This is a genomic window from Acidimicrobiales bacterium (assembly GCA_035540975.1).
In the GTDB taxonomy this organism is placed as follows: domain Bacteria; phylum Actinomycetota; class Acidimicrobiia; order Acidimicrobiales.
Map to the genome: position 1 here is coordinate 1 of DATLFN010000057.1, position 46,081 is coordinate 46,081.

The 46,081-nt window shown below is 72.2% G+C and carries 40 protein-coding genes; 3 read left to right on the forward strand and 37 right to left on the reverse strand.

Annotated features, from left to right (window positions below; all coding sequences use genetic code 11):
- The 5 genes from VM242_06960 to VM242_06980 form a co-directional block, all read right to left on the reverse strand.
- The coding region (locus tag VM242_06960) for a hypothetical protein (protein HVM04891.1) at positions 1–187 on the reverse strand (187 nt) is incomplete at its 3' end.
- Between the two features lie 124 nt (positions 188–311).
- Complete coding sequence (locus tag VM242_06965) at positions 312–1,172, reverse strand: zinc metalloprotease HtpX (GenBank protein HVM04892.1); 861 nt, start codon at positions 1,170–1,172, stop codon at positions 312–314.
- 38 nt (positions 1,173–1,210) lie between these two features.
- Positions 1,211–1,639: a hypothetical protein gene (locus VM242_06970; GenBank protein ID HVM04893.1), complete on the reverse strand. Its 429-nt coding sequence runs from the start codon at positions 1,637–1,639 to the stop codon at positions 1,211–1,213.
- Between the two features lie 70 nt (positions 1,640–1,709).
- Entirely contained in the window at positions 1,710–3,677 is a 1,968-nt protein-coding gene (gene acs / locus VM242_06975; protein HVM04894.1) for an acetate--CoA ligase, read from the reverse strand.
- Between the two features lie 255 nt (positions 3,678–3,932).
- Positions 3,933–6,602 carry a CHAT domain-containing tetratricopeptide repeat protein gene (locus tag VM242_06980; GenBank protein HVM04895.1) on the reverse strand — a complete coding sequence of 890 codons (2,670 nt, stop codon included), beginning with the start codon at positions 6,600–6,602 and terminating at the stop codon, positions 3,933–3,935.
- Positions 6,603–6,672: 70 nt separating this feature from the next.
- Between VM242_06980 and VM242_06985 the strand changes: the two genes are divergently transcribed.
- Complete coding sequence (locus VM242_06985) at positions 6,673–8,058, forward strand: S8 family serine peptidase (GenBank protein ID HVM04896.1); 1,386 nt, start codon at positions 6,673–6,675, stop codon at positions 8,056–8,058.
- A gap of 51 nt (positions 8,059–8,109) precedes the next feature.
- Positions 8,110–9,456, forward strand: a complete 1,347-nt coding sequence (locus VM242_06990; GenBank protein HVM04897.1) for a hypothetical protein — start codon at positions 8,110–8,112, stop codon at positions 9,454–9,456.
- 328 nt (positions 9,457–9,784) lie between these two features.
- Here the strand turns inward: VM242_06990 and VM242_06995 are convergent, their stop codons facing one another.
- Together VM242_06995 and VM242_07000 are read right to left on the reverse strand one after the other, a co-directional pair.
- Positions 9,785–11,155, reverse strand: a complete 1,371-nt coding sequence (locus tag VM242_06995) for a glucose-6-phosphate dehydrogenase (protein HVM04898.1) — start codon at positions 11,153–11,155, stop codon at positions 9,785–9,787.
- Positions 11,152–12,978, reverse strand: a complete 1,827-nt coding sequence (locus VM242_07000) for a glycoside hydrolase family 15 protein (protein HVM04899.1) — start codon at positions 12,976–12,978, stop codon at positions 11,152–11,154. The genes VM242_06995 and VM242_07000 overlap by 4 nt, the downstream gene beginning before the upstream one ends.
- A 355-nt stretch (positions 12,979–13,333) precedes the next feature.
- Here VM242_07000 and VM242_07005 point away from each other — a divergent pair, with 355 nt between their 5' ends.
- Positions 13,334–14,515, forward strand: a complete 1,182-nt coding sequence (locus VM242_07005) for an MFS transporter (GenBank protein HVM04900.1) — start codon at positions 13,334–13,336, stop codon at positions 14,513–14,515.
- 294 nt (positions 14,516–14,809) lie between these two features.
- Here the strand turns inward: VM242_07005 and VM242_07010 are convergent, their stop codons facing one another.
- From VM242_07010 to VM242_07155, 30 genes are all read right to left on the reverse strand, one after another.
- Positions 14,810–15,688 (reverse strand): hypothetical protein, encoded by an 879-nt coding sequence (locus VM242_07010; GenBank protein ID HVM04901.1) that lies wholly within the window; start codon positions 15,686–15,688, stop codon positions 14,810–14,812.
- Between the two features lie 101 nt (positions 15,689–15,789).
- On the reverse strand, positions 15,790–16,881 hold the full coding sequence (locus VM242_07015) for an SAM-dependent methyltransferase (protein HVM04902.1): 1,092 nt from the start codon (positions 16,879–16,881) through the stop codon (positions 15,790–15,792).
- A gap of 84 nt (positions 16,882–16,965) precedes the next feature.
- Positions 16,966–18,477: an NADH-quinone oxidoreductase subunit N gene (locus VM242_07020; protein ID HVM04903.1), complete on the reverse strand. Its 1,512-nt coding sequence runs from the start codon at positions 18,475–18,477 to the stop codon at positions 16,966–16,968.
- The gene (locus VM242_07025) at positions 18,478–20,004 is read right to left on the reverse strand and encodes an NADH-quinone oxidoreductase subunit M (GenBank protein ID HVM04904.1); all 1,527 of its coding nucleotides are present in this window, start codon (positions 20,002–20,004) and stop codon (positions 18,478–18,480) included.
- 10 nt (positions 20,005–20,014) lie between these two features.
- Entirely contained in the window at positions 20,015–22,393 is a 2,379-nt protein-coding gene (locus tag VM242_07030) for an NADH-quinone oxidoreductase subunit L (protein HVM04905.1), read from the reverse strand.
- Between the two features lie 10 nt (positions 22,394–22,403).
- Positions 22,404–22,703 carry an NADH-quinone oxidoreductase subunit NuoK gene (gene nuoK / locus VM242_07035; protein ID HVM04906.1) on the reverse strand — a complete coding sequence of 100 codons (300 nt, stop codon included), beginning with the start codon at positions 22,701–22,703 and terminating at the stop codon, positions 22,404–22,406.
- Position 22,704: 1 nt separating this feature from the next.
- The gene (locus VM242_07040) at positions 22,705–23,199 is read right to left on the reverse strand and encodes an NADH-quinone oxidoreductase subunit J (GenBank protein ID HVM04907.1); all 495 of its coding nucleotides are present in this window, start codon (positions 23,197–23,199) and stop codon (positions 22,705–22,707) included.
- 3 nt (positions 23,200–23,202) lie between these two features.
- The gene (locus VM242_07045) at positions 23,203–23,688 is read right to left on the reverse strand and encodes an NADH-quinone oxidoreductase subunit I (protein ID HVM04908.1); all 486 of its coding nucleotides are present in this window, start codon (positions 23,686–23,688) and stop codon (positions 23,203–23,205) included.
- Between the two features lie 3 nt (positions 23,689–23,691).
- Entirely contained in the window at positions 23,692–24,714 is a 1,023-nt protein-coding gene (gene nuoH, locus VM242_07050) for an NADH-quinone oxidoreductase subunit NuoH (GenBank protein HVM04909.1), read from the reverse strand.
- 121 nt (positions 24,715–24,835) lie between these two features.
- Positions 24,836–26,008, reverse strand: a complete 1,173-nt coding sequence (locus VM242_07055) for an NADH-quinone oxidoreductase subunit D 1 (GenBank protein HVM04910.1) — start codon at positions 26,006–26,008, stop codon at positions 24,836–24,838.
- The gene (locus tag VM242_07060) at positions 26,008–26,739 is read right to left on the reverse strand and encodes an NADH-quinone oxidoreductase subunit C (GenBank protein ID HVM04911.1); all 732 of its coding nucleotides are present in this window, start codon (positions 26,737–26,739) and stop codon (positions 26,008–26,010) included. The genes VM242_07055 and VM242_07060 overlap by 1 nt, the downstream gene beginning before the upstream one ends.
- Positions 26,723–27,226 carry an NADH-quinone oxidoreductase subunit B family protein gene (locus VM242_07065; GenBank protein ID HVM04912.1) on the reverse strand — a complete coding sequence of 168 codons (504 nt, stop codon included), beginning with the start codon at positions 27,224–27,226 and terminating at the stop codon, positions 26,723–26,725. Before VM242_07065 ends, VM242_07060 begins: the two co-directional genes overlap by 17 nt.
- Positions 27,217–27,582 (reverse strand): NADH-quinone oxidoreductase subunit A, encoded by a 366-nt coding sequence (gene ndhC, locus VM242_07070; protein HVM04913.1) that lies wholly within the window; start codon positions 27,580–27,582, stop codon positions 27,217–27,219. Before ndhC (VM242_07070) ends, VM242_07065 begins: the two co-directional genes overlap by 10 nt.
- A 432-nt stretch (positions 27,583–28,014) precedes the next feature.
- On the reverse strand, positions 28,015–29,535 hold the full coding sequence (locus tag VM242_07075; protein HVM04914.1) for an NADH-quinone oxidoreductase subunit N: 1,521 nt from the start codon (positions 29,533–29,535) through the stop codon (positions 28,015–28,017).
- Positions 29,532–31,085: an NADH-quinone oxidoreductase subunit M gene (locus tag VM242_07080; GenBank protein HVM04915.1), complete on the reverse strand. Its 1,554-nt coding sequence runs from the start codon at positions 31,083–31,085 to the stop codon at positions 29,532–29,534. Before VM242_07080 ends, VM242_07075 begins: the two co-directional genes overlap by 4 nt.
- Before the next feature lies 1 nt (position 31,086).
- On the reverse strand, positions 31,087–33,093 hold the full coding sequence (gene nuoL, locus VM242_07085; GenBank protein ID HVM04916.1) for an NADH-quinone oxidoreductase subunit L: 2,007 nt from the start codon (positions 33,091–33,093) through the stop codon (positions 31,087–31,089).
- Positions 33,094–33,102: 9 nt separating this feature from the next.
- Complete coding sequence (nuoK, locus tag VM242_07090; GenBank protein HVM04917.1) at positions 33,103–33,408, reverse strand: NADH-quinone oxidoreductase subunit NuoK; 306 nt, start codon at positions 33,406–33,408, stop codon at positions 33,103–33,105.
- Positions 33,405–34,046, reverse strand: coding sequence for an NADH-quinone oxidoreductase subunit J (locus VM242_07095; protein HVM04918.1), 642 nt, complete (start codon positions 34,044–34,046; stop codon positions 33,405–33,407). The genes nuoK (VM242_07090) and VM242_07095 overlap by 4 nt, the downstream gene beginning before the upstream one ends.
- A complete protein-coding gene (gene nuoI, locus VM242_07100; protein ID HVM04919.1) occupies positions 34,043–34,672 on the reverse strand; it encodes an NADH-quinone oxidoreductase subunit NuoI in 630 nt (209 codons plus the stop codon). Before nuoI ends, VM242_07095 begins: the two co-directional genes overlap by 4 nt.
- Positions 34,672–35,919, reverse strand: coding sequence for an NADH-quinone oxidoreductase subunit NuoH (gene nuoH, locus VM242_07105; GenBank protein HVM04920.1), 1,248 nt, complete (start codon positions 35,917–35,919; stop codon positions 34,672–34,674). The genes nuoI and nuoH (VM242_07105) overlap by 1 nt, the downstream gene beginning before the upstream one ends.
- A 40-nt stretch (positions 35,920–35,959) precedes the next feature.
- Positions 35,960–38,671, reverse strand: coding sequence for an NADH-quinone oxidoreductase subunit NuoG (nuoG, locus tag VM242_07110; GenBank protein HVM04921.1), 2,712 nt, complete (start codon positions 38,669–38,671; stop codon positions 35,960–35,962).
- Positions 38,664–39,968 (reverse strand): NADH-quinone oxidoreductase subunit NuoF, encoded by a 1,305-nt coding sequence (gene nuoF / locus VM242_07115; protein ID HVM04922.1) that lies wholly within the window; start codon positions 39,966–39,968, stop codon positions 38,664–38,666. Before nuoF ends, nuoG begins: the two co-directional genes overlap by 8 nt.
- 2 nt (positions 39,969–39,970) lie before the next feature.
- Complete coding sequence (nuoE, locus tag VM242_07120) at positions 39,971–40,588, reverse strand: NADH-quinone oxidoreductase subunit NuoE (protein ID HVM04923.1); 618 nt, start codon at positions 40,586–40,588, stop codon at positions 39,971–39,973.
- Positions 40,588–41,922 carry an NADH dehydrogenase (quinone) subunit D gene (gene nuoD / locus VM242_07125; GenBank protein HVM04924.1) on the reverse strand — a complete coding sequence of 445 codons (1,335 nt, stop codon included), beginning with the start codon at positions 41,920–41,922 and terminating at the stop codon, positions 40,588–40,590. The genes nuoE and nuoD overlap by 1 nt, the downstream gene beginning before the upstream one ends.
- Positions 41,923–42,043: 121 nt before the next feature.
- Entirely contained in the window at positions 42,044–42,583 is a 540-nt protein-coding gene (locus tag VM242_07130; protein HVM04925.1) for an NADH-quinone oxidoreductase subunit C, read from the reverse strand.
- Positions 42,580–43,128, reverse strand: coding sequence for an NADH-quinone oxidoreductase subunit B family protein (locus tag VM242_07135; protein HVM04926.1), 549 nt, complete (start codon positions 43,126–43,128; stop codon positions 42,580–42,582). The genes VM242_07130 and VM242_07135 overlap by 4 nt, the downstream gene beginning before the upstream one ends.
- Positions 43,129–43,560, reverse strand: coding sequence for an NADH-quinone oxidoreductase subunit A (ndhC, locus tag VM242_07140; protein ID HVM04927.1), 432 nt, complete (start codon positions 43,558–43,560; stop codon positions 43,129–43,131).
- A gap of 118 nt (positions 43,561–43,678) precedes the next feature.
- Positions 43,679–44,479: a hypothetical protein gene (locus tag VM242_07145; protein ID HVM04928.1), complete on the reverse strand. Its 801-nt coding sequence runs from the start codon at positions 44,477–44,479 to the stop codon at positions 43,679–43,681.
- Positions 44,476–45,480 (reverse strand): cytochrome c, encoded by a 1,005-nt coding sequence (locus tag VM242_07150; protein ID HVM04929.1) that lies wholly within the window; start codon positions 45,478–45,480, stop codon positions 44,476–44,478. Before VM242_07150 ends, VM242_07145 begins: the two co-directional genes overlap by 4 nt.
- The coding region (locus VM242_07155; GenBank protein ID HVM04930.1) for a Rieske 2Fe-2S domain-containing protein at positions 45,477–46,081 on the reverse strand (605 nt) is incomplete at its 5' end. The genes VM242_07150 and VM242_07155, both read right to left, overlap by 4 nt.

Below are 46,081 nucleotides of genomic sequence, written 5' to 3' on the forward strand. Positions count from 1 at the left end.
CAGCCCCCTCCGCCAGCCCCGGACCCGGGGCCGGGGCTGGCGGAGGGGGCTGGGTGGTGGTGGTCCCGGGATCGGTGGGCCACGCCTGCGTCGTCGTGGTCTCCGGCGGCGGCCTCGTGGTGGTCGAGCCGGGCAGGGTGGGGAGCTGCGCGCCCGCCGGGGCCGTGGCGGCTACGGCCAGCGCCACCGCCACTCCTGCGATCGCGCCGAGAGGGAGGGCTCGGGCGCGACCGGCTGGCACGCCCCGCGGCCGGAGCGCCGTCCCCTCTCCCGCTCGTCGGCCCCCCGCCGGGCCCCGCCGCCTCACACCGCTAGCGCCGCCATTCTCCCGCACGGAGGCGGGCCGCACGCTCCGAGGTGGGCGGGTGCGTGGTGAACAGGTTGGCGAACCGCACGTGGCGGCCGGTCAGCGGGTTGATGATGTACTTCTGCGCCTGGGCGGGCTGGACGGGCATCGGGATGCTGCGGGCGTAGTGCTCGATCTTCTCGAGGGCCCGGGCCAGCGCCTCGCCGTCGCCGATCAAGCGGGCGCCCGAGCGGTCGGCCTCGAACTCGCGGCTGCGGCTGAGCGCCATCTGGAGGAGGGCGGCCGCCATCGGCGCGAGCAGGGCGGTGAGGATCAGCGCGATCGGGTTGGCACCCTCGTCGTCGTCGCTCCCGCCGCCGAACATGGCACCCCACATTGCCATGTTGGCGATGAAGCTGATGCCGGTGGCGATGGCGGCGGCCACCGAGCCGATGAGGATGTCCCGGTTGCCGACGTGGCTGATCTCGTGGGCGAGCACGCCCCGCAGCTCGTCGCCCCACCCGAGCATCTGGACGATGCCCTGGGTGACGGCGACCGCCGCGTGGTCCGGGCTGCGGCCGGTGGCGAAGGCGTTGGGCTGCATGTCCGGGGTCATGTAGAGCCTGGGCATGGGCATGCCCGCCCGCTGGGTGAGCTCGCGGACCATGCGGTGGTACTCGGGGAACTCGGCCTCGGTGACGGGGACGGCACGGGCGGCGCGAATGGCCAGCTTGTCGGAGTTCCAGTACGACCAGCCCACGATGGCGACGCCGAGGAGCAGGCCGATCAGGGCGCCGCCCCGGCCGCCGAGGACGGAGCCGACGGTGACGAGGAGGCCGCCGATGCCGGCGAGAAGGATGGTGGTCTTGAAGGTGTTCTTGTTCATGTCTGCCCTTTCAACGTCCCTGCCCGAGCCGGTGTTCCTCAGTCGTAGTAGCCGGAGTGGATGTAGACGCAGGGGATCCCCTCGCCGCGGAACATCTCGAGATTGCGCCGGTCGTCCTCGAAGGCGAGGCGCACGTCGAACCCGTAGAGGCGCAGGTCCGAGACCGTCATGCGCTTGAAGTCCCTCGCCGCCGTGTAGTCGCCGAAGTCGCGCATGATCAACACGTCCCAGCGCAGCTGGTAGCGGTCCAACCACGCCATCGTCTGGGGCTGGACCCGCACCGGGCGCCCGGTGAGCATGACGATGCCCAGCGCCGGGTCGAGCAGCTCCAGGAGACGGGCCACCTCCTCGATCAGCGGGTCGTCGCCGCAGGCGTCGAAGAACCCCTCCCAGTCGCGGCGGTCCGACTCCAGGTAGTGCTGGCGGCTGGCCGCGTCGGACAGGACGCCGTCGAGGTCGAACACCACGGCCGGGCCGGGCTCGACCGTCCCCTGCCGCCACCGCCAGTTGTCGGGAGGAACCCAGCCGCCGGCCAGCTCAGTCCTCCGAGGGAGTGGCGTCGGCCCGCCGCTTGATCTCCTCGACCACCGACGCGTCGGCCAGCGTCGTGGTGTCGCCCAGGGACCGGCCCTCGGCCACGTCCCGGAGGAGCCGGCGCATGATCTTGCCGCTGCGCGTCTTGGGCAGGTCGTCGGTGAACACGATCGTGCGAGGCCGGGCGATGGCGCCGATGCGGGTGGCCACGTGGCGGCGCAGCACCTCGCCGTGCTCGTCGCTCACGTCCACGCCCGCCTTCAGGGTGACGAAGGCGATGATGCCCTGGCCGGTGGTGTCGTCCCGGGCCCCGACCACGGCCGCCTCGGCCACCGTCGGGTGGTCGACGAGGGCCGACTCGACCTCGGTCGTCGAGACGCGGTGGCCGGAAACGTTCATCACGTCGTCCACCCGCCCCATCAGCCAGTAGTAGCCGTCCTCGTCGACGCGGGCGCCGTCGCCCGTGAAGTACCGCCCCTCGAAGCGGCTCCAGTACGTGTCCCGGAAGCGCTCGGGGTCGCCGTAGATGCCCCGGAGCATCGACGGCCACGGGCGGGTGAGCGTGAGGTAGCCGCCACCACCGGGGGCCACTGGTTCTCCCTTGTCGTCCACCACCTCCGCCCCGATGCCGGGCAGCGGCAAGGTGGCCGACCCGGGCTTCAGCGTGGTGGCCCCCGGCAGGGGTGCGATGAGGATGGCACCCGTCTCCGTCTGCCACCACGTGTCCACGACCGGGCACCGGCCGCCGCCGATGTGCTCCCAGTACCAGGTCCATGCCTCGGGGTTGATGGGCTCTCCCACCGAGCCGAGCAGGCGGAGCGAGGACAGGTCGTGGGCGGCCGGCTCCTGGGTCCCCCACTTCATGAAGGTGCGGATGGCCGTGGGTGCCGTGTAGAGGATGGTGACCCCGTAGCGCTCGACGATCGACCACCACCGGTCGCGGGCGGGCGTGTCGGGCGAGCCCTCGTACATCACCCCGGTGGCACCGTTGGCCAGGGGCCCGTAGACGATGTAGCTGTGCCCGGTGACCCAGCCGATGTCGGCCGCGCACCAGTACACGTCGCTCTCCGGGTCGAGGTCGAACACGTACCTGGTGGTGAACGCCACCTGGGTGAGGTAGCCGCCCGTGGTGTGCATGATCCCCTTCGGCCTGGCCGTGGTGCCCGACGTGTAGAGCAGGTACAGCAGGTCCTCGGCGCCCATCCGCTCGGGCTCGCACACCGGTTCGGCGGCGCCGACGAGGTCGTGCCACCAGTGGTCCCGGCCCTCGTGCATCCCCACCTCGGACTCCGTGCGCCGCACCACCACCACGTGCTCGATGGAGGGCGTGCGGGCGACGGCGGCGTCGGCGTTGGCCTTGAGCGGCACCACCGAGCCGCGCCGCCACCCGCCGTCGGCGGTGACCAGGACGCGGGCCCGGGCGTCGTCGATGCGGTCGGCCAGGGCGTCGGCCGAGAAGCCGCCGAAGACGACCGAGTGCGGAGCGCCGATGCGGGTGCACGCCAGCATGGCGACCGGCAGCTCGGGGATCATGGGCATGTAGATGGCGACCCGGTCGCCCTTGCGGACGCCGAGCGAGCGCAGGACGTTGGCGAAGCGCTGCACGTCGGCCAGCAGGTCGGCGTACGTGATGGTGCGGGTGTCGCCCGGCTCGCCCTCCCAGTGGAACGCCACCCGGTCGCCGCGGCCGGCCTCCACGTGGCGGTCGAGGCAGTTGTACGACACGTTGAGCCGGCCGCCGACGAACCAGCGGGCGAACGGCAGCTCCCACTCGAGGACGGTGCCCCACTCGTCGTACCAGTCCAGGGCCAGCGCCTGGCGGGCCCAGAAGCCCTGCCAGTCCCGGTCCGCCTCGTCGTGGAGGGACTGGTCGGTGACGAGGGCGTCGGCCTTGAAGCCCTCGGGAGGCGGGAAGGTGCGGCCCTCGACGGCGAACGATTCGATCGCGGGTCCTGCTGCACCTTCCGCCATCGGGCCTCCCTGGGATGTGCCGGGCCGGGGCCCCGAGGCTAGATCTCCCGCAGGTCGACGGCGGCGCCGTCGTCGTGGTCGTCCCGCTCGACCAGCGACCAGACCCGCCCGCCACCCGGGCCGGGTCGGTGAGCCTCCCGTCCCGGTGGAGGTCGAGGAACCTCCGCGGATGCGGGCCTGCATCGCCGTGTCGACCGTGCCCGGCGCGATGGGGACCAGCCGCTGGGCGCTCCCGGGACCCACCCCGGTGCCCGCTCAGGAGGCGACATGGCCCGGACGCCGGGTGGCGGGCGGGGGCCCTCCGTCCCGGTCGTCGGACCCGATGCACACGAACGCCCGGGCGGTGACGGGGTCGGAGCCCGTGGACGCGGCGGCCAGGGCGGCGGCCGGGTCGTCACCCGCCCGGAGGCGACCGTGGAGGTCCACCATCAGCACGGCGGTGGCGTCGTCGGGCACGGCCATGACCGGTGCGATCACGCAGCGCACGCCCAGGCCGATGAGGGCGGCGGCCGTCCCCAGGAGCTCGTCGCCCGTGCGCACGGCGGAGACGGCCGCATGGCAGGCGGGCAGCACGACCACGGACGGGGCCCGCCGCAGGCGCTCGAGGTCGTACACCGTGAGCGGGCCGTCGGCCAGCAGCAGCGAGGAGAACATCGGGCTGTCGGCGCGGAAGCTGCCGTGGGCGGCGACGTGGGCCAGGGCCGCCCGCTCCAGGGCGGCGCACGCGGCGCTCGCCGTGGCACCGGCGCCGGTGACCACCTCGGCATCGGCGTGCAGCGCGGCGATGGCCCGCACCTCGCCTTCGGCCGCCGGCAGGTTCGGGCCTGCGACGAGGGCGACGCCGCCGCCGGCGGCCGGGGACGCCCGCCCGCCGGCGAGCCACACGGCGGCACTGGGCGCCACCGTCGTGGGACGCCCGGCCAGCGTCGGGAGCGCGCCCCACGCAAGGCCGTGCAGGGCGCCCGTGGGCACCACGACGACGGGTGCGGCGGCCGGCAGCCCGAGGGGCGCCAGCAGGAGGTCGTCGAGGCGCTCGGCGGTGAGGCCCACCAGGTCCTCGGCCGCCCGGCGCGACCGCCGCGCCAGCAGCCGCCGCAGGCCGAACAGCAGGTACTCCACCTCCTGCTCCACCCGGTCGCCGGGGCCGAGGTCGAACAGCCGGATGCGCCGGCCCACGACGGTCACGGCATGGACGCGGCCCTGGAAGGCCACGAACTCGACCAGCGCCCGGTCGCCGAGCGCCCGCCGCAGGGCGGCCACGTCCAGCCGCCCGGTGCCGGGCCCACCCTCGTCGCGGGTCTTGAGGGTGCGGTCGCGAACGGCCTTCTCGACGGTGGCGAGGCGCTGCTGGAGCCGGCGGGGCGGCCCACCGGAGAGGGCGGCGTCCCGCAGCGCGCTGCGCAGGCGGCGCAGCTCCTCGAGGCCGGCCGCCAGCTCCTCGTCGTCGGGCGGCCGCACGGGCGGGCGCAGCAGCGCTCCCGCCCGGCGCCGCTCCGCCCAGCGCAGCACCCGGCGGGCGTCGCCGTCGCGCAGGGCGAGGCTGAGCCCCGTGCGGGCCAGGTCGGCGTCGAGGCCGGAGGCGGAGGCCCGCATCTCCGTGGCGCCCAGGGTGGCCCGGTAGGCGTCGACCACGGCCATTCCCCGGGTGAGCGCCCGCTCGGCTGCCGCCTCGTCCCCCTCAGCCAGGCGCAGCAGCGCGGTGGCGTGCCACGCCCGGGCCCGCAGGTCGGCGGTGCCCCGGGTGCGGGCGCCGGCCGCCCTGGCCAGCTCGGCCCGCGCGACCGCCGGTCGGCCGAGGGCGAGGGCGAGGCGGCCGACGAAGGTGCGCACGTGGAGCGCCTCCACCGGCCAGCCCCGGGCCTCCAGGTCCGCCGCGATGCGGCGGCTCCGGCGGAGGAGGTCGGGGGGCGGCACCTGCTGGTCCTCGCAGGCGGCGACCTCGGCCCGGACGGCGACGTAGCCGGCTTGGGCCGCCCACGGCAGACGGCGCTGGGCGCGGAAGCGCCGGGCCGCCTCGTCGGCCTCGTCCGCCGCCTCCTTGTAGGCGCCCTCGTCGAGCAGCGCCCGGGCCAGGAGCAGGCGGCACTCGCTGAGGTGGGCCACGTCGCCGGCGGACTCCAGCGCCGCCACCGCCGCCTCGGCCGCCTTGCGGGCCTCGGCCACCAGCCCCGCCGCCAGGAGCACCTCGCACCGGTCGCCCTCCAGGACGGCGCTCAGGCGGGCCGGGCGGCCCAGGGCCTGGTAGGCGCGCTCGACCCGCTCGAACGCGGCCAGGGCCTCGGGGACGCTCCCTCGCCGCCCGTGCACGAAGCCCGTGTCGTGGGCGGCCATGGCCGTGAGGACGGGGAGGCCGCACTCCACCGACAGGCGCTCCGCCTCGGCCAGGTCCTCCAGGGCGGCGTCGGACCGGCCCTGGTACGCGTGCAGGATCCCGCGGTTGAGCCGCAGGCGGGCGAGCGACGGGCGGTCGCCCACCGTCTCCAGGAACCGGAGGGCGCGCTGGTAGGCGGCCATCGCCTCGTCGAGCCGGCCGGACCGGGCCAGGCACACGGCGTGGAGCGACTCGACGACGCCCCGCACCGACGCCGGGGCCACGGCACGGGCGGCGGCGATCTCCCGCTGCGAGCCGGCGGCGTCGCCCTGGGTCATCAGGGAGTACGCCAGGCTGGCCCGGGCGAGCGCCTCGGCGTCGACCAGGCCGGCGGCCGAGCTCTCCGCCACCGAGCGGCGGTAGCTGGCGATCGCGTCCCTCCCCCGCCCCAGCTCGTGGAGCGAGAGGCCGATGACCCAGTGGACCGTCGCCCGGACGGCGGCGTCCTGGTCCCCGGCCAGGAGTTGCTGGGCCTGCTCGAGGACCCGGGCCGGGTCGACGTGGCGCTCCTCGGCCAGCCTCCGCAGCTCGTCGACCGCACCGAGGGGTGGCACGCCGCCATGCTAAAGACTTCGTATTCGTGGGTCCGGCGGCGGCTCCGGAACGAGGAAGAGGGAGAAGCCAATGGCACAGGAAAAGCCGGACGGGCGGCCGCGCCCCAGCGGCCCGTGGACCGACCGCGTCTCGTTCGCCGACGGGGCCGGGTTCGCCTACGTCCCGGGGTCCGTCCTGACCACCGACCCCGAAGGGCTGACCGCCGTCGCCCGCCGGCTGTGGGAGAAGGACCGGGTCCGCACGGGTCGGACGCTGGGGCCGTTCACCGAGATCGCCGGGGTGCGCGACCCCCTCGTCCTGGCCCGCGAGGCGCGGCTGGCCGGCATCGTGGCCCAGCCCGACCACGTGTTCTTCGCCCACTGCGAGCCGTGCTGCCCGCCCCACCCCGCCGCCTCCTGCGGAGGCGGTGCCGGGGCGAACCCGGTCTACGCCACGCCGGTGTACGCCACGCCGGTCTACGCCACACCCGTCTACGCCACGCCGGTGTACGCCACGCCGGTGTACGCCACCGACGTCCACGCCAGCCCCGTCTACGCCACGCCCGTGTACGCCACGACGGCGTCGCCCGCCCGGGCGTCGGGCGTGCGCCGGAGCAGCGCCCGCCCCGCGCCCGAAGGCGTCGACACCACATCGGCCACGGAGGCGTTCGGCGTGGTGGCGGAGGGGCCTCCGCGGGTCATCGTCCTCGACACCGGGTTCGCCGGCACCGACGCCCCCGGCGCGCTGTCGACGACGACCGTCCGCCCCGCGTCGGCCGCCGACGTCGACGCCCCCGACGAGGACGGCAACGGGTTCCTCGACCCGGCCTCGGGCCACGGCACCTTCATCGCCGGCCTCGTCCAGCAGGTGGCGCCGGGAACGGAGGTCGTCGTGCACCGCGTCCTTTCCACCATGGGCGACGGCGCCGAGTCGAACATCGTCCAGTGCCTGGCCGACCTCGAGGTGCCCGACCCGCAGCGGACGATCGTGAGCCTCTCCTTCGGCGGCTTCGCCCTCGAGCAGGCGTTCGCCCTGGAGTGGGCCGTCCGCCGACTCCAGGCCATGGGCGTCGTGGTGGTGGCTTCGGCCGGCAACGACGGGTCGTGCCGGCCCACGTTCCCGGCCGCCTTCCCCGGCGTCGTCTCGGTGGGGGCGGTGGGCCCGTACGGGCCGGCGCCGTTCTCCAACTACGGCCCATGGGTCCGGGCGTGCGCGCCGGGCGTCGACCTGCTCAGCACGTTCTTCGACGGGTACGACGGCAAGGAGCCGCCGGGCGACCGGGGCGTGGACACCGACAAGTTCGACGGCTGGGCGCTGTGGAGCGGCACGTCGTTCTCGGCGCCGGTGGTGGCCGGTGCGCTGGCCCGCACCATCGCCGCCGAGAAGTGCACGGCCGCCGACGCCGTCAAGCGGGTGGTCGACGAGCCCGCCCTCATGCGGATCCCGAACCTGGGGACGGTCGTCAACGTGATCTGACCCGGCCGCAGGCGGTTACCCTCCGCTCGTCACCCGTTCGAGGGGAGCGCCGTGAGACGCATGCTGATGGCGGCGGTACCGGCGGTCGTGCTGGCGGCGGCGTGCAGCTCGGCCGGTCCGGCCGAGCGGGTGGCCGCCGCCCCCGCCAGGACCGTCGCCGAGGGGTCGGCCAGGGTAACCCAGCGACTCGAGATCGTCGCCGCCGGCCCCGACGAGGGCGCCGAGCCGTCGGTCACCACGGCCGAGGGCACGGTCGACTTCGACGACCACGAGGGCACGATGACGGTGAGCGCCGCCGGTGAGACGTTCGACGTCGTCATCCAGGGGACCACCGTCTACCAGCACCTCCCGGAGGTGGCGGCCGCCGCCGGACGGGAGTGGATCCGCATCGACCTCGACGAGCTGGCCGAGGCGGTCGGCGTGGACGGCCTCGCCGAGCTGGTGCAGTCGCAGTCCAACGACCCGTCGGCCGGGCTCCAGTACCTGCGGGGGGCGTCGGATGCCGTCCGGACGGTGGGCAAGGAATCGATCCGCGGGGCCCGCACCACCTGGTACGAGGCGACGGTGGACGTCGAGAAGGCGGCGGCGGGCGCGCCGGTCGCCCAGCAGGAGACGATCCGCTCGGTCAAGGAGCTGTTCGGGATCGCCACGATCCCGACCGACGTCTGGATCGACGGGGACGGCCGCGTCCGGCGCCTGAAGCAGTCGATCGACTACTCGTCGGCCGGACACTCGGGGCGGTTCCCGGCGGGGTCGCTCCCCCGGCGCATGGACGTGACGGTCGAGTTCTACGACTTCGGCACCCCGGTCTCGGTGACGATCCCGCCCGCCGAGGAGGTGGCCGGCTACGGCGAGATCCTGGACCGGGCCAGGAAGGGCCAGGGTTCGGGCACGGCGACGCCCGAGACCGACGCGCTGGTGCCCCGGCTCCTGGCCGAGGTGCCGGCCGGCTACGAGCAGCAGCCCGACAACGTGGGCGACACCGGCCCCTCCGACTTCGAGAAGGCCGTGCGCGACGAAGGGTCCCCGGATGCACGCCGGGTCCTGGAGGCCGACGGCTTCGTGGCCGGCTACCAGCGGCTGTGGACCAGGGACGAGGACGGGACCATCATCGACTTCGTCTACCGGTTCTCGGCGCCCGGCGGCGCCGAGCACTACCGCGACCGCACGCTGGCGTCGTTCCGGGAGGAGACGGAGGGCGCCCAGGTGAGCGAGCTGTCGGTGCCCGACGTGCCCGGCGCCCGAGGGGTCCGCATCGTGGAGGACGACGAGCACACCGCCGTGGTGTTCGTCGTCCGCAACGGGTTCCTCGGCCAGATCGTCGTGATCGGCCCCGACGCGGCGACCGACGCCGTCCCCGTCGCCCTGGCCCGCCAGCAGTACGAGCGGTTCGGGTAGCCGTTCCCGCCCGCTGCGCCATCGGTCCGGACAGGAGGCCCTCTCCACTGATCCGGCTCTCCGACAAGTTCACCGTCAGGCAGGCGCAGTCCCGTAGCAGCGCACGTCCGCGGGGAGGCGGTGGATCCCCGGGCCGGTGAGCACTCCCCGCAACGGGTCGCTGGTCGTCAGGCTCGGTCTCGGGTGCGTCGTCGATCACTCGGACCGCGAGCGGCCTTCCGGACGTCGTCTCCGGACACCGAGGAGGGACCAACGGTGGCTCGCAGCGGCACTCGCGCACCGACGCCCATGTCCACGGGGCCTGACGCGGTAGCGCCGACGGCGCCGATCACGAAGGGCCCGGACCGTCGCTGCCGGCGGTGTAGCCGAGGAGGGGGACCGCGCCGGCGTCCCAGGCGGCGACGATGGGCTCGATGATGTGCCAGCAGTGCTCGGCCTCGTCGCCGCGGATCGCCAGCGAGGCGTCGCCGTCGACGACGTCGAGCAGGATCCGGGCGTACGCAGACAGCTCCTGGTCAGCGAGCGCGAGCTCCCAGCGGGCGGCATCGAGGCAGAAGGGGTCGCCGGCGCCGTTGAGCGCGATGTCGGCGGCGACGCGGTCGGGGTCCATGGCCAGCGTCAGGACGTTCGGCCCCGGGTCGTCGGCCTGGCCGAAAGGAAGTCGCTCCACCGGTCGGAACGTGACGCGGACCGCGCGGCGGTCCCGGGCCAGTGCCTTGCCGGTGCGGAGGTGGAACGGCACGCCGTGCCAACGGTCGTTGCCGACGAACAGGGTCACCTCGGCGAACGACTCGGTGTTGCGTGCCGGGTCCACACCGGGTTCGTCCCTGTAGTCCGGCACCGGTCGGCCAGCGACCGCCCCGGCTGTGTACCGGGCGCGGACGGTGTCACGGGTGATGTCGTCGACGGTCGGGCGCCTGACGGCGCTCAAGAGGTCGACCTTGGCGTCACGGAAGTGGCGCTCGCCGAGGCCGGCCGGGCGCTCCATGGCCACGAGGCACAGGATCTGCAGCAGGTGGTTCTGCACCATGTCGCGTAGCGCGCCAGTGTGGTCGTAGTAGCCGGCGCGGCCCTCCATCGCCAGGGTTTCGTCCCACACGATGTCCACACGTTCGATATGGGTCGCGCACCACAGCGGCTCGAACAGCCGGTTGGCGAAGCGCAACCCGAGGACGTTCTGGACGGTCTGTTTGCCGAGGAAGTGGTCGATCCGGAACACATCGGGTTCGGCGAAGTGGCGGTGCAGCAGCGCGTTGAGGTCGCGGGCGGTCTCGAGGTCGACACCGAAGGGCTTCTCCACCACGATCCGGCTGCCGGACGCGAGGCCCGCGGCGGCGAGGGCGGTGATGGCATCCGCGAACACCGCGGGCGGCAGGGCCAGATAGGCCACCACGGGGCCGCGCCGGTCTCCAGCAGCAGCCCGCAGGGTGGCGGGATCGGCGACGTCGCCGGCGACGAACCGCAGACGCTCGACGAGGCGGCGGCGTGCGCCGGCGTCGAGGTGCGGGGCGTGGCGTTCGAGGCGGGCCGACACGTGGGTCTTGAAGCGGGTGTCGTCCCAGTGGTCGCGGGCCACGCCGACGATGTCGGTACCAGCAGGGAAGCGGCCGCCTTCCACGAGCTCGCCGAGGGCGGGCATGAGGTAGCGGCCGGCAAGGTCGCCGGTGGCGCCGAGGATCAGGAGAAGGGCGGGGGTCACGGCCGGGCGCCCAGCCGGGCCAGGTTCATGCCCGAGGAGATGAGCCCGACATGGCTGAATGCCTGGGGGTAGTTGCCGAGGTAGCCCCCCGAGGTGGGGTCGATCTCCTCGGGGAGCAGGCCCAGCGGTCCCGCTCGGCCGCAGAGGCCGTCGAACAGGTCGTGCGCCTCCTGCAGGCGGCCCTGGTAGGCGAGATTGTCGACCAGCCAGAAGCTGCACAGCACGAACGCCCCCTCCTCGCCCGGCAGCCCGTCGGGGGACTCGCCGGGGAGGTAGCGGTACAGGAGGCCGCCGCCGGCCCCGAGCCGGTCGGAGATGGCGTCGACGGTGGCGGTCATCCGCGGGTGGCGCGGATCGACGACCCGCCGCAGCGGGAGGGCGAGCAGGCTGGCGTCGATGCCGCCCCCGCCCAGATGCTCGGTCAGCGCGCCGAGGGAGCCGTCCCACGCTTGCTCGAGGACGGCCCGGCCGACACGGTCCGCTTGGGCGTGCCAGCGGGCGGCGTCGCCGGGTCGGCCCAGCGCCTCGGCGATGCGAGCACCGCGGTCGAGGGCCACTTGGCACATCGCCGCCGAGTAGGTGAACACCCGCCCAGGCGTGCGGACCTCCCAGATCCCGTGGTCGGGCTGATCCCAGCGGACGGCGGCTTCCTCGACGAGCGCGGCGAGCCGCGGCCAGATGCCGTCGAGGGACCCCCCGGCCGACCGCCACTGCCACGCGCAGTCGAGAACCTCGCCGTACGCGTCGTGCTGGCGCTGATCGGCGGCCGCGTTGCCCCACCGGACCGGTGCCGACCGGCGGTAGCCCTCCAACTCCTCGTCGTGGCGCTCCGGTGGCGGCTGCCGGCCATCGAGGGTATAGAGCACCCGCGCCTCGCCGTCCCGGTCGATCGAGTCGAGCACCCAGCCGAGAAAGGCCCACGCCTCCGCCTCCAGGCCCACCCGCCGCAGCGCGTAGACCGCGAACGCCGCGTCGCGGACCCAGGCGAACCGGTAGTCCCAGTTGCGCACCCCGCCGATCGCCTCCGGCAGCGACGACGTCGGCGCGGCGACGAGCCCGCCGGTCGGCACGTAGTCGAGCATCTTCAGCGTGACCGCCGAGCGTCGCACGAGCGCTGGCTGCGGCCCGTCGTAGCGAAGGTTGCGGAGCCAGCGGCGCCACCCGTCGAGCGTGGACTGCCCGAGCGCCGCCATGGTCGGGGTGCGGTGCCGGTGGGCACCACCGCCCCAGCGCAGCAGGAAGTCGGCGCGGTCCCCGGCCCGGAGGTCAACGGCGCTTCGCAGCCCGTCGAGCGCCACGGACGCCACAAGCTGCAGGTCCAGGTCGGGTCGCCGCAACGCCCTGACCCGCAGACCGTCGGCCCGTCGCTCGCACGTGGCCCCACCGCGGGGCTCGAAGGCGACCCTGAGGCGCACGGCGCCGTCGAGCACCACGACGGACCGGAGCAGCTCTCCCCTCCCGGGCGCGACGTCCTCGCTCAGGTCGGCACCAGTACGAAGCGCCAGGCAATCGGTGATGCGCACCAGTCCGGTCGGCGAACGGAGTTCGGTCACGAGCACGCCGCTGTCGGGCTCGTACCGCTGCCGGGCATCGACGGCCCCGTCGGCCGCCAGCCGGAAACCGCCGCCGTGGCGGGCGTCGAGGATCGAGCAGAACAGCGGGTCGTCGTCGAAGCGAGGAACGCACAGCCACGCCACCGTGCCGTCACGGCCGACCAGCGCGGCGGTGGAGCCGTCGCCGATGAGCCCGAAGTCCTCGATCGGCAAGTAGCCGTCCACTGGGACCAGCGGCGAGAAGCCGCTCGACGAGTACGACGCTGTCATGGGGAGACTCCCTCCCGGCTCTCGATCAGGGCTGCGACGTCGTCTTTGACCGCCAACCCGAGCTCGCGGCCACGAAGAGGAACGCGACGAACACGGGCATCTTCGCTCGGTCGTTCCCGAGCGCGACGGCCGGCCACGCCGATGAGCCTCATGCCCAGTGTGCTGGCTTCGGTCGTAGCGTGCAACTGGGCGTCGACGCCGATGTCGGGGGAGCTGTCGCGCCACGCATGCGCTCAGGTGCAACAGTGAGACGATGGTGTCGAGGGATCCGTCGAGTGGCGCCCGGTCACCACGCCCGGGGGGCCGACGACGCCCTGCCGGGCGCGACGACCGTTCCACCTCCCCAAGGCGCGGCGTGGTCGGCTGGGTGCCCTTCCGCCGCCTCGCCCAGGCGCAGGCGGCGCACGCCGCCGGCGACGCGCTGGTGGCCGTGGCGCTCGCCGACACGCTGTTCTTCGCGGTCCCGCTGGGCGAGGCCAGGGACCGGGTCGGGCTCTACCTGGCGCTGACGATGGCCCCCTTCGCGGTGCTGTCGCCGGTCGTGGGGCCGGTCATCGACCGGTGGCGAGGCGCGTACCGCGGCGCGATCCTGCTGGCCGCGGCAGGACGGGCGCTGCTGGCGGTGCTGCTGTCGAGCAGAACCGAGCGCCTCACGCTGTACCCGCTCGCGTTCGGTCTGTTGGTGCTTTCCCGCGTTCACGGCGTGAGCCGCAGCGCGCTGGTCCCCGAGTCGCTGCCGCCCGAGCGGAGCCTGATGTGGGGCAACGCGTGGCTGGCGGTCGTGTCGGTCGTCGGCGGGGTGGCCGGGGCGCTGCCGGCGGTCGGCCTCAACGCGTGGCTGGGTCACGACGCGACCCTGTGGTTTGCAGGTGCGGTGTTCGCGGCCGGGGCCGTTGCGGCGTTCCGGCTCCCGCGCGGCACGCAAGAGGCGCGGCAGCGGGAGGCTCCCGGCGAGTGGCGGAAGCTGCTGTCGGCCCGGCTACTGGCCGGCGGCATCGCGATGGCCGGCTCGCGCGCGGCGGTCGGCTACCTCACCTTCTTGTTGGCGTTCCTCCTGCGAGCGGCAGGCGAGAGTGGTCGGGGGTTCGCGGTCGTGGTCGCCGCCGCCGGGATCGGCGGGTTCGCCGGGTCGGTCGTGGCCCCCCTCTTGCGCGCCGTGCTGCGGGAGTCTGCCCTGCTACTGGTGACGCTGGCCGGGATGACAGCCGCAGCGCTGTGGGCCGCCGGCGACTTCGACGTCACCCGGGCCGCGGTCCTCGCCGGTGCCGCCGGCCTCGGTTCCGGTGCCGGGCGGCTCGCCTTCGACAGCCTGCTCCAGCACGATGCACCCGAGGCGGTGCGGGGCCGCACGTTCGCGCGCTACGAGACGATCTTCCAGCTCTGGTGGGTCGCGGGCGCAACCGTCGCGACCTTCGTCCCGCTCGGCGCAGCCGCCGGGATGCGGGTGCTGGCCGGGGTTTACGCCGTGACCGCAGTCCTGTCGGTGCGCGGCCTCGCTCGCCGCGACCCCGACACGGGCGGCCGCTGCGCCTCGTAGCGCTGGGCCGGTTCCGCCGGTCCCGCGAAGGACTCCGACGGCATGCGACGAATGGGGAGTCGCAGCGTGCCAGGCCCTCCGGGACCGTGGTCCCCACCTTGTGGTTGCCGCGTTGTCGATGGACACGGCCGCCGAGCTCCAGGATCCGAGACCGTGAAGATGCAACCGCTCCGAGCGCCCCCCGTTCGCCGAAGTTCGCTACCCGGCGCGCCACGGCGACCGGTCCCGACGACACAAGGCTCTCGGCCGGTCATGGCCGGGCCAGGACCGAGGGCCGCCCGCCCCCCGGCGGGCTCAGCAGTGCGCGTGGACGACGGCCCGGCCGTGGAAGACCTGCCACGGCGGCAGGTCGTCGGGCGGCTGGGCGATCACCTCGACCGACGAGAACCCGGCGGCCCGGCACGCACCGACCAGGCCGGCGACGTTCGGCGCCCACCAGTTGCTGGGGTCGCCGTTGAGCTGGTCCTCGGGGAAGAAGTCCCACAGCGGGCGGTCGGCCAGGCCCACGAGCACCAGGACGGCCGTCTCGATCACCGCCACCTCCCGGGTGACCCGGCGCAGGCGGCGCAGCGCGTCGAACGGGTCCATCAGGTGGTAGAGCACGCCGAGGAACAGGCTGACGTCGAATTGGCCGATGTCGGCGGGGTCGGTGGCCATGAAGTCGGCGACCACGGGCTCCACCGCGCTTCCGAGCGCGGCCCGGGCCAGGTCGAAGCCGCGCCGGCCGGGCAGGGCGTCCGGGCGCCACACATCGGGGACCGTCTCCCAGGGCGCCGGCGGCACCCCCTCGGCGCGGCAGCGCTCGTTGTACCCGTGCACGGCGGCGAGGTCGAGGGACCAGGCGTAATGGTCGAGCGCCACCACCCGCGCCGCGCCCCGCCGCTCGGCCTCGAAGGAGTAGAAGCCGTCCCACGCCCCGATGTCGAGGACGGTGCGGCCCCGCAGGTCGGGCAGGCGCAGCGACGCCAGCTCCGTCGCCAGGAGCTCGGCCGACTTCACGCCGGGCGTGACGACGCCGTGCCCCAGGTCCAGCGAGTGGAACCAGTCGGCGACCGTGGCCGCCGCCGCCTCGAGCTCGGCCCGCCTGGGGTCGTCGGTGTCGTGTGCCGCTTGGCCGCCCGCCGGGGGCCCGGCCTGCCGGCCGTCCGCGGCCCTTCCCCACCTGCGCAGCACGGCGGCCGAGCCTAGGGCTCCAGGGCTTCCGCCCGCCGCAACCTGTCGCGGAAACGACCCGGATCCGAGTCGTTCCGACGACAGGTTCCGGGTCCCGCCGGTCATCCCCCGGCGTCCGCTCCGACCGACCACTCCAGGACGCGGAAGGCGCCCAGGCCGCCCGGGTCGACCAGGGCGGCCGCCTCCGCCACCCGGCTGCGGGCCGCCAGCGCGGCCAGCGTCGCCGCCGCCGCGCCGGCCCACCACTCGGCCCGGGCGGCGGCCACCAGCTCGTCGATCCCCGAGGCGGCCAGGAACTCGGCCTGGGAGCGGTCGGCGACCGGTGCCCGCACCCGCGCCAGTTGGTCGACCGCCACCTCGCAGGTGACGTCCTGGGTGCCGGGGCGGTCCAGCGGATGGCCGCCCGGCCCGTGGGAGCGGTAGGTCCGCAGCCACTCGGGCCACGGCCGGGCGGCGAGCGACGGCGTGGTGTCGGCGTAGTCGACCACCACCACCCGCCCCCGGGCCAGCAGGGCGAGGGCGCCCCGCAGCCAAGCGCGGGCGCCGTGCTGGAGGGGCACCCGGGCCCCGTCGGCGGCACCGGGTGCCAGGCGGTCGGCCTCGGCGGCGAGCTCGGCGGCCGCCGGCACGAGCACCTCGGCGAACCCGTCGCCGCCGGCGGCGGTCCCCACCCGCACCTCCTGCCACCCGTCGGCGCCCCGTTCGAGCAACCGGAAGGGCAGGTTGTCGAGCAGCTCGTTGGCGAGGACGACGCCGGTGACCGGCCCCGCCGGCAGCCCGGCCAGGGCGGTGGCCAGCGGCCCTTCGCCCCGCACCGCCTCCCGTGGGCCCCCGTCGTCGTCCTCGTCGGCCGCCAGGGGACCGAGGACGGTGGCCGGGGACTCCAGTCTCAGGCGCGCGGCCTGCCGAGCCCGCAGCGTCTCCGACCGCTCCACCAGCACGTAGCGCAGTGCCTCCCGGCACGCCCCGGCGGCGCCGACCACGCCGGCGGCCAGCGTGCCGGCGCCCGCCCCCGCCTCCACCACCACGAAGGGGTCGGGCCGGCCCAGCGCGTGCCACCACCCGTCCAGGGCCCGGGCCACGACGGCGGCGAACAGGGGCCCCACCTCGGGGCTGGTGAGGAAGTCCCCGCGCCGCCCGGCGCCCCTACCACCGCCGGCGAAGAACCCGCCGTCGGGGTCGTAGAGCGCCACTTCGAGGAACTCGTCGAAGCGGATCGGGCCCAGCCGGGTGATCCGCTCGCGGATGCGCCCGGCCGCGGCGTCAGCGGGCGTGGGCTACCCCGTGGCCAGCTGGGCCAGGTCGCCGAGGCGGGCGACGGCCTGCGGGTACACGCCGACGGCGACCACCGCGACGGCGGTGAGCCCGAGGGCGGCGGCCAGCGGCGCCGGCACGGTGATGGGCGTGCGGTCCTCGTCGGGCACCGGCCGCATCCACATCTCCCGGGCGATCGACGCGTAGTAGAAGAGCGCGATCACGGAGTTGACGCCCGCCACCACCGCCAGGAGCACGGCGTTGGAGGTGCCGGCGTCGAGCGCGGACTGGAAGATGGCCAGCTTGGCGAACCAGCCCCCCAGGGGCGGGATGCCGGCCAGCGAGAACACGAAGATCGTCATGAGGACGGTCAGCCCGGGTGCGTAGTTGAACAGCCCCCCGTACGACGAGATCTCGCCCGAGCGGGTCTTGCGGGCCACGGCCATGACGATGGCGAACGCCCCCAGGTTCATGGCCGCGTAGATGACGAGGTAGACCATGGTCGCCGTCTGGGCCGTGCCCACCGCGTCGGGGTTCTCGGCGGCGACGGCGAACGGGACGAGGATGTACCCGGCCTGGGCCACCGACGAGTAGGCGAGCATGCGGACGATGTTCGTCTGGCGCAGGGCCACCAGGTTCCCCACGGTCATGGTGAGCGCGGCCAGCACCCAGAACAGCGGCCCCCAGACGTCGGCGCGCCCGTAGAACCCGACGTAGACCAGCTGCATGAGGGCGACGAAGCCGCCCGTCTTGGACGCCACCGAAAGGAAGGCGGTGACGGGGGTGGGCGCGCCCTCGTAGGTGTCGGGCGCCCAGAAGTGGAAGGGGACGGCGGACACCTTGAAGGCGAACCCGACGACGATGAGGAAGATGCCCATCGTGATCAGGGGCTCCTCCCCCACCGATCCCGACACCGCCTCGCCGATGGTGGTCAGCAGGGTCGAGCCGCTGGCGCCGAACACCAGCGACATGCCGTAGAGCATCACCGCCGAGGCCAGGACGCCGAGAAGGTAGTACTTGAGGGCCGCCTCGTTGCTGCGGAGGTCGCGCTTGCGCCAGCCGGCCAGCATGTAGGCCGGGATCGAGAGGAGCTCGAGGGCCACGAAGATCGAGATGAGATCGCGCGACGACGACATCACCACCATGCCCAGGAGCGAGGCGAGCAGGAGGAACGAGTACTCGCCCTCGTAGTAGTCGCCCTCCTCGATGTACCGGGTGGACATGAGCAGCACCACGTAGCCCGTGGCCAGGAACAGGCCCTTGAAGAGCAGGGCGAAGTCGTCCACCACGTAGGCGCCGGCGAACATCGAGCGGTCGTCGCCGTTCACGGCGAGGGCGATGACGGGGACGATGGTCACCAGGACGCCGACACCGGCCAGCTGGGTGACGAGGTACTTCCTCGTCTCGTCGACGACGAGGTCGAGCAGCAGGACGGCCACCAGCACGCCCGTGAGCACCAGCTCGGGGGAGAGTGCGGCGTAGTCGAGGTGCGGCGTCTTGAACGTGTCCGCCTGGGCGAGGAGGAGCGAGAGCATCTACCCGCCCAGCGAGGCGAAGGCGGCGGTCACCGTCTGCACCGCCTCGTCGGTCATCCCGAACAGGATGCGGGGGTAGACGCCGAGCGCCACGATCAGCACCAGCAGCGGCGCCCACGCGATCCACTCGGGGGCGTGCACGTCGTGGATGTCGGCCTTCTCGAACTCCTCCTTCGGCCGGCCGAAGGCGGTCCGCTGGTACATCCACAGCAGGTAGCCGGCGGCGAAGACGGTCCCGATGGCGGCGATCACCATGTACACCCGGAACAGCTCCTCGGACAGGCCGGGCGCCGGCTGGTAGGCGGAGAGGATGGCGGGGAACTCGCCCCAGAACCCGGCCAGGCCGGGCAGGCCGAGCGAGGCCATGGCGCAGAACCCGAGGATCCAGCCCAGCTTGGGCGCCTGGATCAGCAGCCCGCCGAGGCGGGCCAGCTCCCGGGTGTGGAAGCGCTCCTGGATGGACCCGGCGCAGAAGAAGAGCATGCCGGTGATCAGCCCGTGGGCGACCATCCCGAACACCGCCGCGTTCACGCCGAAGTCGGTGAGGGTGGCGATGCCGAGCATCACGTAGCCCATGTGGGCCACCGACGAGAAGGCGATGAGGCGCTTCATGTCCCGCTGGGCGAGGCACCCCAGGGCTCCGTAGATGATGCCGACCACCGCCAGCCCGCCGATCCAGGGCGCCCACGACACGGCCGCCTCGGGGAGGATGGGCAGGGCGATGCGGACGAAGCCGTAGGTGCCGAGCTTCAGGAGCACGGCGGCCAGGATGACCGAGCCCACCGTGGGCGCCTCGGTGTGGGCGTCGGGGAGCCAGGTGTGGAACGGGAACATCGGGACCTTGATGGCGAAGCCCATGAACAGCCCGCCGAAGATCCACAGCTGGGTCTCGTGGTCGATGGCGCTGGCGTTGGCGATCAGCTCGGGGATGTCGAAGGTGTTGCCGGCCTTGAAGAACAGGGCCAGGAACCCGAGGATCATCAGGGCCGACCCGAAGAGGGTGAACAGGAAGAACTTGATCGACGCGTACTGGCGGTTGGGCCCTCCCCACACCCCGATCATGAAGTACATCGGGAGCAGGACCAGCTCGAAGAAGACGAAGAACAAGATGAGGTCCTGGGAGACGAAGGTGCCGTTCATGCCCACCTCGAGGACGAGGAGGAGCATCAGGAACGCCTTGGGGTTGTGCGGCTCGGGGAAGTGGTCCCACGAGTAGACGACGCACAGGACGCTGATGAGCATCGACAGGGCCAGCAGCGGGAGCGAGATGCCGTCGATGCCCATGTGATAGCGGCTGTTGATGGCGTCGATCCACGGCTTGTCGACCTCGAACTGGAGGGCGTTGGTCGACCCGTAGTCGAAGTTCGCCAGCAGGGCCACGCCGAACGCCGCCGTGACGAGGGTGGTGGCCAGCGTCACCACCTTGATGAGCTGCTCGTTGTCCTTCGGGATGAGCCCGACCAGCACCACGCCCACGGCGGGCACGAACACCGCCGCCGAGAGGCCCCACGTGTCCAACCAGTCCAACGGAATCTCCCTAGGCGAAGAGGACGAGGGCGCCGCCCAGAAGGACGACGCCGCCGAAGAGGAAGGCGGCGTACTGCTGCACGCGGCCCGTCTGCAGGACACTCAGGGCGCTTCCGCCCTCCTCGGCACCGACTCCGGTGCCGTTGACCACGCCGTCGACCAGCTTCTGGTCGACGACGTCGTAGGTGAACTGTGCGACGGCCCGGGAGCCGATGCCGACGGCGTTGACGACGCCGTCGATGATCCGCTGGTTCACCCAGTAGGCGCCGCGCGCCACGGGCCCCTTGATCCCGCCCACGACCATGTCGGTGTAGAGGCGGTCGAGCCAGTACTTGTTCTCGAGGATCCGGTAGCCGGAGAGGGCGGCGCCGCTGCGCTCGGTGAGGCGGTGGGGCCCCAGGTTCCTCCAGTAGTAGGCGTAGCCGGCGCCGATGCCGGCGAGGCCCATGAGCGACCCGAGGAGGGCCACGCCGATGGAGAAGTCATGGTGCTCGACGCCGGCGGCGATGGTGGTGGCCCCCTCCGTCCACTCCGAGAACAGCGCGATCCCGGGGGCGTTGAGGAGGCCGGCGCCGACCGAGAAGGCGGCCAGGACGACCAGCGGGACGGTGATGGCGGGCGGCGACTCGTGGGGGTGGCCGTGGCCGCGGTACTCGCCGAAGAAGGTGAGGTACACGCACCGGGTCATGTACGCCGCCGTCATGAAGGCTCCGATCAGCCCGACGACCAGGAACAGCTGGTAACCGTTCGCCGAGGCACCGAGCAGGATCTCGTCCTTCGACCAGAACCCGGCCAGCGGGAACAGGCCGGCCAGGGCCAGGCTGCCGATGACGAACGTCTTGAACGTGGTCGGCATGTGCTGCTTCAGCCCGCCCATCTCCTTCTTCATGTCGAAGGAGTGGACGGCGTGGCTCACCGAGCCCGCCCCGAGGAACAGCAGCCCCTTGAACATGGCGTGGGTGAAGAGGTGGAACAGGCCGGCGGTCCAGGCGCCCACGCCGAGGGCCATGACCATGTAACCCAGCTGGCTCACGGTGGAGTACGCCAGCACCTTCTTGATGTCGCTCTGGACGAACGCCAGGGCGGCGGCGATCAGGACGGTGACGCCGCCGGCGAGGGCCACGGGGTTGATGCCGCCGGCGCCGATGTCGAACCCCTCCCAGAACACGCCGTAGAGGCGGGCGACCAGGTAGACGCCGGCCACGACCATGGTGGCGGCGTGGATGAGGGCGGACACGGGTGTGGGGCCGGCCATGGCGTCGGGGAGCCACGTGTGGAGCGGGAACTGGGCGCTCTTGCCGATGACGGCGCACAGGAGGGCGGCGGCCGCCGCCACCAGGGCGGTCCGCCCGATGGCGCCCGACAGGGCGGCGTCGTTGATGGCGGCGATGTCGAAGGTGTTGCCGGCGGCGACGAACAGGATGGCGATGCCGACGAGGAGGCCGATGTCGCCGGTGCGGGTGGTGAGGAACGCCTTGAGGGCGGCGTCGGAGTTGTTCTTCTCCTCCCACCAGTGCCCGATCAGCATGAACGAGCACAGGCCCATCATCTCCCAGCCGAACAGGAGCTGGAGGGTGTTGCTGGCCGTGACCATGATGAGCATGCCGGCCGTGAACAGGCTCAGCGCCGCGAAGTAGTGGGTGTAGCGGCGGTCGTCGTGCATGTAGTTCGTGGAGAACACGTGCACCAGGAACGAGATCAGGCAGACGGTGAACACCAGGATCACGGCCATGCCGTCCATCCGGGTCCCCGCCTTGATCTCGACGTCGCCGCTGGAGAACCACACCACCTCGCGCTCCACGGGCCGGCGGATGGGCTCGGCGTGGTGCTCCTCCTCGCCCGCCGCCGCCTCGGCGCCGTGGCCGCCCTCCTCGTCCTCGGCCGATGCGGCCACCCCCGCCTCGTCGGCGTGCTCGTCCTCGGCGGCGACCGCCTCCTCACCGGCGGCGGCCTCCTCGGCGGCGACCTCGGCGTCGGCCCGCTCGTCCTCGCTCAGGCTCTCGTCGCCGGCGGCGGCCACCGTGGTGGCGGGCTCGTCGCCGGCGTGCTCCTCCTCGGTCGCGGCGGTGGTGGTGCTCGCCTCGTCGTCGGCGTGGTCGTCGGTGGCGGCGCCCTCCTCGGCGTGCTCTTCCCCGGCGTGCTCGCCCTCCTCCGCAGCGTGCTCGCCCTCGCCCGCGGTGGCGGCGGCGTGCTCGCCCGCGGGCGGCACCTCGAAGTCGGCCGGTCGGTCGACCCACTGGACCAGCGCGACGACGGAGAGCACGAGGGCGCCACCCACGGCGGCCAGGCCGAGCTCGTGGCCCTTGCCCGGCAGCCGCTTGCCGAAGAACAGGATCAGGACGAACGAGAGGACGGGCAGGGCGGGGATGACCCAGGCGTTGCGCAGCAAGGGAGTCCGCTCAGCCCTTCATGAGGTCGACCTCGGTGAGGTCGATCGAGTGCTTGTTCCGGTAGATGAGCAGCACGATGGCGAGGCCGACGCCGACCTCGGCGGCGGCGATGGCGATCACGAAGAGGGCGAACACCTGGCCGACGACGGTCTCGTGGAACGCGCCGAAGGCGATGAGGTTGACGTTGACGGCGTTGAGGATGAGCTCGACCGACATGAGGACGAGCACACCGTTCCTGCGGGCCAGGACGCCGTATACGCCGACGCAGAACAAGAAGGCGGCGAGGAACAGGAACTGGTTGAGGTACACGTCAGTCCCTCCGTGCGATGACGACGGCGCCGATGAGGGCGGCCAGCAGCAGGATGGAGACGACCTCGAAGGGGATCAGGTAGTCCTGGAAGATCGACGTGCCCACGTCGGCCGACGTGGCGACCGGGCTGTCGGAGGGCAGCTTGGTGGAGCCGTAGGCGTCGTCGAGGACGGCGCCCAGCACCCCGAGCAGGAACAGGGCGACCACGAGGGAGATGCCCCGCTGGTCGTTGTCGAGGTCGGGGGTCACCCCGAGCGGGGCGCGCGTGAGCATGATCCCGAACAGGAACAGCACGACGATGGCGCCGATGTAGACGAGGACCTGGACGACGGCGGTGAACTCGGCCGCCAGCAGGATGTACAGGGCGGCGACGCCGGCCAGCACGACGACCAGGTAGAGGGCGGCGTGGACGATGTTCTTGGCGGTCACCACCCGGATGGCGGCGATGCCCATGGCCACGGCGATGACCCCGAAGATGACGTTCTGGGCGACCATCGGCTACTTCTTGCCGCCCTTCTTCGCCTCGGCGCCCGCCTCGAGGGGTGGCGGCTCGGGCACCGTCTCCATCCACTCGCCGAGGCGGGTCTTGTCGTGCAGGAGGTCGGCGATCTTCACCTCCGAGTACTCGTACTCGGGGCTCCAGAAGAGGGCGTCGAACGGGCACACCTCGACGCAGATCCCGCAGTACATGCAAAGGCCGTAGTCGATGTCGAAGCGGTCGAGCTTCTGCACGGTCCGCGGCTTGCCGCCCTCACGCCGCGGCGGCGCCTTGTCCTTGTGGCCCTCGATGTAGATGCACCAGTCGGGGCACTGGCGGGCGCACAGCATGCAGACCGTGCAGTTCTCCTCCTTGAGGGCGATGACGCCCCGGGCGCGGGTGGGCGGCGCCTCCTTGACGTGCGGGTACTGCACGGTGACGGCCGGCTTCAGCATCGTCTTGAAGGTGACGCCGAGACCTTTGAGGAGGCCGGGCAGCTCGGGCATGGCTCAGAACACCACCTTGAGGACGCCGGTGGCGAGGATGTTCACCAGCGAGACGGGGATCAGGAACTTCCACGCGAACGCCTGGAGCTGGTCCTCGCGCAGGCGGGGGTAGCTGAACCGGATCCAGAAGATGAAGAAGGCGACCACCATGATCTTGGCCCCGAGGACCAGCGGCCCGAGGATGTCGGCCAACGTCCCCTCCACGCCGGGGACGTGCCACCCGCCGAGGAAGAGGGTGGCGCCGATGGCCGAGAAGGCGAAGGCGGTGCCGAACTCGCCCATGAAGAAGAAGAGGAACCGGAAGCCGGTGTACTCGGTCATGTAGCCGGCCACCAGCTCCGACTCGGCGACCGGCATGTCGAACGGCGTCTGGGTCAGCTCGGCCTGGGCGGCGGCCAGGAAGATGAGGAAGCCGACGGCCTGGGTGAGGATGAACGGGTTGCCGATGATGCCGACGCCGAAGATCTCCCCCTCGGCCTGGGCCATCACGATGCCCTGGAGGCTCATCGTGCCCGCCTGGATCACCACGCCGACCACGGCCAGGACGAGCGGCAGCTCGTAGGCGATGAGCTGGCCGGCGGCCCGGAGCGCGCCGATCAGCGAGTACTTGTTGGCCGACGCCCACCCGGCCATGAGGATGCCGAGGACCGACAGCGACGACACGGCGAGGGCGAAGAAGATGCCGGTGTCGAGGTCCTCGACGATCAGCCGCGGCCCGGCGGGGATCACGATGTAGAGGAGGAACGTGGACATCAGCACAACGATCGGCGCGGCGGCGAAGACGAACCGGTCCGCCCGGGCCGGGAAGATGTCCTCCTTCTGCATGAACTTCACGCCGTCGGCGACCAGCTGGAGGGTGCCGTGCGGTCCCGCCTCCATGGGGCCGAGCCGGCTCTGCATGTGGCTCATCATCTTCAGCAGGAAGACGTAGCCCAGGATGATCGCCCCGGCCGGGATCAGCCCGAGCACCACGGCCACCTTGATGGCCGTCGTCTGCCAGTAGGCGAGCTCGATCGCCTGGATCACCACAGACCGCCGTGGTGGTCATCCGTTCGTGCGGCGGCGACGGGCGAATAGCGCCCCTTCCTGCCGCCGGAGCCGACGCCGTGGGCGCACCGAGCCGTTCGGGATGACGAAGCCGTCTGCGTCATCGGTCGATGTCGCCCAGGATGAAGTAGAGGCTGGCCAGGATGGTGATGACGTCGGGGACGTAGACGCCGCGCAGGAGCCACGGCGTGATCGAGATGTTGTTGAACGAGGGGGTGCGGATCTTGACCCGGAACGGGCCCAACCCGCCCTTGGAGACGACGTAGTAGCCCATCTCGCCGAGCGGGTTCTCGGTGTGGACCCATGCCTCGCCGGCCGCGACCTTGATGATGCGGGGGACCTTGGCCTGGATGGAGCCCGCCGGCAGCGAGTCCAGCAGCTGGTCGACGATCTTGGTGGCCTCGCGGGTCTCCTGGAGACGGACCCAGTAGCGGGCGTAGGAGTCGCCGTCCGGGTGGGTCCAGACCTTCCAGTCGCAGTGCCGGTAGGCGAGGGGCGAGGGCTCGTCGCGGCGGATGTCCCAGTCGACCCCGCTGGCCCGGATGTTGGCGCCCGACAGGCCGTACTCCACGCCGACCGCCGCCGGGATGACGCCGATGCCGCGCGTGCGGGCCTGGAAGATCTCGTTCCCCATGAGGAGGTCCTCGATCTCGTCGCAGAACCGCCGCATCTTCTTCATGGCGCCCCGGCACTCCTCCACCCACCCCTTCGGCAGGTCCTCCTTGAGGCCGCCGATGCGGTCGTAGTTGGGGTGGAAGCGGCCGCCGGTGGCCGCCTCCATCAGGTTGAGGACGTACTCGCGGTCGCGGAAGGCGAAGAAGATCGGGGTGATGGCCCCCAGTTGCACGCCCATGTCGCCGAGGAACAGCGTGATGTTGGCGATGCGGGCCATCTCGAAGAAGATGGTGCGGATCCACTGGGCCCGGGGCGGCGCCTCGATGCCCATGAGCTGCTCGGCCGCCAGGATGAACGGCACCTCGTTGGCGAAGTGGCCCAGCCAGTCGATGCGGTTGATGAGGGTGGTGACCTGGGGGTAGGTCCGGACCTCGCACAGCTTCTCGTATCCCCGGTGCATGTAACCGGGGACGGGCTCCGCCCACACCACCTGCTCGCCGTCCAGGCGGACGACGATGCGCAGGGTGCCGTGGGTGGCGGGGTGCTGGGGGCCGAGGTTGAGGGTCATGCCCTCCGTCTCGAGCTCCACGTTCACGCGGGCGTCGGCGGCCTGCCCGGCGACGTACGCCGCCTTCTGCCAGTCGGTCGTGACGGCCATCAGTCGCCTCCCTCCCCCTCGGCCGAGGCCTCCTCGCCGGGCATGGCCTCGACGTCCACCAGCCCGGGCCACGGCTTGATCTCGCGTGCCAGGAGCGGGAAGTCCTTGCGGAGGGGGTGCCCCTCGAACTCGCCCGGCAGGTACAGGTGGCGCAGCCCGGGATGCCCGTCGAAGGTGAACCCGTACATCTCCCAGGCCTCGCGCTCGTGCCAGTCGGCGCCCCGGTAGACCGGGACCCACGACGCCACCCGGGGGTCGTGCTCGTCGAGGTCGGCCTTGAGGGTGATGCCGACCTTGGCGGTGGTGGAGAAGACCCGGGCGAACACCTGGAAGCGGGTGTCGCCGCCGGCCACGCCCGTGACCAGGCCGTCCCCGGCGGCGACCTCGTCGGCCCCGGCGCCGTCCTCGTCCTCCTCCTCCAGGGCCGCGCCGCCCTCGGGGTCCCACACCTTCTCGCCCGACAGGTCGGGGTTCACCATCCAGTCCAGACCGGACAGGAAGCAGAAGTAGTCCATCCCCATGGTGTTGCGGAGCACCTCGGCGGCCCGGCCCCAGGCGCCGCGGTCGAGGCGGACCCAGGCGTCGCCGCCGGCGACCTCCGAGTCCACGACGGCGCCGTCGCCCAGCTCCCGGGCCAGCGTCGCCACCAGCTCCGTCCGCACCTCGTCGACATCACCCGTGCCGGTCTCACCGGCCGCCGGGAGGGCGCCCTCGTCAGCGGCCGACGACAATCGGCTCACCCCTCCAGCGCTCGGCCATGTCCTCGTTGTGGATGCGCTGTTGGAGCAGGACGATGCCCTCGAGCAGCGCCTCCGGCCGGGGCGGGCAGCCGGGAACGTACACGTCCACCGGGATGATCTGGTCGATGCCCTTGGTGACGGAGTAGCTGTCCCAGTACGGGCCGCCGCAGTTGGCGCACGACCCCATCGAGATCACGTACTTCGGGTCCGGCATCTGCTCGTAGAGCCGGCGGATGGGCGGCGCCATCTTGTCGGTGACGGTCCCGGAGATGACGACCAGGTCGGCCTGGCGGGGGCCGGCCGGGAACGGGATGACGCCGAGGCGCATCACGTCGTACCGGGGCGAGCCGAAGGCGGCGCCCATCTCGATGGCGCAGCACGCCAGCCCCCACTGGTACACCCACAGCGAGTACTTGCGGCTGATGTTGAGGAGCGTGCTGAGCGGCTTGGGGATCCAGCCCTTCTCGACTAGGCCCACTTCAGCACCCCCTTCCGCCAGGCGTAAACGAGGCCGAGGGCGAGGATGACGATGAAGATCGCCATCTCCACCAGCCCGAAGATCCCGAACGACTCCAGGCCGACGGCCCACGGGAAGATGAAGACGGCCTCCACGTCGAACATGACGAAGAGCAGGGCGAAGATGTAGTAGCGGATCTGGCTCTGCGACCAGCCGGTGCCCACGGGGTCCACGCCCGACTCGTAGGCGATGTACTTCTGGCCCTGCGGCCGGGTCGGGCGCAGCAGGCGGCCGACCCCGAGCATGGCCCCCACCATCGCCACCGCGGCGACGCCGAAGATCAGAACGCTGAGGTAGCTCCTCAGGAAATCCGACATCACGCGGAGCCTACGTGAGCAACTTCACGAACCGCCAAAGCGCCCGTCGCCGTCGCAACCGGAGGTTGCTCGGCGAGCCGAGGGCGCTCCGGCCGGCCGGCGGAGCCGGCCGCCCTCCGCCCGGACCTCTCAGGGGCCGGCTGCGCCGGCCCTGGCCGCCAGCCGGACGAGGCCGCCTCCGGCGGCGCCGGCGGCCGGCGGCCAACCCCCGCCGTCGGCGCCGGCACGCCGTGGGACCGGGCGCCAGGGCCGCCGCCCACGGCTGCCGCCGCAGGCGGCCACCCTGGCTGGCGGCCACCGCCGGCGGAGCCGGCATAACAACCCTTCGGGCGGAGCCGGCCGGCCTCCGCCCGAAGGGTTGTTATGCCGGCTCCGCCGGTCGGCCGTAGCTCCGCCAGCTCGCCGAGCAACCTCCGGTTGCGACGGCGAAGCTCACAACATCAGCGTGGCGTCGCGGGCGAACTCGATCATGGGCGAGGGGATGAGGCCGAAGACGACGGTGAAGGCGGCGGCGGCGGCGACCACCACGCCGGTGGTGACGGGCACGGGGAGGCGGCGCGCCGGGGTGGCGTCGGCGGCGGCCTCGACCTCGGTGGGCTGGGCGTACATCAGCACGGTGATGCGAAGGTAGAAGAAGGCGGCGATCACCGCCGCGAGCATGCCGACGAGGCCCAGCGCGTACGACTCGGCCTCCACGGCGGCGGAGATCACGTAGAACTTGGCCAGGAACCCGGTGGTGAACGGGACCCCGGCCTGGGAGAGCAGGAACACGGTGAAGGCGAAGGCCAGGGCCGGGCGGCGGGCGGCCAGGCCCCGGTAGGCCGACAGGTCGTGGTCGGCATCGCCCCGGCGGCCCACCACGGTGACCACGGCGAAGCTCCCCAGCACCATGAACGTGTAGGCGAGGAGGTAGAACAGCGACCCGGCGATGCCTTTGTCGCTGGCGGCCTGGAGCCCGATGAGGACGTAGCCGGCGTGGCTGATCGACGAGTACGCCAGCATCCGCTTGATGTCGGTCTGGACGACGGCGAGGACGGAGCCGACCAGGAGGGTGACCACGGCCAGCGCCCACACCAGCGGGCGCCAGTCGACCTGCAGGGTGGAGAACGTGGAGAAGAAGACCCGCAGGAGGGCGGCGAAGCCGGCCGCCTTGGCGGTGGCGGCCATGAAGGCGGTCGCCGGGGAAGGCGCTCCCTGGTAGACGTCGGGGGTCCAGGTGTGGAAGGGCACCAGCGCCACCTTGAACCCGAGGCCGACGAGGAGGAGGGCGGCGCCGGCCAGGAGGACGCCGCCGTTCGGGGCCAGGTTGCCGGCCAGGAAATCGCGGACGGAGGCCAGGTTGGTGGAGCCGGTCGCGCCGTAGACGAGGGCCACGCCGTAGAGGAACAGGGCCGAGGAGAAGGCGCCGAGCACGAAGTACTTCATGGCCGCCTCCCTTGAGGCGGCGCGGCGGGCGTCGAACCCGGCCATCACGTAGAGAGCGAGCGAGAGGATCTCCAGCCCCAGGAACACCACGATGAGGTCGTTGGCCGAGGCCATGACGACGGCCCCCGAGGCCGACAGCAGCATCAGCACGTGGAACTCGGGCCCCTCGAACCCCTCGCGCTCGAGGTAGCCGCCGGCCAGGAGCGCGCCGAGGATGACCGCCGCGCTCACCAGGACCATGAAGAAGGCGCTGAACCCGTCGACGACCAGGGCGTCGGCCACGATGCGGCGCGGGCCCTCGTCCTGGACGTCGGCCCACACGGCGTACGCGGCGACGAGCGACGCCACCCCCGTCGCGGCCGAGACGAAGGTCCACAGCATGGGCCGCCGGCCCGTCGTGGTGGCCACGGCAACGAGGAGGACGACGGCGCCGGCGATCAGCACCAGCGCGGGCAGCATGCCGGCGTACTCGACCTCGGGGACGTCGATCGGGGTCAGCTCGCCGACCTGGGCCAGCAGGCGCGTCATTCCTCTCCGTTCGCGTGCTCGGCCGGGGCGGCGCCCCCGGCCGCGACCTCGGGCTGGCGGTGGTCGCTGTTCGCCTCGACGTGCTCGACCAGGGCCTCCACCGACGGGTTGATGCGGTCCAGCACCGGCTTGGGGTAGACGCCGAGGAACACGATCAGCACCACGAGGGGCGCCATGGTGGCCTTCTCCCGCCACGTCATGTCGGGCAGCCCCACGTTGTCACCCGTGGGGGTGCCGTGGAACACCCGTTGGTAGGCCCACAGCAGGTAGAGGGCGGCCAGGATCACGCCGGCGGTGGCGACGACGGCCCACCACCGGTGCGTCACGAACGTGCCGATGAGGATGAGGAACTCGCCGACGAACCCGTTGAGGCCGGGGAGCCCGACGGACGAGAGCATCACCACGGTGAACACGGCGGCCAGCACCGGCATCGACTTCTGGAGCCCGTTGAGCTCGGAGATCTGGCGGGTGTGGCGGCGCTCGTAGATCATCCCCACGAGGAGGAACAGCGCGCCGGTGGACAGCCCGTGGTTCACCATCTGGAGCACGCCGCCCGACAGGCCCTGGGTGGTGAAGGCGAAGGTGCCGAGCACGATGAAACCGAGGTGGGCGACGGACGAGTAGGCGACCAGCCGTTTCAGGTCCCGCTGGACCGTCGCCACCAGGGCGCCGTAGATGATCCCGATGGTGGCCAGGGTGAGCAGCAGCGGGGCCAGGTCGACGGCGGCCTCGGGGAAGAGGAACAGGCCGAAGCGCACCAGCCCGTAGGTGCCGAGCTTGAGCAGGACGCCGGCCAGGATGACCGACCCGGCGGTGGGCGCCTCGGTGTGGGCGTCCGGGAGCCACGTGTGGACGGGGAAGAGCGGGACCTTCACGGCGAAGGCGGCGGTGAATGCGAGGAAGATCCACCGGGCGGTGGAGTCGGCCAGCCCGCCGCGTTCGGCCAGCTCGCGGATGTCGAACGTCACCGGCTGGCCGTCGGCGGTGATGAAGACCAGGGCCAGCATCCCGACGAGCATGAACGCCGACCCGAACAGCGTGTAGAGGAAGAACTTGAGCGAGGCGTAGACCCGGTTCTCGTAGCCCCAGCCGCCGATGATGAAGTACATCGGGACGAGGGTCAGCTCGAAGAAGAGGAAGAACACGAACAGGTCGAGGGCCAGGAACGACCCCAGGCAGCCGGCCTCCAGCACCAGCATCCACGCCATGTAGGACTTCACGTCCCGCTCGACGTGGACTCCCATCAGGGCGATGGGGAACAGCACGCCGGTGAGCACGACGAGGAACAGCGAGATGCCGTCCACCCCGAGGATCCACGAGACGCCGAAGTCCTCGATCCAGCTGTGCTGCGAGACGAACTGGTAGCCGGCCTCGCCGGCCTCGAACTCGACGGCCAGCACGACCGTGAGGACGCCGGTGGCGAGGGACGCCAGGGCGGCGACCAGGCGGATGGCGTCGGCCCGGGCCTTCGGGAGCGCGGCGATGACCGCCGCGCCCACCGCGGGCAGCAGGACGATGGCCGTCAGCAGCGGGAAGTCGAGGTCGTTCACGTCAGATACCGGCCCGGACCAGGACCCACCCGAGGAGCAGCGTGGTCCCGAAGGCGACGCCCAGGGCGTAGTTGCGGACGTAGCCGGTCTGGACCCGGCGCAGGATCCCGCCGCCGGCCCTGACGACGGTGCCCGTCCCGTTGACGATGCCGTCGATGATCCGGGCGTCCACCACGTAGGCGGCGAAGGCCGACAGGGCGCGGCCGGGCGCCTCGATGAGGGCGGCGTACAGCGCGTCCACCCCCCAGGCCCGCTTCAGCACCGCCGGCTCGAAGGCGTCGGTCCGTCGCCCCTTTCCGAAGACGGAGTACGCCAGGGCGATGCCGGCGGCGGCGGCCGCGGTGGCGAACAGGCCGAGCCGCACCTTCTCGCCGCCGCCGAGGTCGGTGTGGTGCAGGGCGTCCTCGAACACCGGCTCGAGGAAGTGCTCGAGGTGGTGGAAGCCGTCGAAGGGCAGGTTCAGCCCGCCGGCGACCACGGCCAGCCCGGCCAGCACCACGAGGGGCCCGGCCATGAGCCACGGCGACTCGTGCGGCTCGCGGTGCCCGTGCCCGCCGGAGCCGCGGTGGCCGCCGGCGTCGGCGGCGGCATGGCCGGCCGGGGCGGCCGCCACCCGCGCACCCGTTCCGGGACCGACCGGCTCGGGCTCGGTCAGCTCGGCCTTGTCGTCGGCCGGGACCGACCGCCACCGCTCGTCCCCGTAGAACACGAGGAACACCTGGCGGCTCATGTAGTAGGCGGTGAGCAGGGCGGTCACCAGCCCAACCGCCCACAGGGCCACGCTCTTGTCCCAGGCGGCCAGGAGGATGTCGTCCTTGGACCAGAACCCGGCGAACGGAGGCACGCCGGCGATGGCCAGCCAGCCGACGATGAACGTGGCCGACGTGACCGGCATCCACTTCTTCAGCGCCCCCATCCGCTTCATGTCCTGCTCGTCGTGTAGCCCGTGGATGACCGAGCCGGCGCCCAGGAAGAGCAGGGCCTTGAAGAAGGCGTGGGTGACCATGTGGAAGATGGCGGCCACGTAGGCACCCGAACCCACGGCCAGGAACATGTAGCCCAGCTGCGAGATCGTCGAGTAGGCCAGGACCCGCTTGATGTCGTCCTGGGCCACGGCGACCGTCGCCGCGAAGAAGGCGGTGGCGGCGCCGACCACGGCGATCACCGTGCCGACGTCGTCGGTGAGGGCGAGCAGCGGCGCCACCCGGCACATGAGGTAGACGCCGGCGGTGACCATGGTGGCGGCGTGGATGAGCGCGGAGACGGGCGTGGGGCCCTCCATGGCGTCGGGGAGCCATACGAACAGCGGGAGCTGGGCCGACTTGCCGCAGGCGCCGACGAAGAGGAGCAGGGCGATGGCCGACAGGGTGGACTGGCCGGCCCCCTCGGCGTTCTCGAGGATCCCGGCGTACTCGAGCGTCCCGAAGGTGGCGAAGCACAGGAACATGGCGATCATGAACCCGAAGTCGCCCACCCGGTTGACGACGAACGCCTTCTTGCCCGCGCTGGCCGCCGACTCCCGCTCGAACCAGAAGGAGATGAGGAGGTACGAGCAGGCGCCCACGCCCTCCCACCCCACGAAGGTGAGCAGGAGGCTGTCCCCCAGCACCAGGACCAGCATGGAGAACACGAACAGGTTCAGGTAGACGAAGAACCGGGGGTACCGCTCGTCGCCCTTCATGTAGCCGATCGAGTACAGGTGGATCAGGAACCCGACGCCGGTGACGAACAGCGCCATGGTGATCGAGAGGGGGTCGACCAGCAGCCCCGCCTCCACGTCCAGGCCGCCGGCGGGGATCCACGTGAAGAGGTGGTCGACCACGTGGCGGTCGTGGCCGTCCTCGCCCAGCAGCTCGAAGAAGGCGACCAGGGTCGCCAGGAAGGAGCCGCCCACCGCCGCCGTGCCGATCCACCCCGCGCCCGGGTCGCCGGCGCGCTTCCCCACGGCGACGAGCACCAGGAAGCCGACGAGCGGCAGGAGGGGGATCAGGTAGGCGTTCTCGAGCACGGGTCGGCGCTATCCCTTGAGCAGGTGGAGGTCGTCGGCGGTGGCGCCGGCCCGCCGGCGGAAGATCGAAACGATGATCCCGAGGCCGACGACCACCTCGGCGGCGGCGACGACGAGGACGAAGAACACCAGCGACTGGCCGCCGATGTCGTCGAGCTCGCGGGCGAAGGTGACGAAGGTCAGGTTGACGGCGTTGAGCATCAGCTCGACGCACATGAACATCACCAGCACGTTGCGGCGCACCAGCAGGCCCACGGCGCCGATGGTGAACAGGGCGGCCGCCAGGTAGAGGTACCACTCGCCGCCGATGCTCACCGAGCGGTCTCCGCCCCGGCGTCGGCCGGCGCCCCGGGCACGTTGACGACCGCGCTCACCGGCTCGCCCTCGGAGTCCCCCTCGGCCACCGGCGGCGGCGGCCGGCGCACGAGGACGACGGCGCCCACCACGGCGATGATCAGCAGGACCGACGTGACCTCGAAGGCGAACATGTACCGGGTGAAGATGCTCTCGGCCAGCTTCTCCACGTTGCTGCCCTCGCCGCTGGCCTGACCGGCCACCGCCGGAGCGCCCGTCACCCAGTCGCCGCCCCGTGACAGCAGCACGATCTCGGCCAGGGCGACGAGGCCGAGCAGGACGGCCAGCGGCCGCTGGCCGCGCAGCGGCTCGCTCCGGATGTCCTCGGCCCGGTCCACGCCGATGAGCATGATCACGAACAGGAAGAGCACGACGATGGCGCCGGCGTAGACGATCACCTGCACGGCGGCCAGGAAGTGCGCCTCCTGGGCGACGAACAGCACGGCGATCCCGAACAGGGTCATCACGAGCGAGAGGGCGGCGTGGACGGGGTTGGAGCTGATGACCACGCCGATGGCGCCGGACAGCACGATGACGGCACAGGCCAGGAACACGCCCTGGTCCACCTTGGTGGCGGCCAGCAGCAGGCCGAGGCTCACGTCCGCTCCTCCCCGCCGGCGGCCGGTCCGGCGGGTCCCTCGGCCGACTGGCCCGGCTCCGGCGGGCGGACGCCGTAGCCGAGCTCGCCCGACCACTGGACCTTGCCCTCGAAGCGGGCGTTGCCGGACGGGGCGGTGACCCGGGCCCACGCCGAGGTGTGCTCGTCGTCGCCCTCCCGCCAGTCCTCCCAGGGGAGCTTCTGTGGCCGGCCGTCGTCGTCGACCATCAGCTCCGCCTTGGTGTAGATGGCGTCCTTGCGGTCGGTGAAGGAGAACTCGAACAGCTTCGACTCGGTGATGGCCTCGGTGGGGCAGGCCTCCACGCACAGGTCGCAGTGGATGCAGCGCAGGTAGTTGATCTCGTAGACGTAGCCGTAGCGCTCACCGGGCGAGACCGGAGCGTCGGGCGGGTTGTCGGCGCCCCGGACGTAGATGCACCGGGCCGGGCACACCCCGGCGCACAGCTCGCAGCCGATGCATTTCTCCATGCCGTCCTCGTAGCGGTTCAGCACGTGGCGCCCGTGGAAGCGCTCCGGCTTGGGGCGCTTCTGCTTCGGGTACTCGTTGGTGACCCGCTTCTCGAACATGGTCTTGAACGTGACCTTGAACCCGTCGAGGTACCCCATCAGACGACCTCCTCGAAGGCGGGCGCGCCGCCGGAGCCCGCCTCGCCCCGCGTCGTGGCCTGCCCGATGTGGATGGCGCGCAGCAGCAGCAGCCCGAGCAGCAGGCCGCCGACGAACACGCCGAACCCGTAGCGCCGGCGCAGGAGGGACCCGACGAAGCCGTCCTGGGTGGTGGGCGCCTCGATCAGCATGCCGGCCAGCACGAGGAGCCAGAACAGCGAGAGCGGGATGAGCTTCTTCCACCCCAGGTCCATCAGCTGGTCGTAGCGCAGCCGGGGCAGCGTGGCCCTCAGCCACACGTAGGTGAACAGGAAGACGAACGTCTTGGCCAGGAACCACAGGACGGGGACGACGGCCCCGAGGAACCCGCCGTCGGGCGCGGGGCCGGCCGGCCCGCCGAGGAAGAGGGTGACGATGACCGTCGACATCACCACCGTGCTCATGAACTCGGCCAGGAAGAACATGGCGAAGCGCAGCGACGAGTACTCGGTGTTGAAGCCGCCGACCAGCTCCTGCTCGGCCTCGACCAGGTCGAACGGCGGCCGGTTCAGCTCGGCCGTCGCCGCGATGCAGAAGATGACGAAGGGGAGGAAGCCGAGCCGGAAGACGTTCCAGTCGGCGATGGTGCCGCCCGACTGGTCGGCCACGATGTCGCTGGTGAGCAGCGAGCCGGTGACGAGGACGACGGCGGCCACCGACAGCCCGAGGGCGGCCTCGTAGGACACCATCTGGGCCGACGCCCGTACCGAGCCGAGCAGCGGGTACTTCGAGCCCGACGACCAGCCGGCCAGCATCACGCCGTAGACGGCGATGGACGACACGGCCAGCAGGAACAGGATCCCGACGGGGGGGTCGGCCAGCTGGAGGCGGGTGGTGCGGTCGCCGATGGTGATCTCGCCGCCCACGGGGACGATGGCGAAGGCGAGGAAGGCGGGCACCAGCGAGAGGTAGGGCGCCAGGCGGAAGATGCGCCGGTCGGCGCGGTCGGGCAGCAGGTCCTCCTTGAAGAACAGCTTGGTGCCGTCGGCCAGCGCCTGGAGGACGCCCCACTTGCCGGCCCGGTTGGGGCCGATGCGGGCCTGCATGTCGGAGACGAGCTTGCGCTCGAACCACACCATGAACAGCACCGACACCATCAGGGCGGCGAACACCACCAGCGTCTTGACCGCCACGATGAGGACGACGGCGCCGTCCACGCCCTCGGCGAAGAGGGGGTCGGCGGCCAGGATCACCGACCGCGCCGTCACTGCTGCGCCATCCGATCGGGACCGCCGACCGTTGCGTCGTTCACGGCGTCTCCACCCGGACGTCGGTGACCGCAGCGGACACGTCGATCAGCTCGCCGGCGCCGACACCGTCGCCGCCGGTGTTGAACGGCAGCGAGATCGACCCTCGGGGGACGCCGGGGTCGGGCGTGGCGTCCACCACGAAGTTGGCCCGGTTCGAACGCACCCGCACGCGCCCGCCCGATCCCATGCCCAGACGGTCGAGGTCCGACGGGTTGGCCCGGGCGCACGGCTCGGGCGCCAGCGCGGCGAGGGCCGGGGCGTGCTGGACGAGCGTGCCGGTGCCGTAAAGCTTGCGGGCCGACACCAGGCGGAGCGAGTAGGCGTCCAGCGGCGGCAGGGCGACCTCGGCACTGCCGGCCGAGAACGACAGGGTGGGCGGGCGCGGCACCTCGGGCGGAGGAGCCACGCCACCGGACGGGGCGCCGTGCGGGGCCGTGACAACCGCGGTGGCCGGGATGCCCTGCGACTCGACGGCGTCGATGCCGGGGTCGGCGACGGGGTCCACGGCGGCGGGCACGTCGGTGGTGGAGCCGGTGGACGTGTCGGTGGCCGCCGGGCCTCCGGCCCCGAGGTCGCCGGTCGGCGGCGACTCGACGGCGCGGGGGACGACGACGCCGTCGCGGAAGCGCCGGTCGCCGAGCAGGGCCCGGGTGATCCCGGCGTGGGACGGGGCCAGCCGCTCGATCTCGTCCCACGCCGCGTCCACGCTCTCGAAGCCGAGGTCGGCGCCCAGGCGGGAGGCCAGCTCGCAGGCGATCATCCAGTCCGGCCACGCCACGCCGGCGGGCACGACCTTCTGGCCGAGGCGGGTGACCCGGCCCTCCAGGTTGGTGGTGGTGCCGGGCCGCTCGGCGAAGGCGGCGGCGGGCAGGACGACGTCGGCCTGCCGCGACGACTCGGTGAGGAAGGTGTCGACGGCCACGACGAAGCCGGCGCCGGCGATGGCCCGGCGGGCCAGCTGGCGGTCGGGGAAGTCGGCCGCCGGGTCGGCGCCCAGCAGGACCAGGCACTGGATGCGGCCCTCCGCCGCCGCGCCGAGGATGCCGGCGGCGTCCATGCCCCGCTCGGCGGGGACGCCCGGCCATGCCGCCGAGTACCACTCCCGCGCCTCGTCGAGCCCGACGCGCCCGGGGAGGACGCCGGGTGCCAGCCCCATGTCCAGCGCCCCGTGCACGTTTCCCCGCCGGAGGGCGGGGAGGAAGCGCACGCCGGGGAGCCCGCCGGCCAGGATGGCGGCCGCGGCGGTGATGGACGCCGCCGATTCGGCCAGCGACGGCCGGCCGAGCACCACCACGGCGCCGTCGCCCAGCACGGCACGGGCCTCGGCGATGGCCGCCGCCTTCACCCCGGCCACGTCGCCGCTCAAGCCGTCCACCAGGGCCCTGGCCAGCGCGACCGCCTCGCCGGGGCGGTACCCGAGGCTCGCCTTGCAGTAGCGCGACATGCCGGTGCCCTGCGGCGTGAGCTCGACGATCGGTACCTTGCCGTCCACCGCGGCGGCCCGCAGGCGGAGGTACAGGACGGGCAGCTCCTCCTTGACGTCGGGCGCCAGGAGGACCACGGCGGGAGCCGAGCAGGCGTCGTCGATCGTGGCCCGGGGCAGGCCGAGGACCACCTCCGCCTGGAGGCCGTCGCCCAGCTGGGCGTCCACGTTGTCGGTGCCGAGCACGCCCTTGGCCAGCTTGGCCCAGGCGTAGGCGTCCTCGTTGGCGAGGCGGGCGCCGCCCAGCACCGCCAACGCGCCCGGCCCGTGCACGTTCTTCGCCGACTCCAGGGCCTTGGCCGCCGTGGTCAGCGCCTCGCCCCACGACGCCTCCACCAGCTCGTCGCCCTTGCGGACGAGCGGCGCGCCGAGCCGCTCCTCGCTGTTGACGTACTCGTAGCTGAAGCGGCCCTGGTCGCACAGCCACCCGTGGTTGACGGGGTCGCTGTCGACGCCGAGGTAGCGGGTGAGGGCGTTGGACGACGACTGGACGGCGATGCGGCAGCCCACCGAGCACATGGTGCACGTGCTCTCCACCTGCTCGAGGTCCCACGGCCGGGCCTTGAACCGGTAGGGCTTGGCCAACAGGGCGCCCACCGGGCAGATCTGCACGGTGTTCCCGGAGAAGTAGGAGGCGAAGGGCTGCTCGGGGAAGGTGTTGACCTCGATGTGGTCGCCCCGGCCGACGAACTCGATGAGGGGGTCGCCCGCCACCTCGTCGGCGAAGCGGGTGCAGCGGTCGCACTGGATGCAGCGCTCCCGGTCGATGAGCACGAGGTCGGAGAGGGGGATGGGCTTGGCCCAGTGCCGCTTCTCCTCGACGAAGCGGGTCTCGCCCGGGCCGAAGGCGAGCGTCTGGTCCTGGAGCGGGCACTCCCCGCCCTTGTCGCACACCGGGCAGTCGAGGGGGTGGTTCACGAGCAGGAACTCGAGGACGCCGTCCTGCGCCTTCTTCACCGTCTCCGACGTGGTGACGACCTCCTGGCCGTCGGCCACGGGGACGAAACAGGCGGGCGTGAGCATCATGCCCCGCGGCCCCTTCACCTCGACCAGGCACATGCGGCACATGCCCACCGGCCGCATGCGCGGGTGGTAGCAGAACCGGGGGATGTACACGCCGTTGCGCTCGGCCGCGGCGATGATCATCTCGCCCTTCCCGGCCTGCATCCGGCGGCCGTCCACCGTGATGGTGACGGTCTCGGTGGTCGCTTCCGTCTGCTCAGCCATACGGGCAGGCGCCCTCTTTGATGTGGGTGAGGAACTCGTCGCGGAACATGCGGATGGCCGACGTGATCGACGACGGGATGGACGGGCCCAGCACGCAGATGGTGGTCTGCCTGGGGGGCCACGAGAGGCCGGGCGCGATGTTGTCGAGCACGTCGAACAGCAGGTCGAGGTCCTCCTCGCGGCCGCCGCCGTCCTCGATCCGGCGCATGACCTTGTCCACCCAGCCGCTCCCCTCGCGGCACGGCGTGCACTGCCCGCACGACTCGCGGTGGAAGAAGCGGGTGATGCGCCACGCCGCCCGGACCATGCACGTGGTGTCGTCCATCACGATGACGGAGCCCGAACCCAGCATGGAACCGGCCTTGCCCACCGCGTCCTGGTCCAGCGGCATGTCGACCTGGTCGGGGCCGAACCACGGCGCCGACGCCCCGCCCGGGATGAACGCCTTCAGCTGGTTGCCGTTGCGCATGCCGCCGCCCAGCTCCGGGTGCTCGATGAGGTCGCGGAAGGTGACCTTGTTCATCTCGACCTCGTAGTTGCCGGGCCGGTTGACGTGGCCCGACAGCGAGAAGATGCGGGTGCCGGCCGACCGGCCCTCGCCCAGGGCGGCGAAGCTGCTGCCGCCGTGCTCCACGATCCACGGCAGGTTCGAGACGGTCTCCACGTTGTTGACGATGGTGGGCTGGCCGTACAGCCCGATGGCGGCCGGGAAGAAGGGCGGCTTGATGCGGGGGAAGCCCCGCTTGCCCTCCAGGCTCTCGATGAGCGCCGTCTCCTCGCCGCAGATGTAGGCGCCGGCGCCCGGGTGGACCACGACGTCGAGGGAGAAGTCGGACCCGAGGATGTTCCGGCCGGCGGCGCCGTGGGCGTACGCCTCGTTGAGGGCGGCCGTCATCCGCTCCAGCCCGAGCGCGAACTCGCCCCGCACGAAGATGAACGCCTGGGCGGCGCCCACCGCGTACGCGCAGATCAGGGTGCCCTCGATGATCTGGTGGGGGTCGTTCTCGATGAGCATGTGGTCCTTGAACGTGGCCGGCTCGCTCTCGTCGCCGTTGACGACGAGGTAGGCGGGGCGGCCCTTGCCGAGCATCGACCACTTCTTGCCCGCCTCGAACCCGGCGCCGCCGCGGCCGAGCAGGCTGGCCGTGATCACCTCGGAGGCCACGTCCTCGGGCTTCATGGTGAGCGCCTTGCGCAGGCCGGCGTAACCGCCGGTGTCGAGGTACGACTGCAGCGTCCACGAGTTGGGGACGCCGATGCGGCGGGTGACGATGGGCCTGGCGTCAGTGAGCGCCACGATCAGGCCCCCGGGCTCTGCGGACGGCCGCCGCCGGGCGTGCCCTGCGGCGCGGCGTCGGCGCCGGGGCCGGCCACGGCCTTGAGCCCCACGTTGCGGCGCACCCGGCAGAGCGTGCCGTGGGGCGGGACCTCGTCGGCCAGCTTCCCCGAGCGCAGGTCGGCGACGAGGGTGTCGAAGCGCTGGTTGGTGACGTCGCCGAAGAAGCGCCAGTTGACCGTGAGGCACGGCGCGTTGCCGCACAGGGCCAGGCACTCGACCTCCTCCAGCGTGAACTCGCCGTCCTCGGTCGTGCCGCCGCCCCGGACCCCGAGCGTCTGCTCGGCGTGCTCGAGCAGCTCGAAGCCGCCGTTCAGCAGGCAGGCGATGTTCGTGCACACCGATACCAGATGGCGGCCGACCGGGGAGGTGAACAACATCTCGTAGAAGGTGGCGGTGCCGTACACCTCGGCGGCGGTGAGCCCCAGCAGCTCGGCCACGTGGTCGATCGACTCGGGTGTGAGCCAGCCGTTCTGCTCCTGGGCCACGTGCAGGATGGGGATGAGGGCCGAGCGCGACTGCGGGTACAGGGCGATGATCTCCTTGGCCCGCTTCTCGTTCTCGGCCGTGAGCCGCGCCATCAGCGGTCCACCCCGCCCATGACCGGGTCGACCGACGAGATGCAGGCGACGGCGTCGGCCACGAACCCGCCCTTGAGCATCACCGGCAGAGTCTGGAGGTTGGCGAAGCTGGGGTCGCGCATGTGGAAGCGGTAGGGCTTGGCCGACCCGTCGGCCACGAGGTAGCCGCCCAGCTCGCCGCGGGGCGCCTCGATGGCGACGTACACCTCGCCGGCGGGAACCTTGAAGCCCTCGGTGAACAGCTTGAAGTGGTGGATGAGCGCCTCCATCGACTCGTCGATGCGCCCGCGGGGCGGCGGCGTCAGCTTCTTGTCCTGCGTGCGGTAGTCGCCCGGCGGCAGGCGGTCGGCGATCTGGCGCACCAGCTTCAGCGACTCCCGGATCTCGTTGAGGCGGATGGCGTAGCGGTCGAACGTGTCGCCGTAGGTGCCCACGACCACGTCGAAGTCGAGCTGGTCGTAGAACAGGTAGGGCATGTCCCGGCGCAGGTCCCAGTCGAAGCCGGTGGACCGGAGGATGGGACCGGTGGCCGACAGGGCGAGGGCCTGCTCGGTGGTGACGACGCCGACGCCCTGGGTGCGCTCCTGGAAGATGGGCTGGCCGGTGAGGAGCGTGTCGTACTCGTCCAGCCGGGGGGGGATGGCGTCGCAGATGGCGAGGACCTCGTCGCGCCAGCCGGGCGGGAGGTCGGCGGCGACCCCGCCCGGGCGGATGTAGTTGTAGTTCATCCGCAGCCCGGTGGTGCGCTCGAAGAACGACAGGATCAGCTCGCGCTCTCGCCAGCCGTAGAGCATCATCGAGATGGCGCCCAGGTCCATGCCGTTGGTGGCCATGAACAACAGGTGCGACGACGCCCGGTTGAGCTCCATGAGCAGCATGCGGATCCACGTGGCCCGTTCGGGGACCTCCACCTCGAGCAGCGTCTCCACGCACATCGAGAAGACGCACTCGTTGAAGAAGTTGGCCAGGTAGTCCATCCGGGTGACGTTGGTCGAACCCTGGATGTACATCAGGTCTTCCTGGGTCTTCTCCATGCCGGTGTGGAGGTAGCCGATCACCGACTTGGAGCGGATGACGGTCTCGCCCTCCAGCTCCAGCATCAGGCGCAGCACGCCGTGGGTGCTGGGGTGCTGGGGCCCCATGTTGATGATCATCGTCTCGTCGTCGGTGACCTCGACGTTCATGTCGCCGCGGTCCAGCTCCACTCCCTCGGGCAGCCGCAGGAACGCGCCCTCCTCGCGCGCCAGCTCGGCCGGCGCCGTCATCCTGCGGGGCCGGAGCTCCTGCGCCCCTTCCGACGTCTCGACGATCCCGGGCCGCTCCTGCGTGCTCACACCGGCCCCCCAGCGACCAGGGGCCCGAACCCGTAGCGGAAACGACTCGGATCCGGGTCGTTTCCGCCACAAGTTCGCTCGCCGAGACCCGACGAGCGCAGCGAGCGGGTGAGGACGAAGTTCATCGGGACGGCGCCGCCGCCTTGAACTGGACGGGGACGCGCCCCGTCGCGTAGTCCTTGCGGAGCGGGTGGCCCTCCCAGTCCTCGGGCATGAGGATGCGCGTGAGGTCCGGGTGGCCGTCGAAGCGGATGCCCATGAGGTCGAACACCTCCCGCTCGAACGCCTCGGTGCCCGGGTGGACCGGGAACAGCGAGGGGACCACCGGGTCGGCCTCCGGCACCTGGACGCGCACCCGGGCCCGCTCCTTGCGGGTGGTGGACAGCAGGTTCACCACCACCTCGAAGCGCTCGGGGGCGACGCCGTCGGGGAGCGGGCGGGCCGGAGCGGCCAGGTAGTCCACGGCGCAGACGTCCAGGCAGACGTCGAACCCGTCCTCCCCGAGCGCCTCCACCAGGGCGACGTACTTCTCCCTCGACGGATGCAGCACCTTCTGGCCGCGCGACCGGGTAACGGGCGCCCCGTGCACCTCCTCGGGCGGCGGGGGAGGTGCCGGCGGCTGGTCGTCGGCGACGCCCTCCGCCGGGCCCGGGCCGCTCACCGGGGCGTCCCCACGGCCACCCGCCGGGGCTCGAGGACCAGGCCGGCGCCGGCGCCGGTGGCGTCCCGGCGGCGCAGGATCTCGCCCGTGCGGATCTTCTCGTGCAGGGTCAGGATGCCGTGCAGCAGCGTCTCGGGCCCGGGAGGGCAGCCGGGCGTGTAGACGTCCACGGGCACGACCTGGTCCACGCCCTGCACGATGGCGTAGTTGTTGAACATGCCGCCGCTCGACGCGCACACGCCCATGGAGATGACCCACTTCGGTTCCATCATCTGGTCGTAGACCTGGCGGAGCACGGGGGCCATCTTCTGGGACACCCGGCCGGCGACGATCATCAGGTCGGCCTGGCGGGGCGACCCGCGGAAGACCTCCATGCCGAAGCGGCTGATGTCGAAGTGGGACGCGCCGGTGGCCATCATCTCGATGGCGCAGCACGCCAGGCCGAACGAGGCCGGCCACACGCTGTTCCGCCGGGCCCACCTCACCACGTCCTCGACCCGACCGGTGAGGAAGTTGTGGTTGAGGCTCTCGAGCCCTCCTGCCATCTAGGCCGCCTCCCGCTGGCGCCCGACCCGCCGCACCGTCGACTCGGTGGTGCGTGCGCCGCTGCTCTTGGCGGCCGACGGGCCCCAGTCGAGGGCGCCGTTGCTCAGCAGGTACACGAACGACACGAACACGGCGAGGGCGAAGACGAGCATCTCGACGAGGCCGAACAGCTCGAGGCGGCGGAACACCACCGCCCACGGGTAGAGGAACACGATCTCGATGTCGAAGATGATGAAGATCATGGCGATCAGGTAGAAGCGCACCGGGAAGCGCTCCGCCGGCTCGCTGCGGGGCAGGATCCCCGACTCGTAGGGCGCCGCCTTGGCCGCCGTGGGCTTGCGCGGCCCGAGCAGCCGGGAGGCGACGAACGACAGGCCGGCGAAGAGCGTGGCCAGCACCATCAGCGTCAGGATGGGCAGGTACTCGCTCAACGACCCTCGCACCTCCTCGCTCGATCCGGCGTGAGGCTAGCCGGTCCGTACCGGGAAGGTCGGTTGGACCGACCCCCCGGAAGGGGTCTCGACGGGGACGGAACGCCGCCCGACGCCCTCAGGCGGCGGCGCTCTCCGCCTGTCGCCGCCAGATCTCCTTGTCGCGCTGGTGCAGGTTCCAGCAGCACACGCCGAAGACGATCCCCGACGCGAACATCACGAGGAACGGCGGGAGCCGGACGCTGCCGAGGTCGCGGATCATGATGACGGCGGTGGTCGGTGCGGTGAGGTCGGGCTGCGGCCTGACGCCGGCCGGCGGCTCCTCGAACAGGGCCGGCTTCACCCGGACCACCACGTAGTGCGGCCGGTGGCGGAGGGTGAGGAAGTAGTCCTCACCGCCCAGGCGGAAGCCGTCGAGGAGGACGTAGTCCTCGGTGGTGGAGAACGGCGACTCGAAGCGCTCGGCCACCGGGTCGGGCTTCGCCTCGGCCTCCTCGCCGTGGCCGGCCGGCGCCTCCTCGGCGGACGCCGGCGCCAGCAGCTTGTCGGCGGTGGCCTGGGCGTCGGCCAGGATGGCGTCGCCGGGGCGCAGCTCCTGCCACTTCCCGCCCGGGAAGTCGTCCATCACGTCCAGCAGCGACTGCTCGGCCGGGCCCGTCACCATCTCGAGCGCCTTCCACGAGGGCTCCTCGCCCTTGAGGCCGATGCCGAACACCACCCAGGTGGCGCCCATGATCGTCATCCACCCGGCCAGCCCGGTGAGGGCGAGCACGAAGCCGATCCTCGCCCCCATGTTGGTGGCGAGGAGCAGGTAGACGCTGCCCGGGAGGAGCACCAGGCTGGCCAGGAAGATGGCGAAGCCCCGGATCTGGGGGTCCCAGGACAGGGCGGAGAGGAGCACGTCGGCGTCCACGGTCACAGGCCCCGCTCGTAGTCCACGATGGCCTCGATCTGCTCCTTGGTGAGCATCCTGCCGAACCCCGGCATGCCGCCTCCCTCGTCGCCGCCGAGGCCGCGGATGCCGTAGGGCTCGGCGTACTCGGCACCCTCGGTGATGAACTCCACGTGCATCTCGCGGTCGGGGAACTGGCGCAGGGTCGCACCGGCGGTGAGGCTGGGCCCGTAGGCGCCGCCACCGGGGACGCCGGGTTCGCCGATGGACCAGCCCTCGGTGTGGCAGCGGGAGCAGAACCCGTCGAACAGCTTGGCGCCGTCGGTGCCGAACTCGTTGAGGTTCCTGGCCCGGACCTCCTCGGGGTCGAGCTGGATGCTGTCGATGTAGGCGATGAGATCGGTGATCTGCTGGTCGTTCATCGGACCGCCGCCCTCGATGCCCCAGGCCGGCATGGGGGTGTTGGCCCGCCCGTAGACGAGCACCGACTTGAGCTCGTCCTTGGAGTAGCGCAGGAGGACGGTGTCGAGCGGCGGGGCCGCCCACTTCACCTCGCGGGGCGGCTTCTCGGGGTCGATCGGGTCGGCCATGACGTAGTTGGCGACGCCGCCCTGGCCCTGGGCGCCGTGGCAGCCCCCGCAGCCGAAGTGGCCGATGTTGCCCTCGGGGATGGGCGAGCCGGCGGGCTGGAAGAGGACGAGGCCGCGACCGGCGGCCCGGTGGTCGAAGCCCCGCTCGGCGCCCTCCTGGCGGCTGGGCTCGCGGGCCCAGTACAGGGGGAGGCCGACGGCCGTGATGACCATGAGGATCAGGCCCCACATGAGGGCCCGGTCGAGACGCGGGCCCTCGAGCCCCTCGTCGTCGAAGTACGGGCGCCGGTTGGGCGCCAGCTCCATCTCGGCGCCCGGCGGCGGCGTGTCCTCCTTGCGGAGGTAGCCGGCCAGGTACGCCAGCCAGCCGAGGACGAGCAGGACGGCGGTGGCGACGCCGGCCTTCTGGAAGTTGTTGAGGGCGAGGAGGTGCGTCACGCGCAGTGCGGGCCTTCGGCCTCTTGGCCGGTCGTGTTCACGCCGACGGGGGGCCCCTGGATGACCTGGCTGGTGTCGACGGAGACGACGCCGCCGCTCACCTCGACGCCGAAGCGGTCGAGACCACGGGGGGCGGGGCCGGCCTTCCTCTCGCCGACCCGGTTGTAGCGGGAGCCGTGGCACGGGCACTCGAACCACTGGGCGCTCTTGCAGAACGGCACCCGGCAGCCCAGGTGGACGCACTTCTGGTAGAGGGCGACGACGCCCTCCTTCATGCCGTCCAGCACGGCACCCTCGTAGTTGGCCTCCGCCGCCTTGGCCGCGTCCTTGGGGTAGGGGGCGATCCAGGTGCGGGCCTCGGCCAGGTAGTACGGCTCCTTGGTGCTGGCGATCTCGCTGAGGATCTCGTCGAGCTTGCCGACCCGGATCTTGGCGCCGAAGCCGCCGCTCAGGGTGGGCCACAAGAAGGCGACCGAGGCGGCGCCGAACCCGGCCAGCCCGAGCTGGAAGAAGCCCACGATGCTGCGGTTGAAGAACTGCCGGCGGGTGACGCCGAGGGCCTCGGGGTCCATGGGCGCCCGGGGGGCGGGGCCGGCCTTCC

What these genes read in the sequence shown, in the direction of transcription:
- VM242_06965 (HVM04892.1), bottom strand. Translation starts at nt 1,172, where the DNA reads ATGAACAAGAACACCTTCAAGACCACCATCCTTCTCGCCGGCATCGGC.
- acs (HVM04894.1), bottom strand. Translation starts at nt 3,677, where the DNA reads ATGGCGGAAGGTGCAGCAGGACCCGCGATCGAATCGTTCGCCGTCGAG.
- VM242_06985 (HVM04896.1), top strand. Translation starts at nt 6,673, where the DNA reads ATGGCACAGGAAAAGCCGGACGGGCGGCCGCGCCCCAGCGGCCCGTGG.
- VM242_07000 (HVM04899.1), bottom strand. Translation starts at nt 12,978, where the DNA reads ATGACAGCGTCGTACTCGTCGAGCGGCTTCTCGCCGCTGGTCCCAGTG.
- VM242_07020 (HVM04903.1), bottom strand. Translation starts at nt 18,477, where the DNA reads ATGCTCTCGCTCCTCCTCGCCCAGGCGGACACGTTCAAGACGCCGCAC.
- VM242_07040 (HVM04907.1), bottom strand. Translation starts at nt 23,199, where the DNA reads ATGGTCGCCCAGAACGTCATCTTCGGGGTCATCGCCGTGGCCATGGGC.
- VM242_07045 (HVM04908.1), bottom strand. Translation starts at nt 23,688, where the DNA reads ATGCCCGAGCTGCCCGGCCTCCTCAAAGGTCTCGGCGTCACCTTCAAG.
- VM242_07055 (HVM04910.1), bottom strand. Translation starts at nt 26,008, where the DNA reads ATGGCCGTCACGACCGACTGGCAGAAGGCGGCGTACGTCGCCGGGCAG.
- ndhC (HVM04913.1), bottom strand. Translation starts at nt 27,582, where the DNA reads ATGTCGGATTTCCTGAGGAGCTACCTCAGCGTTCTGATCTTCGGCGTC.
- VM242_07075 (HVM04914.1), bottom strand. Translation starts at nt 29,535, where the DNA reads ATGACGCGCCTGCTGGCCCAGGTCGGCGAGCTGACCCCGATCGACGTC.
- nuoI (HVM04919.1), bottom strand. Translation starts at nt 34,672, where the DNA reads ATGGGGTACCTCGACGGGTTCAAGGTCACGTTCAAGACCATGTTCGAG.
- nuoG (HVM04921.1), bottom strand. Translation starts at nt 38,671, where the DNA reads ATGGCTGAGCAGACGGAAGCGACCACCGAGACCGTCACCATCACGGTG.
- nuoE (HVM04923.1), bottom strand. Translation starts at nt 40,588, where the DNA reads ATGGCGCGGCTCACGGCCGAGAACGAGAAGCGGGCCAAGGAGATCATC.
- VM242_07135 (HVM04926.1), bottom strand. Translation starts at nt 43,128, where the DNA reads ATGGCAGGAGGGCTCGAGAGCCTCAACCACAACTTCCTCACCGGTCGG.